Annotated in this window: 34 protein-coding genes and 2 pseudogenes; 22 read left to right on the top strand and 14 right to left on the bottom strand. The window is 69.3% G+C overall.

What is annotated here, in order from left to right:
- Positions 1 to 117: 117 nt before the first annotated feature.
- The 5 genes from AB0I04_RS50600 to AB0I04_RS50620 all read right to left on the bottom strand — a co-directional run bounded on the left by AB0I04_RS50600 (position 118) and on the right by AB0I04_RS50620 (position 6676).
- Positions 118 to 564, bottom strand: a complete 447-nt coding sequence (locus AB0I04_RS50600) for a hypothetical protein (RefSeq protein WP_360902548.1) — start codon at positions 562 to 564, stop codon at positions 118 to 120.
- A gap of 188 nt (positions 565 to 752) precedes the next feature.
- Positions 753 to 1466: a hypothetical protein gene (locus AB0I04_RS50605; RefSeq protein ID WP_360902551.1), complete on the bottom strand. Its 714-nt coding sequence runs from the start codon at positions 1464 to 1466 to the stop codon at positions 753 to 755.
- A complete protein-coding gene (locus tag AB0I04_RS50610) occupies positions 1451 to 3301 on the bottom strand; it encodes a serine/threonine-protein kinase (RefSeq protein ID WP_360902554.1) in 1851 nt (616 codons plus the stop codon). The genes AB0I04_RS50605 and AB0I04_RS50610 overlap by 16 nt, the downstream gene beginning before the upstream one ends.
- A gap of 35 nt (positions 3302 to 3336) precedes the next feature.
- Positions 3337 to 5208, bottom strand: coding sequence for a serine/threonine-protein kinase (locus AB0I04_RS50615; RefSeq protein WP_360902557.1), 1872 nt, complete (start codon positions 5206 to 5208; stop codon positions 3337 to 3339).
- A gap of 1144 nt (positions 5209 to 6352) precedes the next feature.
- Complete coding sequence (locus AB0I04_RS50620) at positions 6353 to 6676, bottom strand: hypothetical protein (RefSeq protein ID WP_360902560.1); 324 nt, start codon at positions 6674 to 6676, stop codon at positions 6353 to 6355.
- A gap of 1194 nt (positions 6677 to 7870) precedes the next feature.
- On the opposite strand from AB0I04_RS50620, the gene AB0I04_RS50625 reads away from it, so the two are divergent.
- The 6 genes and pseudogenes from AB0I04_RS50625 to AB0I04_RS50650 all read left to right on the top strand — a co-directional run.
- The gene (locus AB0I04_RS50625; RefSeq protein ID WP_360902563.1) at positions 7871 to 8173 is read left to right on the top strand and encodes a helix-turn-helix transcriptional regulator; all 303 of its coding nucleotides are present in this window, start codon (positions 7871 to 7873) and stop codon (positions 8171 to 8173) included.
- Positions 8174 to 8216: 43 nt separating this feature from the next.
- Positions 8217 to 8576 carry a hypothetical protein gene (locus AB0I04_RS50630; protein WP_360902566.1) on the top strand — a complete coding sequence of 120 codons (360 nt, stop codon included), beginning with the start codon at positions 8217 to 8219 and terminating at the stop codon, positions 8574 to 8576.
- 652 nt (positions 8577 to 9228) lie between these two features.
- The gene (locus tag AB0I04_RS50635) at positions 9229 to 9690 is read left to right on the top strand and encodes a hypothetical protein (protein WP_360902569.1); all 462 of its coding nucleotides are present in this window, start codon (positions 9229 to 9231) and stop codon (positions 9688 to 9690) included.
- Between the two features lie 283 nt (positions 9691 to 9973).
- Positions 9974 to 11071, top strand: a complete 1098-nt coding sequence (locus AB0I04_RS50640) for an integrase core domain-containing protein (RefSeq protein WP_360902572.1) — start codon at positions 9974 to 9976, stop codon at positions 11069 to 11071.
- Between the two features lie 88 nt (positions 11072 to 11159).
- Positions 11160 to 11945: a hypothetical protein gene (locus tag AB0I04_RS50645; protein ID WP_360902575.1), complete on the top strand. Its 786-nt coding sequence runs from the start codon at positions 11160 to 11162 to the stop codon at positions 11943 to 11945.
- Positions 11946 to 11957: 12 nt separating this feature from the next.
- A pseudogene (locus AB0I04_RS50650) lies at positions 11958 to 12302 on the top strand (NlpC/P60 family protein); the annotation flags it as partial.
- A 20-nt stretch (positions 12303 to 12322) separates the two neighbouring features.
- Here AB0I04_RS50650 and AB0I04_RS50655 read toward each other — a convergent pair.
- From AB0I04_RS50655 to AB0I04_RS50665, 3 genes are all read right to left on the bottom strand, one after another.
- Positions 12323 to 13252 carry a hypothetical protein gene (locus tag AB0I04_RS50655; RefSeq protein ID WP_360902577.1) on the bottom strand — a complete coding sequence of 310 codons (930 nt, stop codon included), beginning with the start codon at positions 13250 to 13252 and terminating at the stop codon, positions 12323 to 12325.
- A 143-nt stretch (positions 13253 to 13395) separates the two neighbouring features.
- The gene (locus AB0I04_RS50660) at positions 13396 to 14097 is read right to left on the bottom strand and encodes an ADP-ribosylglycohydrolase family protein (protein ID WP_360902580.1); all 702 of its coding nucleotides are present in this window, start codon (positions 14095 to 14097) and stop codon (positions 13396 to 13398) included.
- Between the two features lie 341 nt (positions 14098 to 14438).
- Complete coding sequence (locus AB0I04_RS50665; RefSeq protein WP_360902583.1) at positions 14439 to 14834, bottom strand: hypothetical protein; 396 nt, start codon at positions 14832 to 14834, stop codon at positions 14439 to 14441.
- Positions 14835 to 15457: 623 nt separating this feature from the next.
- Here AB0I04_RS50665 and AB0I04_RS50670 point away from each other — a divergent pair.
- Positions 15458 to 15670 (top strand): hypothetical protein, encoded by a 213-nt coding sequence (locus tag AB0I04_RS50670; RefSeq protein ID WP_360902586.1) that lies wholly within the window; start codon positions 15458 to 15460, stop codon positions 15668 to 15670.
- Positions 15671 to 15780: 110 nt separating this feature from the next.
- On the opposite strand, the gene AB0I04_RS50675 is transcribed toward AB0I04_RS50670, so the two are convergent.
- From AB0I04_RS50675 to AB0I04_RS50690, 4 genes and pseudogenes are all read right to left on the bottom strand, one after another.
- Positions 15781 to 16257, bottom strand: coding sequence for a hypothetical protein (locus AB0I04_RS50675; protein ID WP_360902589.1), 477 nt, complete (start codon positions 16255 to 16257; stop codon positions 15781 to 15783).
- Between the two features lie 69 nt (positions 16258 to 16326).
- Positions 16327 to 17115: a DUF6262 family protein gene (locus tag AB0I04_RS50680; protein WP_360902642.1), complete on the bottom strand. Its 789-nt coding sequence runs from the start codon at positions 17113 to 17115 to the stop codon at positions 16327 to 16329.
- Between the two features lie 634 nt (positions 17116 to 17749).
- A complete protein-coding gene (locus AB0I04_RS50685) occupies positions 17750 to 18154 on the bottom strand; it encodes a hypothetical protein (RefSeq protein ID WP_360902592.1) in 405 nt (134 codons plus the stop codon).
- Between the two features lie 213 nt (positions 18155 to 18367).
- Positions 18368 to 19026 (bottom strand): annotated as a pseudogene (locus AB0I04_RS50690) (IS5 family transposase); the annotation flags it as partial.
- A 303-nt stretch (positions 19027 to 19329) separates the two neighbouring features.
- Between AB0I04_RS50690 and AB0I04_RS50695 the strand changes: the two are divergent.
- Positions 19330 to 19890 (top strand): RICIN domain-containing protein, encoded by a 561-nt coding sequence (locus tag AB0I04_RS50695; RefSeq protein WP_360902595.1) that lies wholly within the window; start codon positions 19330 to 19332, stop codon positions 19888 to 19890.
- Positions 19891 to 20124: 234 nt separating this feature from the next.
- Here AB0I04_RS50695 and AB0I04_RS50700 read toward each other — a convergent pair whose 3' ends face one another.
- Positions 20125 to 20937: a hypothetical protein gene (locus AB0I04_RS50700; RefSeq protein WP_360902598.1), complete on the bottom strand. Its 813-nt coding sequence runs from the start codon at positions 20935 to 20937 to the stop codon at positions 20125 to 20127.
- A gap of 426 nt (positions 20938 to 21363) precedes the next feature.
- On the opposite strand from AB0I04_RS50700, the gene AB0I04_RS50705 reads away from it, so the two are divergent.
- The 10 genes from AB0I04_RS50705 (at position 21364) to AB0I04_RS50750 (ending at position 42610) form a co-directional block, all read left to right on the top strand.
- The gene (locus tag AB0I04_RS50705; protein ID WP_360902601.1) at positions 21364 to 21990 is read left to right on the top strand and encodes a hypothetical protein; all 627 of its coding nucleotides are present in this window, start codon (positions 21364 to 21366) and stop codon (positions 21988 to 21990) included.
- A 162-nt stretch (positions 21991 to 22152) separates the two neighbouring features.
- Positions 22153 to 24486, top strand: a complete 2334-nt coding sequence (locus AB0I04_RS50710; RefSeq protein WP_360902603.1) for an efflux RND transporter permease subunit — start codon at positions 22153 to 22155, stop codon at positions 24484 to 24486.
- On the top strand, positions 24467 to 25534 hold the full coding sequence (locus AB0I04_RS50715) for an acyl-CoA dehydrogenase (RefSeq protein WP_360902645.1): 1068 nt from the start codon (positions 24467 to 24469) through the stop codon (positions 25532 to 25534). Before AB0I04_RS50710 ends, AB0I04_RS50715 begins: the two co-directional genes overlap by 20 nt.
- Positions 25531 to 26517, top strand: coding sequence for an SDR family oxidoreductase (locus AB0I04_RS50720; RefSeq protein WP_360902606.1), 987 nt, complete (start codon positions 25531 to 25533; stop codon positions 26515 to 26517). Before AB0I04_RS50715 ends, AB0I04_RS50720 begins: the two co-directional genes overlap by 4 nt.
- Positions 26514 to 28097, top strand: a complete 1584-nt coding sequence (locus tag AB0I04_RS50725) for a PfaD family polyunsaturated fatty acid/polyketide biosynthesis protein (RefSeq protein ID WP_360902609.1) — start codon at positions 26514 to 26516, stop codon at positions 28095 to 28097. Before AB0I04_RS50720 ends, AB0I04_RS50725 begins: the two co-directional genes overlap by 4 nt.
- A gap of 18 nt (positions 28098 to 28115) precedes the next feature.
- Positions 28116 to 33023 carry an SDR family oxidoreductase gene (locus AB0I04_RS50730; protein ID WP_360902612.1) on the top strand — a complete coding sequence of 1636 codons (4908 nt, stop codon included), beginning with the start codon at positions 28116 to 28118 and terminating at the stop codon, positions 33021 to 33023.
- Positions 33020 to 39124, top strand: coding sequence for a beta-ketoacyl synthase N-terminal-like domain-containing protein (locus AB0I04_RS50735; RefSeq protein WP_360902615.1), 6105 nt, complete (start codon positions 33020 to 33022; stop codon positions 39122 to 39124). Before AB0I04_RS50730 ends, AB0I04_RS50735 begins: the two co-directional genes overlap by 4 nt.
- Positions 39114 to 40334 (top strand): wax ester/triacylglycerol synthase domain-containing protein, encoded by a 1221-nt coding sequence (locus AB0I04_RS50740; protein ID WP_360902618.1) that lies wholly within the window; start codon positions 39114 to 39116, stop codon positions 40332 to 40334. The genes AB0I04_RS50735 and AB0I04_RS50740 overlap by 11 nt, the downstream gene beginning before the upstream one ends.
- Positions 40327 to 40593: an acyl carrier protein gene (locus tag AB0I04_RS50745; RefSeq protein WP_360902621.1), complete on the top strand. Its 267-nt coding sequence runs from the start codon at positions 40327 to 40329 to the stop codon at positions 40591 to 40593. Before AB0I04_RS50740 ends, AB0I04_RS50745 begins: the two co-directional genes overlap by 8 nt.
- 1 nt (position 40594) lies before the next feature.
- Positions 40595 to 42610: an acyltransferase domain-containing protein gene (locus tag AB0I04_RS50750; RefSeq protein WP_360902624.1), complete on the top strand. Its 2016-nt coding sequence runs from the start codon at positions 40595 to 40597 to the stop codon at positions 42608 to 42610.
- Positions 42611 to 42778: 168 nt separating this feature from the next.
- Here the strand turns inward: AB0I04_RS50750 and AB0I04_RS50755 are convergent, their stop codons facing one another.
- Positions 42779 to 43243, bottom strand: a complete 465-nt coding sequence (locus AB0I04_RS50755; protein ID WP_360902627.1) for an integrase core domain-containing protein — start codon at positions 43241 to 43243, stop codon at positions 42779 to 42781.
- Positions 43244 to 43372: 129 nt separating this feature from the next.
- On the opposite strand from AB0I04_RS50755, the gene AB0I04_RS50760 reads away from it, so the two are divergent.
- The 4 genes from AB0I04_RS50760 to AB0I04_RS50775 all read left to right on the top strand — a co-directional run bounded on the left by AB0I04_RS50760 (position 43373) and on the right by AB0I04_RS50775 (position 47362).
- Positions 43373 to 44131 carry a helix-turn-helix domain-containing protein gene (locus AB0I04_RS50760; protein WP_360902630.1) on the top strand — a complete coding sequence of 253 codons (759 nt, stop codon included), beginning with the start codon at positions 43373 to 43375 and terminating at the stop codon, positions 44129 to 44131.
- Positions 44023 to 44526, top strand: coding sequence for an integrase core domain-containing protein (locus tag AB0I04_RS50765; RefSeq protein WP_360902633.1), 504 nt, complete (start codon positions 44023 to 44025; stop codon positions 44524 to 44526). Before AB0I04_RS50760 ends, AB0I04_RS50765 begins: the two co-directional genes overlap by 109 nt.
- A 69-nt stretch (positions 44527 to 44595) precedes the next feature.
- A complete protein-coding gene (locus tag AB0I04_RS50770; protein WP_360902636.1) occupies positions 44596 to 44838 on the top strand; it encodes a hypothetical protein in 243 nt (80 codons plus the stop codon).
- A 1015-nt stretch (positions 44839 to 45853) separates the two neighbouring features.
- Entirely contained in the window at positions 45854 to 47362 is a 1509-nt protein-coding gene (locus AB0I04_RS50775) for a hypothetical protein (protein ID WP_360902639.1), read from the top strand.
- Positions 47363 to 47497 lie beyond the last annotated feature (135 nt).

Consider the following 47497-nt stretch of genomic DNA (forward strand, 5'->3'; position numbering starts at 1 on the left):
TTCACCGGACGCGCCGCGGAACTGCGGGCAGTGACCAGAAGTCTGGACAGTGGTGCGGCATCCGCGAGAGTGACCGTTGTCACGGGTTCGCCAGGAGTAGGGAAGACGACCCTGGCACTACACGCCGGTCCGGCGGGGAGCTGGGCCCAGCCCGGCGGCGGCCAGGATCCGGCGGATCGTGCCGTCGCCGATCCGATATCCAAGGCCGATGAGTTCTCCCTGAATACGCCCGTGGCCCCACCGGGGATTCTCCAGCGCCAGCCGAACCACCAGATCGCGGATGTCCTCGGCGATTCGCGGGCGGCCGGTCCTGGCCGGGTAGGTCCAGCGCCTCCTGACCAGACGCCGGTGCCAGGACAGGACCGTGCCCGGCGTCACGATGCGATGACCGCGCAGCAAGGCGGGCATCGCCCTGATCAGCGCTGCAAGCATCGCCCGGTCGGGCCAGTCCGGTCTCGGCCGGGACACCTGACGCCGCAGCACGGAGACCTCATGCCGAAGCACGAGGATCTCCAGATCCTTGGACGCATCGCTCCGAGCCGGCAGCACCAGCCAACCGACCACGCGAATGAAGATCAGATACAGGCGTCAGGGGAACACGAGCGCCGAGGGTAAACGACCAGATCAACTACCCTCTACGACTTCTGGCACCGCACACGTCCCATCAACCACCTCCGAGATCGCGCTCGAAAGCAGCCTGGCCTGCACCCGGCTAAAGATCAATTACACGAACAACGATCTTGGATGTGGCACTAGGTGCGCAATGCCGCTACGGCGTCCTGGCCGCAGGCGGCGGCGGCCTTCTCGGCGTACTGCGGGGTGGCGGCCACGCGCTGGCTGAACGGACTGTTCGGGGTCGCCACATGGCTGCCGGTGTACTCGCAGAGGATCTCAGAGTTCTGGAACCGGATCATCAGCTTGGCGATGCCGTTCGTACCGTCCTTGTTGACCTCGTCGACGACGTACGCCTCGTCGCCGATCCCGCTGACGGCGTGCTTCCCGACGATGCGGGCGAAGTCGGTGTCGGCCTTCAGGAAGCCCTGCATGGACGAGGCCAGGTAGCCGTGCGCGGTCTTCTCGACGGTGGCCGCCTTGGTTCCGGGCGGCGCCAGGTACACATCGACTGACACCATGAAGTCGCCCTGGTCCCCGGCCGCCGAGAAGCCCCAGCCGGTGCAGCCGCCCTGCCGGTGAATGATCGGCCCGGACTGGAAGGAGGTGCCCTCGATGCACCGGGTCCCGGTGGTGTAGGCAGAGAGGGTGGCGGGCCGCAGCATCCCGCTGGCCGACCCGACGTGGGTGATCAGGGCGGGCGCGGCGCTCCCGCCCCCGGTCGCCAGCCAGACGCCGACGCCGATCAGCACGCTGTGCGCCACGGCCGCCGCGCCCCCGGCCGCCCAGCCGAGGTGGCGGGGCTCCTCGGCCGGTTTGGCGTACCAGGGCTTGGCCGCTATTTGAGTGTCCACAACTGGATCCCTCCGTCGGTGCCGCTGTAGCGCGGGGCGGCTAGCGTGCGCCCGTCCGGGCTGATGGCCACCGGGTAGTTGCTGTCGGGGAACGTACGGGTGATCTGGTGGGTGGCCAGGTTCCACATCCGCACCGTGGCCGAGCCGGGCGCCACGTTGGCGCTGACCAGCGCCGTGCCGTCGGGGGTGAAGGCCATCGAGTAGACCATCCCGGCGCCGGTGAACTGGGCCTCGTGGCCGAGCGTCGCCGTGATCCGGCCGGTGGCCGTCTCGACGAGCTGGATGTTGCCGTCGATGCCGCCGACGGCGACCATACGGCTGTCGGGGCTGACGGCCAGCGCGTTCGCCCGGCTCCCGATGAGCGTGTGCAGCGTACGGCCGGAGGCGGCGTCCAGCAGTAGTGTGTCGTTGTTGTTCGACGCCACGAGCGTGCGGCCGTCCGGCGTGTAGGCGAGCACGCCCACGTGGTCGTTTCGGATGACCACGCGGTAGGTGGCGGTGATCCGGCCGGTGGCCGGGTCGGCGATCTGGATCTTGCCGGGGTCGCCGGCGGCGATGGCCAGGGTGCGGCCGTTGGGGGAGAACGCTATGGCGACGACGTTCTGCGGGAACCCTGTGATGGCACCGGTGGGGCTGCCGGTGTCGGCGTTGTAGAGCCGGACGGCCTTCTCCTCCGCGCGGGCCAGCAGCTTCAGGTTGGGGCTGAGCAGCGTCGCCTGCTCGTACTTGGGGATCGTCAGGTGCAGTACGTTCGTGCTCTTGCGGCTGGGCAGGGCAAAGTGCCAGACGGCACCGTCGTCGGCGGCCGAGACGAAGGCGGTCCCGGTGGCGTCGAACCGCATGGCGCGCGGGGAGCGCGGCCCGGCCAGCAGTGGCTGCCCGCTCGAATCCGACGGGCTGGGGCTGGCGGCGGACGCGGCCTGCTGTTTGTCGCCGGGGAGCAGGAGCAGTCCCGGCACGCTCAGCACGACGGCCATCCCGGCCGCTCCGGCGGCGCCCATCAGCAGCGCCCGGCGCGGGACGCCCTGTCTCGCCGGGGCGGCGCGCAGCATGGCCAGCGCCTGCTCGGCCGTGGGCCGGGCGGCCGGATCCTTGACCAGGCACGCCTGCGCGACCGGCCGCAGCCCTGGCGGGACCCGGTCGAGGACCGGCGCCTCGGTCAGCACCCGGTGCACGATGGCCGGGACGGTCGCCGCGTCGAAGGGTGACCGGCCGGTGGCCGCGTGGACCAGCACGCAGCCGAGCGCGAACACGTCGCAGGGCGGACCTGACGGGTCGCCGTGCACCTGCTCGGGCGCCATGAACGCGAACGTGCCGACGGGGGTGCTCTCGGCCGTGAGCGGGTCGGTGCCCTCGGCGCGGGCGACGCCGAAGTCGATGATGCGGGGACCGTCGTCGGCCATGATGATGTTGCCGGGCTTGAGGTCGCGGTGGACCAGGCCGCGAGCGTGGATAGCCGCCAGGCCCTCGGCCAGCCCGGCGCCGAGCGTCCGCACGACCGACGCGTGCAGCGGCCCGAGTTCGGCCACGACCTGGCTCAGCGGCGGCCCGTCCACGAACGCCGTCGCCAGCCAGGGCAGCTCGGCGTCGGTGTCGGCGTCCACCACCTGGGCGGTGTGGAAGCCGCCGACGGCCCTGGCCGCCTCCACCTCCCGCGCGAAGCGGGCCCGGAACTCCACGTCGGCCGCGTACTCGGGCAGGATCACCTTCACGGCGACCCGGCGCCCGGCCGGGGAGACGCCCGCGTAAACCTGGCCCATGCCCCCGCCGCCGAGCCGGCCGATCAGGCGGTACGGGCCGAGCTGGACGGGGTCGTCGGCGAGCAGCGCGTCCAATGACCGTCCTCCTTAACGTGATACCAAAAGTACAATCATGTTTGTTCGTAAGACCGCACGGGGCGGGCCGCCACCACGTCCCAGAGCGTCACCGTGCCGTTGACCAGCGTGGCCAGGGTGGTGCCGGCCGGGGCGAACGCCAGCGGCGGCCGGGCGCCGGGCAGCGTGGCGACCAGGGCCCGGGTGGCGGCGTTCCAGATCCGGACGCCGCCGTGCTCCCCGCCGCTGGCCAGCCGCTTGCCGCCGGGCGCGTACGCGACGTGGACGCCCTGCGTGGTCTGGTCGTCAAGGCTGGCCGTGAGGCTGGTGGGAGACAGGTCCCAGAGCCGGGTGCCGTTGCCCCCGATGGCCAACGTCAGCCCGTCGGGAGAGTAGGCGACCGAGTCGATGAAGTTGGCCTCGTTGTGGGTGGCCTGGACCTCGCCGCCGCGCGCGTCCGCGATCCGTACGGTGTTGCCGTCGGCACTGCCGATGGCCACGTGCAGGCTGTCCGGGTCGAAGGTCAGCGCGCCGACGGCGTCTGACTTGCCGGGGAGCGAGGCCGAGGCCGAGCCGGTGCTGAGATCCCAGAACTGGACGTCGTGGTTCTCCCCGCTGGTGGCCAGGCGAGTGCCGTCCGGACTGAGCGCCGCGACCGAGAAGCTCTCGTTCGGGCCGTTGAGGGTGGCCGTCAGTCTCCCGGTGGCCGTGTCCCACAGCTTGACGGCGCTGTGCTCGGCCCGCACGAGGGTCCGGGCGTCGGCGCCGAGAGTGAGCGCGGACCCGTCGGCCGACGTGCCCAGGCGTACGGTCCGCACGGGACCGCCCTGCACCGGGCAGCGCCACACGGTCGTCAGCCCGTCCCCGCCGACGACCACCAGCGTGCGCCCGTCCGGCGTGAACCCGAGCGCCACCACCCCGTTCGGCGCCGCCATACCTCGGCCCGAGCCCGCCCGCAGCAGGGCCGCCGCGCCGCCGACGCCCGCGACGGCCGCCAGCCCCACCCCGCCTGCCAGCAGCGCACGGCGGGGCACGCCGCGCTTTCCTTCCGGCACATAGGGCACGGCGTACGACGGCAGCGTGTTCTGCTCGTCCGGCCGGTGCGGTGCGACGACCGTGGGGTATCGCTGGTCCGTCGTCAGCGTGGCGATCAGGTCGGGCAGCGTCGGTCGCCGCGCCGGGTCCTTGGCCAGGCAGTGCTGGAGCACGTCCCGCAGCCCGGCCGGGACCCCGTCCAGGCGTGGCGGCTCGTACACGATGCGGCGCACGATGGACGGGATGGTGGTGTCGTCGAAGGGCCCGTGGCCGGTGGCCGCGAAGGCCAGCACGGAGCCGAGGGCGAAGACGTCACTGGCCGGTCCGGCCCGGTCGGCCCGGACCTGCTCGGGTGACATGAACGAGTAGGTCCCGAGGACGACGCCGGACGAGGTGAGCGCGGTGCTCTCGACGTCGCGGACGATGCCGAAGTCGATGATGCGGGCCCCGTCGGCCGCCATGATGATGTTGCCGGGCTTGAGGTCGCGGTGGACCAGCCCAGAGGCGTGGATGGCCGCCAGGCCCTCGGCGAGCTCGGCGGCGAGCCGCCGGACCGCCGCGGGATCCAGTGGCCCCCGGTCGAGCACCAGGTCCCGCAGCGACGGCCCTTCCACATAGGCGGTGACCAGCCAGGGCGGGTTTGCCTCGGGGTCGGCGGCCACCAGCTGGGCTGTGTGGAACCCACCCACCCGCCGGGCCGCCTCCACCTCCCGCGCGAACCGTGCCCGGAACTGCCGGTCGCCCGCGTGCTCGGGCCGGATGAGCTTGACGGCCACGCGCCGCCCGCCCGGCGACCGCCCGAGGAACACCTCACCCATGCCGCCGGCCCCCAGCCGTCCCTCCAGCCGGAACCCCCCCACCTCCCGGGGATCACCGTCCCGCAGCCCCTCCATCCACGCCCACCTCGTCCTCGCCGTACTCAACCGCCCCGATCATGCCAGAAGAACATCTTCATCTGTTTGTGACACCGCCATGACTCTGCTCCCATGGCCCGGACATCAGCCCACCGACCGAGACCGGCCTTATCCGCGCAACAGGCCTTCAGCTGGTACTGGTCGCGTCGTGACACAAGCCCCTGCGCGAGTTCTCGACGGCCGATACACGCCGCTCGGGACGATTGCGCGGGCCTACCGTGAACTGGAGCAAGCGGGGCTGATCGAGGGCTGTGGCCGCCGCGGAACCTTCGTCCGCGTGATGGCAGACGCCGACCGGGCGGAAAAGGCCCATCGGGCCCTCTCCACCGCCGCCGACCACCTCGCCGCCTGCCCGGCGACTCGGCTTATATTCGGTCACGTGGCCTAAGCTGTGCCGACCAGTACGCACCTTGGTACCCGCCACCCACGGACCGCAGGGCGTCGGGTGTTGAGTGATGGATCAGCCGTCTTCTTCCTCGGCGTTCTGGTCAACGGGCTGGCTGTACGCGGCGAGCCGGCTAAAGGTGTCAGGATCGGGGAGGCCGAGGGCGGACCTGGGGTTTCCCCCCGACACCTCGGTGATGCCACCGGTTCTCGATGACGGTCGCCCTGCCATCGTGGGGCACCGCGGGCGCGGTCTCCGGGGCTCCATCGGGGGGCGATGGTTGCTCGCTGGTTGCTCGGATGCCACGAAACAGCCCGTCAGCAAGCGGCACCAGCCAGCACGTGAACCGGTCGAGGCGCGGACGAACCGGCATAGACCGGCAGTGAGAGCACTGATCTGGCACGAGAGCAGCGGACTCTTAATCCGCGGGTTCGGGGTTCAAGTCCCTGACGGCGCACCCGTCCTGACCTGGGCGTTCTCGGTTTCACTGGGAACGCCCAGTGTCTATTTTGGGACAGTTTGGCGACCATGGCTGCTCCGTGGTTGCTCGCATGCCTGATCTTGGCACATCCGCCCGGCACCGCCGGAACGCTGCGCGCCACCACCTGCGACCCAGCCAGCTAACTGGCAGGGAGATGAATACGTCGTCCGAAGCCGGCAGACGACCAACCGACGCGTCCCCGCCCCTACATAACCAACACCCCTACCCCTGTGCGGCTGCGGCCAAGATCCGGCGGATCACGCAGTCCCCAGCCCGATGACCGAGACCGAGCAGTTCACCCCGAATCCGCCGATGCCCCCATCGCGGATTCTCGCCAACTGGACCACCAACTCCCGCAACTCGTCCGGAACCGGCGGACGTCCGACCGTGTTCGGGTAAGTCCAGCGCTTGGTGACCAGCCGGCGGTGCCAGGTCAACAAGCTGCCTGGTGTGACGATGCGATGGAGGCGAAGCCGCTTGGGCAGCAGCCGCGCCAGCGCGGCCGGCAGCGCCCGGTCGGCCCAGTCCGCTCTCGGCCGGGCGACCTGACGGCGGAGCACGGCGACCTCGTGTCGCAGCACCAGGATCTCCACCTCCGTGGATGCATCGCTTCGCGTGAGGAGGTCCAACCAGCCGAACAACCGGACCATCAGCAGATACAAGAGGCGACAGCGGCGACGCAGGCCGGCGCAGTGGGCCAGTACTCCTTGGCGGTGATCCAGGCGGTACTGATCCTCGGCGTCGAGGGAGCACGCCAACTGACTGAGGCGCGGAACCTGCGGGCCCGGTGACAGAAAGAAGAAATACCACCGGTCGCCATGCGCCTGTCAGCCACTACGCTGCGGCGGTGACGCCGTCTTCGTTCCATGGAACGCCGTGGCGGGGATCAGCCGAACCCGGCGGCGCTACCAATGGTCGCTCGTGGTGGACCTTACTCCGGGCACGACGCGACACCTGGCGTCGAGGGCTCGTTAGCGTGGGACACGAAGGCCTCCTGTTGGCGGAGCGGTTACTAGGCAGTTCCACTCCACAACCGGAGGCCTTCGCCAATCACGCACATTCAGACTGTGTCGTCACACGGCCTCAACCAACCTGCCTGGGCAGTACACCTAGCACGGGAAGGGCCCGCCAGCGCATCGACGCGTGTGCTGTATCAAGAACACGATGCCGTACTTCACCAACTACGCATCATCTCCCGTAGCGAAACCGCCGGCGATTGAGCCCATCGGACCTTGTGAGACGCGGACGTACCTGGCAGGCCCCCAAGCGCCGTCGCCGTGGTTCGAGGCCGGCATGTACCGACCGGGCGTGGAGTACCGAAGACCGGGAACAACTGGCGGCCACCAGTGACATCTGCCGCGCCGTTTCGCCGTTTGCGCCGTGGCAGCGCAAGCGTTAGGACTTCAGCGGTACCGCGCACTGAACCAACCTGGCCATCGGCGAGCTGCGCCGGCTCGTTCTCCTCACCGGTTCCAAGACGTTCGGATGCGCGGGCCGGTCCACGAGTGCGGTCCAGCCATGAACACGCTCTGTAGGTAGCAAGAGCCGTAGCGGAAAGTGCGGTTGCCAACAAGCTCGACGTTCCGGGCCCGGCAGGCGGGAAAGCGGTCCAGACGGCAGGATCATGGTGATGCAGGGTCTGAATATCGACGCGGCCCAGCCTTGAATGACCGTGACCGTTGAAATCCCCTCGTGGCTCGGTGCCCTGATCGTTCCCTAACGCCCACCTGACCGGTCGGCTCTAGCCTCCTCCAAACCCGGCTTGAGGTGAGTAGATGCCAGCACAGGTGGAGACGGTCGGACTGCGGATCGCGCAGCTACGTCAAGCGCACAGGATGACGCAGGAGGCTTTGGGCGACCGGAATTGCACCGCAGCCGATGTGGCCCGGTTCGAGTCTGGTCAGGCCGAGCCGTCCGAGGGTCTCCTGCGCGGGTTCGCTGTCCGGCTCGGGTGTCCTCTTTCTTATCTGAGGAGAGTTCGCGTAGGGAGCGGGCCCGGCCTGGTCCGATCAGGGACGGCAGGGTGTCTCGAAGCACTGAGGCAGGGCGTATCGGGGCGGGGGCGATCGAGTAGATGAGGATCGGGACCTGTCCCGGTGTCAGGATCGGGTGGAGTCTGGCTTGGCCGAAGGCGCAGGGCATGGCTACCAGTCCGCCTGTTGCGTCGAAGTCGAGGGTGTCGGGGCCTGGGATGATCAGTTTCCCGTCTTTCCAGGCCAGTCCGTCGTGGAGGCCGGCGAGTGCGGCCGCCGGGCCTTGGGCCAGGAGGGTGGCGGCGCGCCCGCCGAGGTCGGCGTGGAGTTGCCGGGAGATTTGCGCCCAGTCGTCGGCCAGGCATGCGTCATAGAGCTTGCGCAGCGCGTCCACGGTGCCGTTGAGGTCGGGAAATGCCGCTTCCAGGGCCTGGAGTTCGGTGTCGAAGCCGGGCTCGGTGTATCCATAGCCCGCCAGGGGCGGTGCCAGGAACGCCGGTGGGGCTGAGGGGTCGGCATTGATGCGCGCGACGAGATCGTCGGCGGACGCAGGGACGTTGCGACGCGCTGTGTGCCACCAGGCGCGACGGAGGGAGGAGCCACGGCTGCACGCCGAATCGTGGACGCCGTGCACGAGATGGCCCAGTGGTGAGAGCGCGAACCTGGTCTGGGCCAGGTCCACGGCGGGATAGCTGATCGTCGTCACATCACGCCCCCGAAGACGCATCAGAAACGATCTCCAGCGTAGAAGGCGCAAGGGGAACGCGATCAAGGTCTGGCCGGATCAGGCCATTGGACCAAGCCGACGACGGGGGGACCGCAGGTGATCGTTTAACTCGAGGGCTTAAACGATCGCGCCTGCCTTGGCCGCTGCGCATAATGGCGACGCGTATCGGATCGAGAAGAATTGAGGGCGAGGAGGTTCACTATCAGGTCCGTTGTAGTCGCAGACGGCGAACCATCGACACGGCGAACCCACCGCCCCGATGATCTTCTCCCAAGAAGGAGCCACACAAGAACGGAGACGGGTGCGGCTCCTTCGGAGGGACCTCCTCATCTGCGCGGACATGCGGTCTCGCCGTTGGCGCCGGATCGTTTGTTCTTTCACCGTCGACAACACGACGGTATTCGGAAAAATCGAGTTCGATGAAAGGAGCATCATGAAGAAACATGTCTCGCGCGTTCTGGTCGCACTGGGTGTGGCCGGAGCTTCGGTCTCCGCCATGGCCGGCACCGCCCATGCGAACTCTACCGGCGGCTGTCGCTACGACTACGCGGCGGTGGGCTACGGCTATAACCTCATGCCTTGCGTGGGCTACGCCGCCGCCGCGAACACCGTGAGCGCCGCCGTTAAGGTCAAGATCGACCCCAACTCCACCGACGTCTACGTCTGTGGGGAGCTCATTCCCACCAACGGGAATATCAGCGCAAGTGTCGGCCCCGTCCACTGCGACTACGCCGGCACAAGCCCGAACCACACCACATACGCCACCAAGGCCTACGCGAATGACTCGTATCCGTTCCGTTTCATTGGTGGTGATTGGGTCTACGACTCCTGGATCGTGGACAATGGCCATCGTTACGGCGACGTCCAGAGCCCGCCGATCTTCTTGCCCTACTAGTACTACATAGCTAGATCTGAATGATCTGGAGGCGCAGGTGCCGCCTGAAGTGGCATCTGCGCGTTTCGGCTTGGTGGCCGCGGCGGAGGTTGGACCAATAGAGCCCCAGCTCAATGGTGTGATCGTCTTTGCCGATCAGGTTGAACAGGTTGTCCCTGCCGAAAACTACATCCGTGCAGGTGAGAGGTGTGATCGTCGGTGCCAGCACACACGGCCTGACGGCTCAGCTGATCGCATCAGAAGTGGGCGTGGGGACGCCGTCGCCCCGGCATGATGGTTGGCCGTGTTGCTGCGACTGGCGTACTTGACGGTGACGAACACGTTCGCGGTCTTGCGTCTTCTTCCGATGGACGACCGGGACAAGGACGCCGAGATCCTCACCTTGCGGCATCAGATCGCGGTGCTGGAGCGCCAGCTGGGTGGCACGAGGGTGCGGTTCACCGCGCCGGACCGAGCGTTCCTGGCGGCGCTGCTGCACCGTCTGACACCCGAGGCGCTGCGCCAGGTGCGGCTGCTGGTACGCCCTGACACCGTGCTCTGCTGGCACCGCGACCTCGTCCGGCGCCGGCACGCTGCCCGGTCAAAGCCGAAGCGACCTGGCCGGCCACCGACGGTGCGTTCCATCCGGGCGCTGGTGTTGCGCCTGGTCCGGGAGAATCCCCAGTGGGGCTATCGGCGGGTGCACGGCGAGCTGCTCGTGCTCGGGGTGAAGGTCGCGGCCTCCACCGTCTGGGACATCCTCCAAGACGCCGGGATCGAGCCCGCACCCGAACGCGCCGCCGGCACATGGGCCGCCTTCCTTCGGTCCCAGGCCGACGCGCTGCTGGCGTGTGACTTCCTGGAGACCGTCACCCTGACCGGGGCGCGCATGTACGTCTTGGCGATGATCGAGCACCGCACCCGCCGGATCCGCATCCTGGGTGCGACCGCCCATCCGACCGCCTCGTGGGTGACGCAAGCCGTCAGGAACCTGGTCATGGACCTGGAAGACGCCGGGTGCCGGGCACGGTGGATGATCCGGGACCTCGACAGCAAGTACCCCGGGCTGTTCGACGCCGTCCTGGCCGACACGGGCATCAAGATCGTGCTCACGGGAGTCCGGATGCCACGCATGAACGCGATCATGGAACGGTGGGTGCTGACCTGCCGCCGTGAGCTCCTGGACCGGGCCCTGATCTGGAACCAGCGCCACTTGCTCCAGGCGCTGCGCGAGTTCGAGACCTTCTATAACCACCATCGTCCTCACCAGGGCATCGACAACGCCCGCCCGTGCACTCCGCTGCCCCCTCCGATCACAGACCCCGACCAGATCATCCGGCTGGACGTACGAAGACGCCAACGCCTCGGCGGAATCCTCAACGAGTACGAAAATGCGGCATGACCTGCACGGACGGGGTTTTCGGCAGGGACAGGGTGTATGACGTCGAACTCGCCGCGGCCGGGCAGGCCGGCGACTCAGGCGGCATCCCATGAGCACCACATCGAGCGCCAGAGGCGGGGACGCCGGATCGGCGCAGACGCGCCTCGTCTTCTCCGCGGCGGCGCTGCTGCTCCTGCCCGTCCTGTTCGGTGCCGCCTTACTCGGACACCACGACGGCGCCCAAGCGGCCTGCGGGCAGCAGGCCGTGCCCCAGCCCAGCGTTGCACCCGACGCCACCAGCGACATCCCACCGACTTACCTCGCTCTCTACAAAGCCGCCGGGCGACGCTACGGAGTGCCGTGGAACGTGCTCGCCGCCATCGGCAGCACCGAATCCGACCACGGCCGCGACCACAGCCCCGGAGTTCGCTCCGGCGCGAACCAGGCCGGGGCGGCCGGGCCCATGCAGATCGGCATCGGCGGCCAGGCAGGCAACAACTGGGGCGGCGCCCCTATCCACCCCGCGAGCGAGCACACCGGTGGCGTCGGCATCGACGGCAACGGGGATCGACGAGTCGACGTTTACGACCCCGCCGACGCGATCCCCGGCGCGGCACGGTTCCTGCTCGCCCACGGCGCACCCGCCCACCTGACCCACGCGGTATTCACCTACAACCCCGACCGCCAATACGTCCGCCACGTCATGACCCAAGCCGCCCATTACGGCCCCGGAACCGCCCCGGCAGCCACGGACACCGGGACGGACCCGCAGGCATGCCCGGGGGACGTCGACGCGTACGCTGACGCGCCCGGCGGCATGGCCGGGGCGGTCATCGCCTACGCCCGGGCGCAGATCGGCAAACCCTACGTCTACGGCGGCACCGGCCCCGACTGATTCGACTGCTCCGGGCTGGCGATGATGGCCTACCGCGCCGCGCACCTCACCATCCCCCGCCTATCCGACGCCCAATACTGGTTCGGCAAACACATCCCGGCCGGAACCGAACAGCCCGGCGACCTGGTGTTCTTCGACTACAAACCCGGCCACACCGGCCCCGGCCACGTCGGCATCGTCTCCAACCCCGCCACCGGCATGATGATCGTCGCACCCCACACCGGCGCGAACGTGCGGCTGCAGTCGTACAAGGCTTACCCCGGTGGCGCGGCCGGGTTCACCCGGCCCGGAGCCCGTGCGGCGATGTCGGTTCCACGTTTGCGTGGGAAATTCCATGGGAGCATGAGCAATGGATGAGCAATTCCACGTTTGGATGGTCATCGTCGGGACGTTTGCGAATCGACCCGAAGGTCTTCCTCGGCGGTGATATCCACGCGGTGATATCCATCGCCGTAGTCGTGGAGGTACAGGTGAGGCCCATGGCCGTCAAGAACATGCCAATCCTCCACCGATTCCCCTGCCGGACCGACGATCTCCGCGGTGTCCAGCCACCGGACCGCACCGTCAATCAGGTCGCACCACGAGAGCTGCTCGCCAGGCCCGGCGAGCAACAGGTGGTCGCCATCGAAGGCGAGCGCGTGCACGTCGCCCACCGGACTGTCGTACTCGGTGATGAGCCCGGCCTGTATCCGGATCAGTGAGGGGCTTCGATACGCCCAGGTGGTTCCCGCATGGGAGTTGACGGCATCGTCATAGCAGGCGATCCCCGAGTCCCACAGCCACGTGCCATGGGTATCCCGGCGCACGAGACTGGACGCTCCAGACCAGCCTTCCTCGCCATGCGTGGTCCAGATTGTGCCGGAATCGTCCGAAAAGACCCGCTCGATGTCATCGCCCAGTGCGAATGCGCGCCGATGTGTCCCATCCGGGCCGAACACATGGGCGTTGCGGGAATCCTCGTAGCCTCCGATCCACGGGGTACGGGGGCATGCGATCAGCAGCTCGCCGCGGGGCAGCAGGGCGATCACCGGGTAGGACACGGGAAGGTACGTCAGTTCCAGCCGACGCCACTCACGTGCTTGGTGGGTGTAGAGCACTGCCGGGCAGGACCGCGGCGGCCGGTAAAACGGCATCGACATGTCGTTCGGCCCACGGACGAAGCCTCGGGCCAGACCAGGCTCGCTGGTCGCGAGCATACCGATCACGCCCTCTGAACTGGCCGTGTACGCCAGCCCGGCCTCTCCGTCCGCCAAAGGCGCCGACGGAGCTACAGGCACGGTAGTGAAAACACGCACCTGCACGACCATAAAGCACCTCAACGATGGTGTAGCCCGGCAGCTCGCACCGCGCGCCAACCAGCTCCTCCAACCCCACGTTGATCAGTTCCGCAGGGTTGTCCTTCGGCCCGTGCATTCCGCTGATGTACTCGATCCGCCGCGGTGAAGGACGGCTACCAGCCCGGGTAGCGGCGGTACCAGGCCGCGTCGGTGGGCGGTCGCGGGCCGAACTCGCGCAGGGCATCGTGGGCGAGCGTTTCGATCACATCGCGCAGTTCGAGATCATCCAGCCAGTGTCGCGGGATGGCCGAGACGTCGTAGTGAGCGCCGACGATGTTCCCGCACACCGCGCCGGTCGAGTCACTGTCGCCGGAATGGTTGACCGCCACGACCAAGGCGTCGGCCAGGTCGTCCGTGCTCAGCGCGGCGCAGACACCGATGGCCAGGGCCTCCTCGCCGACCCAGCCGCCGCCGAGGCGGTCGGCGATGAGCTCGGGTGCCGGGCGGCCCTCGGCGGCCAGGTCAATCGCGACTTCCAGGGCCCGGGTCTGTTCCTCGTGGCCGTCCCAGCGCGTCAGCACGGATCGTGCGGTCGCCACTGCGGCGGGCAGGTCGGCGCCGGCAAGGAGCCGATGCACTATCACGGCCAGCGCACCAGCTGAGAGGTAGCCGCTGGGATGGCCGTGCGTCAACGCCGCCGTGGCGGCCGCACGCTCGAAGACCTCGGCGGGATCCGCGCCGTACAGTGCGACCGGGGCGGCCCGCATGACGCCGCCGCACCCCTTTGAGTCGTTGACCCGCTGGGCCAGGGTGCCGGGCCGTGCCGCTGTGCGCGAAACCGCGCAGCGCCCGCACGCAGGTGTTGCCGGGGGCACGGGCGGAAAAGAGCCCGCGGTTGCCGACCAGCCAGCCGGAACTAGAAGGTGCCGCGCTCATCGAGTACGACCCGTCGCCAGCGATGCTGGAGAGCACCGCGCGGTGGATGAGAATCCGGGACGACCTCACCGCGGGGGGTTCACCCCGGCCGAGATCCTGCGGGCCTTCCTCCGCGCCGTCTCCCCCGCATACGACATGCCGGGCCGACGACGGAGATGCTCGCTTGGATGTTCGCCGAGGCATCAGGCACCGAGAGCGCCCGCGAGGTCTGTGAACACCTGATCGCCCTCGGCGAGGCTCCCGTTCCGCCGGGAGCCCTACGGGGCTGTTCGTTCGATGGTTATGCGGTGCACTCGGCCAAGCCGTCGTGGAAGGTCTGGTTGTTGTCGACGTAAGCCCCATATACCCAGCCGTCGACGTCTTCGTGATGGCGCAATCCGTCCCGGAAGTAGATGGCGGCGTCGATGTGGTACCAGACGTTGCCGAGGTTGTTGATGGTCTCGCCGCGTGTCCAGCAGGTGGCGTGTACCGCCGAGCCTTCGTTGTAGTAAAGGTCGCCGTAGCGTTTGTTGGACTCGGAGTTGGTCCAGTCATAGATGCCGACGTTGTGTCCGGCCGACAGCGGAGCCCAGCCGTCGGTGGCCGCGTCGGCGGCTGGGACGGCGGCGAGCGGGGCGATGAGCACTGCACTGGCCGCGGCGGCGCCGGCAAGTGCCCGCCGGATTAGCTTGGTCAAGTGGATCTACCTTTCGTGGGGAGACGTCTGCCTTCCGGGCAGGCTGCACTGATCGAGTACGACCCTGCTGCCACGGAAGGCGACAAGAACTACCTTCGGCGCCTGTGACTGGGTTGGGTTGCCTGGGCGGGGGGTACGGGGGCAACCCCCCGCCCGGCGCTCGCGATCACAGCAGGCGGTGCTCAGTGTCGCGGCGGAGCCCTTAGCTCCGCGTTGGCTACCGTCCGCGCGTTCCCTGCCGACGCAACGGTGAAAAAGCTGCGGCCGGCGGCCTGGCGCTTGCCAGGGAGAGCAGGGGCGGCGGCGCAGCTTGACGTAATGGCGGAACGGGTGGCTGCTTCGTGGCGAAGCGGACGGCGGTCGATCGGTGTCGGCTTCGGCCAGGACTACCGGGACCCCATCGGCCTTCCACCGCCAGAGCGGTGCGCACGCTGGCGGCCGCCGGTCTGGCCGAGACCATCCGTGGCCAGACCGGGCGGACCTACACCCAGCGGCGCTGGGCCCGCCTGGTGGTGATCGGCCCCCTGTGAGGGACGGGACTGCTGGTCCGCAAGCACCGCTACCCGTGCCAGAGCGACGTCGACGTCGCCGACCTCCGCGCCGCCTACGGCCCGGACGCCGAGGTGGCCCTGGCCCAGGCCGCCCGGCACGGCTTTCACTGGTGGTTCGGGCGACGCCGTCCCGACGTGACTCGCGACTGCCAGGTCGCGGTCAGTGAGACCGGCGCCCGCCGGGCCCTGACCATCGCCGAGCGCGCCGAGGAGGAGCGGGCGATCCGGGCCACGGTCGGACGCATGGTGGACGAGACGCCGCGGCTGGCGAGGCGGCGCCGCTGACACCTTGCGGCTCGCCGTAGCTTCGGGAGTCCTGGGCCGTCTACGTGTCCAGCGGTGAGCAGACGTCTGCGACATGGGCCGATCGAGGGTAAGGACCGCCGTCGGGTGCCCTACTGCACTCGGTGCCGGTGAAGCCATGAAGTTTCGAGGATCAAGTAGCGCCAACCCTCCGCGGTCGCGGCCACGGGGTCGAGTAGGTCGTTGAATTCGTCCACCGCGACCAGGAAGATCTGTGCGTCTTTGTAGATCGTGCTGATAGAGACGCGCCCGCCGTCATCGACCAGTTCGAAGGGCATGTATTCCGGGAGAGCGACCAGGGCGATGTGTGTGGTCTTCTCGGGATTGAAGTGAGCGTGACCGTCGCGCGCGACCTTCCAGTCGTGGCCAGGCCAGGTGCGGAGTTCGGACGGTGTGGTCGGAACCAGGATCTTGGCATCAATGAGCATGTCCCGGTCGCTGATGTCGTGACCAGCTCGACGGCCGCCGAAGAGGACCGGGCTGCCTCCCTGTGCTTCGCGCCAAGCGGCGACGACGTACTCGCCGAGGAAGGAGCGTATCGGGCTGAAGGCACTGTCCTCGATCTGCATGTGAACCCCTATTTTTGAGATCTGCGTCGCAACGATCTATTTGCCGAGTCTGTCGAATGCCACTGACAGTCATCGGGCATCGGGGGGTGAGCTCGGATGTCGTGACTCGGGCCCGCTGCGAGCAAGTTCGCGTCGGAGCATGAGGTTTTCTCCGTGAGCTTGTTCGAGTGCGGCTCGAAGTTTCTGCACTTCCTGGCGGTGCTGCTTCTTGAGCTGGGTGATCTGGCTGGTCAGGGTGAAGATGATCGTGTTGTCGGTCTCGGTCGGCGTCGGTAGCTGGGCTGGTCGGCTTTGGGAACGCAGTCTCTCGATGCGGCCGCGTAGGTCGGTGTGGGCGTAGAGGAAGGTGTGGGAAACCCCGGCTTCGCGTTGGACGGCTTGGAAGGTGATCGGGTCGCCGCGCTTGACGAGCGCGCGGATAGCTTGTTCGGCGGCCTCGGTCTTGGCCTGGGACTTGGCTTGGGCAGCGGCGGCCAGGGTGGCGATGCGTCGTTCACGGGCGGTCATGATCGTGGCTTTCGATGGCGGGTCAGGTCGAGGGTGAGCGGGACCGGGCCGGCGGTGGTGCGGCAGCCGGCGCCTTGCACTGCCCGGCACGGTGTGGCTCGCAGGGAGGCCAGCAGACGGGTGAGGGTGTCGCGTTCGGCGTGGCGTTGGGCGAGCCAGACGTTGTCGTCGGGCATCGGACGGCCGTGGCGCTGCTGGAAGGCGGTGGTGGTGCGTTCGATCAGGGCCTCGGAAGTCCACCTCTGCTTCGACGCCTGGGCGGTGCGACTGCGGCACGAATGCCTCGACGGGACCACGGCCGGCCATCGCGCGGATCTCGCCCCGGCGCACCGCGACATACGCGCGGACCATGCCGTAGGAGATGCCGTGTGCCTGATGCTCCTCAAGCAACCGGTCGAAGACTCGCTTCGCGGTGTGCCGCTGCTTGCGCGGCGCGTCCAGATCGGTCCGCAGCATCTGGTCGATCACCGGCTTGTACGGGTGCAAGCGGGTCGGCCGCGGCGGCAGCTTCTTACGCGGCTTGGGCCAGGCCGACTCCAGCGCGTTCTGTACCGTCGGGTGGCCGACGCCGTACTTGCGCATCACGGCACGCTTCGACAGTCCGGCACGGCAGTCCCTGCGGATCGCCGCGTACAGCTCGACCTTGGACTTCGGCGCCATCGACGCCTCCTCGCAACACGGAGCATGGCCATGCCCCCACCGCAAGCCCCCTGGTGTTGCCGAAACTCACCGACATGATTTTGTTCGGGAGAACTACTGACCGCGGTTGTTCGTGAGTTCTGACCACACCTGGCGGCCGGAACCGTGATCAATGTTCGCGAGAACTGACCGCGGTGCGCGGTGCGGACTGGATGCGGCGCGTGGCTGGCGGCGGCACGGGTCTGCGTGTTATCGCTGGCCTGGTCCACAGAGGTTCTCGCCGTCGCGACCAGCGGGCGGGGCCAGGCCCGGAGCCAGGACTCGCCATCGGCGTCAACCTCGCCAGTCAGAAGTACCAGAAGCTGTACATGTGGTGGCCGTGGGCTGCCACGTGGCGCGCGACGATGGCCAGTCCCTGCACGGTGTACTCGCCGTGCGACGCCGCTGCCGCTGACAGCGCCTCAGTATCCGCGACGGCCAGCGCATGGGTGAGCGTGTCGGTGATCGTCACCAGGCCGGCCTCCACGACGCCGGCGCCCTCATCGAAGATTTCAGTGATCTGGACGCAGTGCCTGGGGTCCGCCGCAATCTCCTGGCTGTCCCGGCCGGTGAGGAGCGCTTCCAGCTCGGCCAGTACCTCGGGCCGAAGTTTATCGTCCTCGTGGACAGGTGACCTCCCCAGCCAGTCCCCGAGCTCCGCGATCACGGTCTCATCGTCTGGGGCCGCGAAGACTATGTTCATCTCTCCCACGAGTCCAGATCATCCTCGGAAGTACAGGGAGCCGCTAGGCCTTTCCAGAGGATCAGGCTCGTGACCTCGGGGCGTGGGTTTGCAGCTAACTTCCGTAGATAGCAGCGCGACATCAAGATCCGGCTCCCCGGACCTCCCCCACGATCTTTCGGGGAGGGACTACGCGGTCTGCTGCGAGTCAGCCTGGCGATAAACCGCGATGCGGTCGGAACTCACGACGTAGCGGTGTACTCCCAGGCCAGAACCATGCGGTTCGCCGCGGCGGGCGATCAGTGGCTTGATGTTCTTGGCCCAGACCAGACGCCGGTACTTGTCGTGGTCATAGCCGCGGTCGGCGAGCAGGTGGTCGGGCCTGCGGCGGGGCCGCCCGATGCGTCCGCGCACGGGCGGGACCGCCTCCAGCAGTGGCATCAGCTGGGTGACGTCGTTGCGGTTGCCGCCGGTGAGTGAGACGGCGAGCGGTGTGCCGTGGCCGTCGGTGATGACGCGGTGTTTCGAGCCCGTTCGTGCGCGGTCGACCGGGCTCGGTCCGGTTTTGGACCGCCCTTGAACGCCCGCACGTACGAGCCGTCGATCACCGCCCGGGACCAGTCCAGCTTTCCGGCAGCGTGCAGCTCTGCCAGCAGCACCTGGTGCAGCCGGTCCCACACCCCGGCCTCACGCCATTCGGCCAGGCGGCGCCAGCAGGTCATTCCCGACCCGAACCCCAGCTCTTGGGGCAAGAACTCCCACGCGATACCCGTGTGCAGGACGAACAAGATCCCGCACAGCACCTTCCGATCGTCCAGCCGCTTGCGGCCTGGATGATGCGTACGCCGCTCCACCTTCGGCAACAACGGCTCGATCCGCTCCCACAGACCGTCCCGCACGATCCACGGCGGCTGCTCACCCTTCCTCACACCGAAGATCAAACAGACAGAGCCACCGTCACCGGGCAACAGTGATCATTTTGTTAGGACCTCTTAGTCGTCCTGGCCGCTCGGTTACGGACCGGGCTGTACAGCGCTCTGGCAGGTGGAGGGCACTGGGCGACTCCGGGGTGACGGTGAGGCCAGACCCGTGGGACGGGTCGCGTGAGATTCATGGCGTCGTCGGCGAGGACGCCACGAACTCACCCGCAGTAGCGTGACGGCGTGTTCACAGTCCGTGAGGAAGCGTGTCGGGAGGAGACTGATATGCGCGTGCTGGACAGGCCTGGCCGTCGGGTCGTGGCGGGGCGGGCGGCAGCAGGAGCGGCACGGCGGTTCGCGGTGGCGGCCGCCACCGCGGCCGCGGTGCTCAGCACCGGTCTCGTCGGGGCCGTGCCGGCCCAGGCCCACGGACCGGTGACACCCGGCACCGCCGCCGTCGTCCCGCCCGGCACCTACAGCATCGAGAACGTCGGATTCCGCGGGCAGGTGCTGACCGCGGACGCCCAGAGCAACACGGTCGTCGGTTCGCCGGCGGGCGAGACCGCCACCCAGCGATGGACGGTGGCGCCCGCCGGGGGCGCCTACACCATCAAGAACGTCCAGACGGGCCGGTACGTGGGCAGCGACGGCGACCGGACCGTCCTGCAGGATGCTCCTGCCAGGTGGAACCTGGCCCCGCAACCCGGGTTCCATTACGCGATCCGAAAGTTTGGGGAGGGCCGGGTCATGGAGCTGACTGGCGGCTCCGACGGCGCCCCGGTGCAGCTCAGGCACTACGCCGGCGCCAACGCCCAGTGGGTCATGATGTTGCACCGCGTGGATTGACGCGGGCTGAGGCTGGGGAGCTCGCGCACCGACGTGCTCGCGGCATACCCCGGGATCCCGGGCCGGTCGTCTCGGCCGGTGTGCAGAATCGTGTCGTCCGGTCCGCCCGTCACCCGCGGTGACGGGCGGGGTGGGTCGGGTGGACATAATGTCTGAACCCGACCACCGCCCGGGCTGCGCTCCGGCCCGCCGGAACCCGCCGCTGGTCAGCCCCGCTCGTCATGAACTGACTGATCACCGCCTTTCCGAGCAGGGTGCAGCAGTCCTTCGGTCGTCGGGCATGGTCCCGGTGGTGAGTCGGCGAACGCTTGGGATCGTCAATGAGATGAGTGCCGGCACGGCGATGAGTGCGGCGCAGACCGCAAGGACCGTTCGGGAGCCGAGCGTGTCGGCGGCGACGCCCGCGGCAGCGTAGACGATGGGGGTGGGCAGGACGGTGACGAGTTCCTGGTAGGCGCTGACGCGCCCGAACTGGTCGATTGGGATGTGTCGTTGCGGTGCGGTCACCCGTGCGACCTGTGAGGGCCCGAAGGCGATCCCGGCCAGTAGTGCCCCCGCCACGATGAGGGGCAGGGGCAGGTTGGCGCTCATCGCGGCGAATCCGGCCGCTGTAGACGCGGTGGCGAGGCTCATCAAGATTCCCGGTCGGCGGCTTGGCCATCGGGCGGCGAGGGTGCTGCCGATCGAGGTCGCGGCGGCGAGCGTACCGGTGATGGTTCCCCAGCTGAGGGCGCCGTGCAGATGCTCGCGCGCGTACAGCGGGCCGATCAGCATGGCGGCGAACGCGCCACCGGTCACGCAATCGGCGAGCGTCGTGGTCCACAGCCAGGCTGACGGATCTGCCCGGGGTTTGCTTCCCGGATGTTCGTACGGTCGGAAGGCGTGTGAACAGGATGGCGGCGGTGCCAAGGCAAAGGAACCGCGGTCATGAAGCTGACGACCATGACCCAGGTCACCCTCGATGGAGTGATGCAGGGAAACGGCGCCGCGTCGGATGACCGCAGGAACGGATTCGAGCGCGGCGGTCGCACGCCTGCGCCGCGGCACGTGCCCTGCTCGCCTGCCGGCTCCTCCAGTCCGGCCTCGTAGGCGGGCCGCCGCCGGGCGGCCGGGTGGTCCATGCTCCCGGCGGCCAGCGCGGACTGACTTTATGGTGCGGTATCTCCATCCCCGTAACTAGGGGTAGCGCAGGTGGCACGGTTTCTTTGGGACTGGTGACCTCGCAGGTGAAAGGGCTGATCGGCCGGAACGATCTGTGTCCCGTCCGTATCAGTGACAGTTTTGCTTCTTTCGCTGCGTCTGGGTCGTATGGTCCCGTCAAGTTGCGCTCAGTTCCCTTACGATCACCCGCCGTGATGGAGTGGTCGTTCTTCCGATCGCGATCGGTGGGAGAGGTGGTATCGGCTCGTCAACGCTGCTTGAGGGAAATCCCGCGCCGTTGGGGTGCGGATGTTCGCGGAGGAGGGGTCTGTGATGGGCACTTCAGGACGGGGAGTCGGGCAGGGCGGCGGCCGGTGGGCGCAGCTGCCGGTGTGGAAGGGCGTGCTGGTGCTGGGAGTGGTGGCGCCGGCCGTCGCGGTGGCGGCGGGAGGTGCGGTGGCGGCGGGTGGTGGGTCACGGGTGCGGGCGGCCGGCACTCAGATCGCATGCACGAGCATGGCCGGTTCCACCACCTTCAGCCCCGGGATCACGGGCACCTCGCAGTCGATCGAGGCGACTTCCGCCACGGGGCCGCAGAACCCGAGGCTGACCGGTTGTTCCGCTGCCAGCCAGCCCGCCATCGTCAGCGGGACAGTGGCGTGGTCGAAGGTGACGGGGACCGCCGACTGCACGACCAGCAACGGGAGCGGCACCTTCACCGTCACCTGGAAGGACGCCTCCGGCGGGATCGTCGGCACGAGCACGATCACCGGTTCGGCCGGTTTCACCATCGACCCCAGAGGCGCCATCACCGTCTCCGGCTCTGGGACCGTCACCGCGGGACTGTTCAGCGGCGGGACGGCCCTGCCGGTGTTCCTCGGGGTGGCGGCCGACCTGACCAAGTGCGCGACCACCGGCGTGACCAGCGCCTCCAGTGGCGGGAGCTTCGCGATCGCCTGATCAGCACCGTCCTGGCCTGGGACGACCGTCCTGTCCCTGGCCAGGGAGGGGCTGGCCCCCGCAAGGCCCCGGGCGGGTCGGCTGGAGGCCACCCACGCCGGGTGCATCTTTCGTGCATTCCTTCCGTTCGGACAAACCTGTAGGTGATCGGAGGCTGGACGGGTGAGGCTGAGCACGCTTGCCGGTTCCCGGCCGGTCCCGCACGGTCCCGGGTTGTTCTACCGCTGGGCGGTGGTGGCGGCGCGCAACCATCGGAGGGTCCTTGCGTGCTGGCTGGCCGCCGTGGCGTTCGCGCTGGCGCTGTCGCCGGTTCTGCTGGGTTCGCTGGGAACGCCGCCGCTCACGGTGGAGGGTTCCGCCTCCGCGCGCGCCGAGGCGGCTCTGGCTCGGGGTGTGCCCCTGTTGGGGCGGGAGCAGATGATCGGGGTGTTCCACTCCGCCGGCTTGACCGCGGCCGATCCGCTGTATCAGCACGCGGTGGAGGGCGGCTACCGGGCGCTGCAACGCCAGCCCGGGATCACCTCGGTCATCCCGCTTCCGCGGCCGGGGGGCGCCCCCGCCGGGGCGGTTCCGGCCGGCCCGTACCGGCCTGGCGCGCTGCCCTACCGGTCGCCGGACAACCTCTACGCCTTCGTCGGGGTCACCGGATCCGAGCGGGATCGGCTGCGTCGTTTCCCCGCGCAGCGCGCGGCGCTGGAACAGGCCACGCAGCGGCTCTCCCGCGGGCGGGTCAGCGCCTATCTGGTCGGCACGACGGCTTTGGGATACGACGTCAGAAACATCGAGGTCGCCGACGTGCGGCAGATCGAGGGCGTCGCGGTGCCCCTGGCCCTGATCGTGCTGGTCGTGGGGCTGGGTGGGCTCGGCGCCGCGGTCGTGCCGCTGATCATGGCCGCGGTGGCGATCGTCGTCACGCTCGGGGTGTTCGCGGTCGTCGGCAGGGTGGCCGGTTTCGACGCGTTTTTGCTGACGGTCGTCGGCGTGGTCGGGCTCGGTGTCGGCGTCGACTACTCGCTGCTGGTGGTCAGCCGCTACCGGGAGGAGCTGGGCCGCGGCCTCACGCGTGAGCACGCGGCCGGGGTGGCGGTGGCCACCGCCGGCCGGACCGTGTCCTACAGCGCGGCGGTGGCGGCGGTGGCGGCGCTCAGCCTGCTGCTGGTACGGGTCGCGATCTTCCGTGAGTTCGCCTTCGGCGCGTTCGTGGTGATCGTGGTGGCGATGGGCGCGGCGCTCAGCCTGCTGCCCGCCTTCCTGGTGTGGTGGACGCCGTGGCTGGATCGGGGAATGGTGCCGTGGCGGCGCAGGTCCTATGAGGCGGTGTTGTCCGATGAGGGGGTCTGGGCACGCTGGGCCCGGCAGCTGATGCGCCACCCGTGGCCCTACCTGATCGGTGCCGGCGTCCTGCTGGTCGGCTGCGCGGCGCCCGCTTCGGCGTTGCGGCCCTACCCCGACATCCAGCGGCAGACCCTGGCCCGCACCTCCAGCGGCCGCGGGCTGGCGGTGCTGGAAGGCGACTTTTTCGGCGGCGCCCCAGGCACGATCACGGTGCTGGTCGCGCGGCGGCCCCGCACCCTGCCGCCGAAGGTCACCGCGCTCACCGGCGCCCTGTCCGCCGACCCGCAGGTGGCCGCGGTCATCTCCATCACCGGCCGCGACGTCACCGTGCTGGGCGCGGTACCGCGGGAGGGCCCGGACTCACCACGCACCGCCGACCTGGTCCGCCGGATCCGCACCCAGATCGTGCCCGCCGCCGCGCCCGTCGGCCACCGGGTCCTCGTCGGAGGACCCAGCGCTCTGCTGGTCGACGCCCACCACGAATTCACCACCAGGCTATGGTGGCTGATCGGCCTGATCCTGACGGCGTCCCTGGTGTTGCTGACCCTCATGCTGGGCAGCCTGCTGCTGCCGTTCAAGGCGGTCGCGATGAACCTCGTCGCCGTAGGCGCCGGCTACGGGCTGCTCGCCGTCTGCCAGCACATTCTGCCAGGAGGGGTCCTCGGCTCCGCCGGTGCCGTGCAGTTCTATTTGCCGTTGCTGGTGTTCGCGTTCTTGTTCGGGCTGTCCATGGATTATGAAATCTTCCTGGTCCGCCGCATCCAGGAGATCTACCGCGCCACCGGCGACAACACTCATGCGGTGGCCGCGGGGCTACAGCGCACCGCACGGCCGATTTTCCTGGCCGCCGCCATCATGGTCGCCGTCTTCGCCGCACTGTTCACCTCCCGCATCCTGGAGATCCGGCAGTTCGGCTTCGTGCTGATGGTCGCCTTCGCCGTGGAGGCCACCCTGATCCGGCTCCTGTTGGTCCCTGCGGCGATGCGGATCCTCGGCCGCTGGAACTGGTGGCTGCCCAGCCTTAGGAGGAAGCATGTCCACAGATCTCGGCCTGGCGCTGCCCCTGGGGCAGGCGAGCCTGGAGGTCACCCAGTTCCGGACCCGGGTGCGGGCTCTGGTGACCGACCGGGTGGTGCCGCTGGTGCCAGAGGCCGAGCGTGAGCGGAAGTTCCCGGCGGAGGCGGTGGGCGTGCTCGGGCTGGCCGGGTTGTTCCGTGAGCGGTGGTCGGGCGGACCGCACGGGGATCTGGGCAAAAGCGTGATGCTCGCCGAGGAGTTCGGCCGGGCCGGGCTGGGCGGAGTCGGGGTGGGGGTGGGTCTGCATCTGGAGGCGGCGGTGCCGCTGTTGCGGGGTTTCGCGCGCACCGAGTACGCCAGGAAGGTCCTCGACCACGCTTTGGATGGCCGGTTCGTGTGCTGTGTGGCCACCTCTGAGCAGGAGGTCGGCTCCAATCTGGCCGAGGTCGGCACCGAGCTGAGCCGTGAAGGCGGCCGATGGCGGCTGCGCGGAACGAAATGGTTCGTCTCACCGGGAGCAGCCGCGGACGTCGTGCTGGTGCTGTGCCGCGCGAGTGAGGGCCTTGCGCTGGCGCTGGTACGCCGGGAGGGGGTGCGGGTGGTCAAGAAGGTGGACACGATGGGCATGCGGGGGCTGGAGACCTGCCGGCTGGCTTTCGACACCGAGATCCCCGACGAGGCGATCCTGGTCCGCCCGGGGACGGCGCTGCCCGCGATAGGTTCCGCGCTGGTCTATGAGCGGCTCTCGACCGCGGCGATGATGCTCGGCGTGCTCAACCTGGCCTTGCTGGTCACCGCGACCCATTTACGGCGCAGAAAACAGTTCGGCGTACCGCTGTATGAGCATCAGGTGCTCCGGCTGCGGTTGGCCGACCTCATCGCCCAGACCACGCTCGCCCGGCGGGGGCTGTACGCCGCCGTGGCGGAGTTCACCGCGGCGGGCGTGGCGAACATGTGCGAGGTCGCTGGAATCAAGGCGACCGTGGCGCGCATGGCCGAGCGCGTCGCCAGCGAATGCGCGCACGTGTTCGGCGGCCACGGCTACGTCGAGGACGAAACGTGCTTCCCCCAGCTCCTGCGCGACATCCGGATCGGCCGGGTAGGTGCCGGGACCGACGAGATGATGTGGGAACTCGCGGCCAAGGGCATGCGCACCGACGACGCCCTGTACGACCGGTGGGTGTGGTCGTGACCGGCACGATGCTGGTCACCGGCGCCACCGGTGTGATCGGACATGAGCTGGTCCAGCAGGCGGCCGAGCGGGGCTGGGAGGTAGTGGGCTGCGCGACCACTGCCGCCGGTGGCGCCATCCCGTGGGTCATGGGAGTGCAGCCGGTGCCCCGGGAGCTGCGGCGCGGCTGGGATGTGATCGTGCATCTGGCCGGCAGGCCCCGGGTCGACATGTCCCCGGAGCAGGCCCAGGCCGCGAACGTGGCCCCGGTCCTGGCTCTGGCCGGGATCATCACCCCGCAGACCCATCTGATCCATGTGTCCACCGCCTTCGCGACGGGCCTGTGCGGAACCGTGGACTCGGCTGATCTGCGGGACTACCGCAACAGCTATGAGTGGTCCAAGGCCTGGTGTGAACGGGTGGCGATCGAACGGTACGCGCCGCTGAGCATCGTCCGGCCGTGCCTGGTCATCGGGCGCCGGAGCGATGGCGCCGTCGCCCGATTCTGCGGCCTGTACGAGTTCGTCTACGGCCTGGGCATGGGAATGGTCCCGGCGATCGCCGGCCTTCCCGAGGGACTGGTCGACCTTGTGTCGGTCTGCGACGTCGCCGACTGCATCCTGCGGCTGGCCGCCCAGGCGCCGGCACGCAGCACCCGGGTGGAGTCTCTGGGCCGGGGAGCAGGTGCGCTGACCGTCCAGATGGTCACCGAGCAGACCTTCGCCGCCATCAACCAGTTCCGGGCCGGCAAGGGGCTTCCCGCCATGGAGCTCCCGCCCTTCGCCGGGCCCCTCGTCGGCCCCGGCGGCCGGGCGGCGGCTTCGGTGAGGCCGGCCCGCAGGGTGATGGAGGCGATGATGGAGTACCTGTGGATGCGCGACCCCCTCCCGGTCACCTGGCGCGTCGACCCCATGGAGGAATGCCTCGCCCAGGCAGTGCGCTGGTGGGCGGTGCGCCGCCCCGAGATGACGCTGCAGATGACAGCCCCCTGGGAGCGCAGATGAGCGCTCTGGCCCGCCCGGGGCAGGCTCCCGTCTTCGGTGAGCGGGAACTCCTCGCGCACATCCAGCAGATACGGCAGCCGGTACATCTTGTGTCACGGATCCGCGACGGGGCCATCGGCGTGGCGTCCAGCACCGAAGATCTGCTCAGCGCCGGTTGCCGGCCGCTCGGCACGCTTCCACCGCTGTACCCGGAGTGGCTGGGCGACCGCTCGTTCGGCACGGCGCACAACGTGCGTTTCCCGTATGTGGCGGGCGAGATGGCCAACGGCATCGCCACCACCCGGCTGGTGATCGAGATGGCTCGGGCCCAGATGCTCGGCTTCTTCGGCGCCGCCGGACTCGAGCCCGGACAGGTCGAGCGGGCGGTCGATGAGCTGTCCGCCGGGCTGCGGGGAACCCCCAACTGGGGGGTCAATCTGATCCACTCACCGGCCGAGCCCGAACTGGAGGAACGGGTCGCCGAACTGCTCGTCCGGCGGGGGGTGCCCCGGATCTCGGCTTCGGCGTACATGACGCTGACCCCGGCGGTCGTCCGGTGTTCCGCGACCGGGCTGCGCGAGGACGGGCAGGGCGGCGTCACCCGGCGCACCCATCTGTTCGCCAAGGTCTCCCATCCGGACGTCGCCGCGCTGTTCATGTCGCCGGCTCCGGAAGAGCTGCTGACCGTGCTGGTGGGCCGGGGACAGCTCACCGAGGCCGAGGCACGGCTGGCCGCCCGGGTGCCGGTGGCGGCCGACGTCACGGTCGAGGCCGACAGCGGCGGCCACACCGACAACCGGCCGTTGGTCGTGATCCTCCCGGTGATGCTCGCGTTGCGCGACCAACTGTGCCGCCGGTTCGGCTATGCCGCTCCGATCCGGGTCGGCGCGGCCGGTGGCCTCGGCACTCCCGGCGGGGTGGCCGCGGCGTTCGCGCTGGGCGCCGCCTACGTCATGACCGGTTCGGTGAACCAGATGGCGGTCGAAGCGGGTGTGTCAGAGCAGGCCAAGGCCATGCTGGCGGAGGCCGGGCCCGCCGACGTCATGATGGCACCGTCGGCGGACATGTTCGAACTCGGTGTCAGGCTGCAGGTGCTGCGCCGGAGCACGATGTTCGGCCCCCGCGCCGCCCGGTTGTACCAGATCTACCGCGAGCACCCCTCGCTGGAATCGATCCCCGAGCCGGTGCGGGAAAAGCTCGAGCGGACGGTGCTGCACGCCTCACTCGAAGAGGTCTGGCAGGAGACCCGCCGGTTCTGGGAGCAGCGCGATCCGGCCGAGCTCGACCGGGCAGAGCGTGATGCCAAACATCGGATGGCCTTGGCCTTCCGGTGGTACCTGGGGCGTTCAAGCCGCTGGGCGATCGACGGCGACACCGGCCGCCGTACCGACTACCAGCTCTGGTGCGGTCCGGCGGCCGGTGCTTTCAACCAGTGGGCCGCCGGGACCTTCCTCGCCGAGCCGGCCGGCCGGACCGTCGTCCAGATCGCGCGCAACCTGATGGAGGGCGCGGCCGTACTCACCCGCGCCCACCAGCTCCGCACCTATGGCCTGACGGTGCCACAGGCCGGATTCGCCTACCAGCCTCGCCGATTGACCTGAACCTTCGAGGAGAAGTCCATGCCCGACCGTCAGGTTCCGATAGCGATCGTGGGGATGGGCGCACTCATGCCCGGCACGACCGACGTCGACGGTTTCTGGTACACCATCATCGCGGGCCGCGACCTGATCACCGACGTCCCCGAGACTCATTGGCTGGTGGAGGACTACTACGACCCCGACCCCGCAGCCGAGGACAAGACCTACTGCAAACGCGGCGCGTTCCTGCCGCAGGTGGATTTCGACCCCATGGCCTTCGCGATTCCGCCCACCATCCTGGAGGCGACCGACAACGCTCAGCTACTGGCCATGGTCGTCGCCGAGCAGGTCCTCAACGACGTGGCCGAGGGACGAGGTGAGCGGCCACTCGACCGGGAAAGCGTCAGCGTCATCCTCGGCACCGGGCAGACCGAGCTGTTCGGGGAGATGGAGAGCCGCAACCGGCGACCACTCTGGATGAAGGCACTGTGCGAGCACGGGATCGCCGAGCCCGAAGCCAAGGCGATCTGCGATCGCATCGCCGCCCACCACCTGCCCTGGCGGGAGGCCTCCTTCCCCGGCCTGCTGGGCAATGTGGTGGCGGGCCGGGTGGCCAACAGGTTCGATCTGCACGGTACCAACTGCACGACGGACGCGGCCTGCGCCGCTTCCCTCGCTGCCGTCTCGATGGCCGTGGACGAGCTGAGCCTGGGCCGCGCGGACATGGTCGTCACCGGCGGCGTGGACACCCTCAACCACATCGGTTCCTTCCTGTCGTTCAGCAAGTCCCTCGCGCTGTCTCGCACCGGCGACTGCCGTCCGTTCTCCGACGCCGCAGACGGGACGATCCTCGGCGAGGGCATCATCATGTTCGCGCTCCGGCGGCTGGAGGACGCCGAAGGCGACGGCGACCGGATCTACGCCGTCATCCGCGGCGTCGGCTCCTCCTCAGACGGCCGGGGCGCGGCCATCTTCGCTCCCGTTCCGGCCGGGCAGGCCCGGGCGCTGCGCCGCGCATACGGTGCGGCGGGTTATGACCTCGGTACGGTCGGGCTGGTCGAGGCGCACGGGACAGGCACGACGGCCGGCGACGCCGCCGAGGTGGCGGCGCTGCGGGAGGTGGCGGCCGATTCCGGGCGCACCGATCGGCAGTGGTGCGCCCTGGGCTCGGTCAAGTCTCAGGTCGGCCACACCAAGTGGACGGCCGGCGCGGCCGGGCTCTTCAAGGCCGCGATGGCGCTGCACCATCAGGTCCTGCCTCCGACGATCAAAGTGGACCGTCCCGATCCCGGGCTCGGGCTGGAGACCAGCCCGTTCTATCTGAACACGACGGCACGGCCCTGGGTGCACAGCGCCTCCCACCCACGCCGTGCTTCTGTGTCGAGTTTCGGATTCGGTGGCACCAACTTCCATGTAACGCTCGAGGAGTACACCCCTGGCGGCGGCCGGGCGGCCCGGCGGTCGCGTACGGCTCCGACGGAACTGGTGCTGGTGTCCGGACCGACGCCGCGACACCTGGTGGAGCGGATCCGGGGACTGAACGCAGGCCGGGCACTGGCCGACCTCGCACAGCATTCCCAGCAGCGGTTCCGGCCCGCCGACCAAGCGCGGCTCGCGGTGGTCGCCGCGGACGCCGTGGACCTGGCGGCCCGGCTCCAAGAGGCGGCCGCGGCGATCGAACGGCGGCCTGGGGAGGCCTTCTCCACGCCGGAGGGCGTCCACTACGGTGCCGGGCGACCCGGCAGCGGACGCCTGGCCTACCTGTTTCCCGGCCAGGGTTCCCAGTACGTCGGCATGAGCGGTGAGGTGACCATGCACTTCCCTCGAGCGCAGGCCGTCTGGGACCGGGTCGACCGGCTCTGTCCCGCTGACGATCTGCTTTCCCGGGTGGTGTTCCCGGTCTCCGCGTTCGACGAGGCCGGGCGTGAGGATCAACGGCTCCGGCTGCAGGCCACCCACCAGGCTCAACCCGCGCTGGCGGCGCACAGCCTCGTACTCCTGGACCTGCTGCACGCGCTGAACCTGCGCCCTGACTGCGTGGCCGGGCACAGCCTCGGTGAGCTCGTCGCGCTGCACCAGGCCGGAGTCTTCGACGCCGACACCCTGATCGGGCTGGCGCGACGGCGCGGTGAGCTGATGCGGGACGCGGCCGCTGCCCCGGGGGCGATGCTGGCCGTGGCCACCGGGGCAGCGGAGGTCCAAGCCGTTCTGGAGGCCTGCGACACCGACCAGGTGTGGATCGCCAACCACAACGCGCCGAAACAGCTCGCACTGTCCGGCGCGGTACAGGCCCTTGAGACCGTGCGACAGAAACTCCTCGCGGGCGGGATCACCAGCACCTACCTGGACACCGCCGCCGCGTTCCACAGCCCGCTGGTCGCAGCCGCCGCCGAGCCGTTCTCGGCCGCGCTGGCCGACGCGCAGATCCTGCCCCCGCAGATCGATGTGTACGGGAACGCTGACGCCGCGCCCTATCCCGCCGAGGCGGCGCAGATCCGCCGCAGGCTCGGCAGCCAGCTGCTCACCCCGGTCAGGTTCGCCGACCAGATCGAGGCGATGTACGAAGCCGGCGTCAGGACGTTCATCGAGGTAGGCGCAGGCTCCGTGCTCACCGGGCTGATCGGCGCAATCCTCGCCGGGCGCCCGCACTGGGCGGTCGCCCTCGACCGGCGCGGCGGGCACGGCGTGACCTGCCTGCACGAAGCGCTCGCCGGCCTCGCCGTACGCGGTGTCCCACTCGATTTCGCGGCGCTCTGGGAGTCCTACCGGCCCCCCCGGCGGAGCACGGTCCCCGAACCGGCCAGGACAAGTGTCAAGCTCAGTGGCGCCAACCGCAGCGAGCCCCCGGCCACCCGCCCGCAGGAGCGGCCGCCGTCCTCGGCCGGTCCGGATGCTGTTCACCGGCAGGCGCCGGAGCCTCCCCCATCCCCGGCCGAACCTGCCTGGTTGCAGATCGTGCAGGAGTCCCAGCGGCAGACCGCTGACACGTACGCCGCCTTTCAGCGGGTGATGGCCGACTTCCAGCAGTCGATGGCCGACAGCCATCAGGCTTTCATGAAGACCGCGGAAGCCTCGTTCACCATGATGAGCACCTACCTGGGTGGTGGCGGCGCCCCGCCGAGCCTGCCTTCGCCCAGCCTGCCTTCGCCCAGCGTGCCTTCGCCCAGCCTGCCCTCGCCCAGCGTGCCGGCGCCGGCACAACCGCCCCCCGAGATCCCCCCTGCTCCGGCGGCGCCGGTGCAGGAGACGGCCGCAGACCTGGACATCGAGTCGCTGCTGCTGAGCGTGGTGGCAGACAAGACCGGCTACCCGGTGGACATGCTGGAGCCGAGTATGGACCTCGAATCTGATCTGGGCATCGACTCGATCAAGCGAGTGGAGATCCTCTCAGCGATGCGGGCGGCGGCCCCTCACCTGGCCGGCGCGGACATCTCCCAGCAGGCCGGTCTCGGCAAGCTCCGGACCATCGGTGCGATCGTGGAGCGGCTTGGCGCCCCGCTCTCTGGTCAGACCGCGGTGACCACGCGACTGGTGGTCAAGTCAGTGCCCGAACCGGCGCCCGGAATCGCGATGGCCGGGCTCGGCGACACCCCGCTGATGATCACAGATGATCTGGGCGGGGTCGCCCCGCTGGTCGCGGACCTGCTGGCCGCGCAGGGCATCGCCGCAGAAATCGTTGCGGAGGTGCCCAAGGGCGCCCGCGGCGTCCTCTACCTCGGCGGGCTGCGCGAGGTCACCTCGGTGGAGGAGGCGATGAGCATCCAGCGGGCGGCGTTTCAGGCCGCCCGGGCGGTGGCGCCGGCGATGACGGCCACCGGCGGGATCTTCGTGACGGTCCAGTGCACCGGTGGCGACTTCGGCCTCACCGGCACAGACGCGGCCGGTGCCTGGCTGGGCGGGCTGGCGGCCCTCGCCAGAACCGCCGCCCGGGAATGGCCCAAAGCCTCGGTCAAGGCCATCGACAGCGCCCACCGGGACCCGGACGCCGCCGCCACCGCGATCGTCCAGGAGCTGACCACCGGTGGATCGACCCTGAACGTGGGGCTGGGCGCGACCCGGGTGACCCTGCGGGAGCAGGAGATTCCGGCCGTGTCCGGGCCCGGCCCGGCCCTGGGTGAGCTGGTCATCGTGGCGGCCGGTGGTGCGCGGGGAGTGACGGCCGCGGCGTTGCTCGAACTCGCCGGGAAGTACCGGCCCAGGCTCGTGCTGCTGGGGCGCACCGCCCTGGAGGAGGAGCCGGAAGGGCTGTCAGGCGCGCATTCAGAGGAGGCCCTGGTCGGCATCCTGGCCGAACAGGGCCGGCGGAACGGATCGGTGCCCGACCTTCTCGACCTGGGGAGGCGGGCCCGTCGGGTGCTGGCGGCCCGTGAGGTCCACGCGACCCTGGAGGCGCTGAGCCAGGCCGGCGCGACCGCACGCTATGTCGCGCTCGACGTACGGGACGGCCCGGCGGTCACCCGCGCCCTGGCCGAGGTCCGCAGCACATGGGGACCGATCACCGGGCTCGTGCACGGCGCCGGGGTGCTCGCCGACCGGCAGATCGCCGACAAGACCGATGAGCAGTTCGACCAGGTCTTCGGTACCAAGGTCCAAGGGTTGCGCCACCTGCTCGCGGCCACGGCCGACGATCCGCTCCGGCTGCTGTGCGTCTTCTCCTCCGTGGCCGCCTGCCACGGCAACCCCGGCCAGTGCGACTACGCCATGGCCAACGAGGTCCTCGCACACGTGGCGGCCCTCGAACGGGCCAAGCGCCCGGACTGCCTGGTACGGGCCATCGCTTGGGGGCCGTGGAACGGCGGCATGGTCACCCCGGCTCTCGCGGCCCAACTCCAGGCTCGGGAGGTGCCGTTGATCCCGCTGAGGGACGGTACGCGGGCCTTCCTGCGAGAACTCCAGGACACCTCGGGCAGCACGTCGGTCATCATCGTGGCCGGGCGGGGGCGGCCATGAGTTTCGAGCCGATCGCCGTTGTCGGGCGGGGCTGCGTCCTGCCCGGCGCGCTCGACCCCGATTCCTTCTGGGAAAACGTCCTGGCCGGGCGGACCAGCCTCACCCACGTTCCCGAGGGCCGGTGGGGGGTAGCGCACGGGCGCGTCATGGGAGACTGCGCCGACCGGACCTGGACCGACGTGGGCGGCTATGTCCACGGCTTCGAGTCGGTGTTCGACCCCACAGGCTTCCGGCTCGACCCCGGCTCGATCGGTGAGCTGGACCGGGTGTTCCAGTGGACGCTGTTCGGCGTTCGTGAGGCCCTGCGCGAATCGGGCCAGCAGGAACGCTCGGCCCGAACGGGCCTGGTGCTCGGCAACCTGTCCTACCCGTCGGCCGCGGCGGCACGCTACGCCGAGGACGTGTGGCTCGACGGCCGGCACGCGGCCCCTCGTCCCGATGCCCGCAACCGCTTCTGCTCGGGCCTCCCGGCGCAGCTGGCCGCCCGCGCACTCGGCTTCGACGCCGGCGGGTTCGCGCTCGACGCGGCCTGTGCCTCGTCACTGTACGCGATCAAGATCGCGTGTGACCGGCTGCAGGACGCCCGAGCCGAACTCATGATCGCCGGGGGGGTCAACGCCTCCGACAATCTCAACATTCACCTGGGTTTCTGCGCGTTGGAGGCGATGAGCCGCACCGGCCGGAGCCGGCCTTTCCACCGTGACGCCGATGGCCTGGTACCAGCCGAAGGCGCGGCGTTCGTCGCGTTGATGAGGCTGAGCGACGCGCTGGCGGCGGGCGCCCCGATCCACGGCGTGATCCGCGGAGCCGGCCTCACCAACGACGGCAGGGCCGCCAGCCTGCTCTCGCCGGCCGAGCAGGGGCAGACCCGGGCGATGCGGCTCGCCTTCCAGGCCGCAGGACTCCCGCCGCAGAGCGTCTCCCTGGCCGAATGCCACGCCACCGGGACGGCGGCCGGCGACGCCGTGGAGGTCCGGAGCATGGCAGAGGTGTTCGGTGGTTGCGCGGACCTGCCCATCGGCTCGGTCAAGTCGAATGTCGGTCATCTCATCACCGCGGCCGGCGGAGCCTCGCTGCTGAAGGTGCTCGGCGCGATGCGGGCGGGGGTGCTCCCGCCGACCCTGAACGCGCAGCAACCCCTTGAAGATCTGGCAGGGACACCGTTGCGGCTGCTGCATGAGGCCGAGGAATGGCGGGGACCCAGGCGGGCCGTGATCAACGCCTTCGGCTTCGGCGGCACCAACGCCCACCTCATCGTGGACGCTTGGGATCCGGACGCCACCCGGACTTCGATCCCGATCCGCCCCACGCTGCCGGAGCCCTCGCAGATCGCGGTCGTCGCGGTGGGGGTACAGGCGGGGCAGGCCGATTTCCCGTCGGCGCTCTTCCAGGGCGGGCCGCCTCGCAAGCCGATGGAAGTGGTCGAGGTATCCCTGGAGGGCCTGCGGGTCCCGCCGAGTGATCTTCAGGAGGCGCTCGCGCAGCAGGTGCTGATGCTCGAAACGGTCCGTGACGCCGTCCGCGGTGTCAGTCTGCCGGCTCAGCGGACGATGGTCGTGGTCGGGGCGGGCTGTGATCTCGAAGGGGCACGGTACCTGGCCCGGTGGCGGGCGCCCGATCCGGCCTCCCAGTCGGCCTTCGCGCCGCCGCTGACCGCGGCGGCGGCCCTGGGGATGATGCTGAACATCGTCGCGAACCGGATCAACGCCCAGCTCGACCTCGGCGGCCCTGGCTACGCCGTCTGCGCCGAAGAGGCGTCCGGGCTGGTCGCCGTCGAACTCGCGGCCCGGGCGATCAGGACCGGCGAGGCGGACGCGGCGGTGGTGGGCGCGGTCGACCTTTCCGCCGAACCCGTGCACCGGGCGGCGCTGCGCGAACTCGGCCTCGACCGGGTCGCCTCGGACGCCGCGGTGGTCCTGGTGCTCAAACGCCGCGGCGACGCCCGCCGTGACGGCGACCCGGTGATCGCCCTGCTCGAGGACCGACCGAGGGCCGTGCCCGACCTGGTCGTCGGTGATCGTCACCTTGGCGCCCACTACGACCCCGCGGAACAGTTCGGCAGCGCGCATGCCGTACAAGGGCTGCTGTCCCTCGCCGTCGCGGCGCTCGCGCTGCACCACCGTGCCCTACCCGGTCAGGGTCCTACCCCAGACCTGCGCACTGCGGAAGCAGTCACCGCCCCGCTGCAAGCCGATCCCGTGCGGGTGCGCTTGCGGGCGGCGGACGTGGCGGCGGGAGTACCGGCCGACACCGCCGCGCTGGTGGGCGAGCGGCCCGCCGATCGTGGCGCCGTGCTGCGGTGGGCGGCGCACCGGCCGCCGGTCGTGCTCCCGCAGCCGCAACCGGCCCGCCTCGATCCGGTTCTGGTGGCCGCAGTCCGGCACCAGGGCCGCATCCACGAGCTCCATCAGGAATTCCTCACCAAACAGGCCGATTTCCAGGCCCTTCAGGCCGAGGTGCACACACGGTTTCTCCAGTCACGGCTGCGCGCCGAGGCAGCGTTCCTGCGGGTTCCCGCACGGGCGGCCACGACCTTCGACCGCAGCCAGCTGGAGAGGCTCGCCACCGGCCGGATCTCGGCGGTGTTCGGCCAGCGGTTCGCGCCACAGGATGGCCATCTCCACCAGACCCGGCTTCCGGCGCCTCCCTTGCTGCTGGTGGACCGGGTGACCGGCCTCGACGCGGTGCCTGCCTCGATGGGCACCGGGACGATCTGGACGGAGACCGACGTACGTCCGGACAGCTGGTACCTCGACGGCACCGGGCTGATGCCGCCTGGTCTTCTGGTGGAGAGCGGGCAGGCCGACCTGCTGCTCATCAGCTGGCTCGGCGTCGACCTGCTGAACCGGGGCGAACGCCGCTACCGGCTCCTCGGTTGTGACCTGCGGTTCCACGGCAGTCCGCCGGGGCCGGGCGAGACCGTCCGCCATCAGATCGGGGTGGACGGGCACGCCGAACACGACGGTGTCCGGATCTTCTTCTTCCACAGCGAATGCCGGGTCGGTGGCTCGCCGCGGCTGACGGTCGGCAACGGGCAGGCGGGCTTCTTCACCGATCAGGAACTCGCCGAGTCGACGGGCGTCCTGTGGGATCCCGCCGCATCCGCGCCCCCCGCAGGTCTCCAGCTCGATCCGCCGGCGATCGACGGCGTGGGTCGCAGCTTCGATCACCAAGCGGTACGAGCGTTCGCGTCGGGGCATCCCGCCGACTGCTTCGGTCCCGGATGGGCGGCCACCCGCGCCCACATACGCAGCCCGCGGATCGACCAAGGGCGCATGCTGCTCCTCGGCGAGGTGACCGAGCTCGATCCGCGGGGCGGTCCGTGGGGCCGTGGGTATCTGCGGGCGGAACTGCCGATCACCCCCCACGACTGGTTCTTCGACGGGCATTTCCTGAACGACCCGTGTATGCCGGGGACCCTGATGATGCAGGGGGGCCTGCAGGCCATGGCGTTCTATCTCACCGCGATGGGATTCACCATCGAACGCGACGGCTGGCGGTTCGAACCCGTCCCCGACGAGACCTTCCGGATGCGGTGCCGAAGCCAGGTCACCCCGGCGAGCCGGCTGCTGGTCTATGAGGTCTTCGTCTCGCAAATGTCGGCTGGGCCATGTCCGACGCTGTTCGCCGACGTGCTGTGCAGCGCGGACGGGATCGCCGCCCTGCACGGCGAGCGGCTGGGACTGCGTCTGGTACCGGACTGGCCGCTGAGTCACTGGCGCGAGCTGTCGGCCCCCGCCGTGCAGAAGACCGGTGACCCGGTGCCCCCGGCCACGCTGGGTGGCCTGCGGGGCCACCGGGAGTCCAAGCCGGTGGCCGAAGCCGGGGGAATCCCCTACGACTACGCGGCGATTCTCGCCTCCGCGTGGGGCCGGCCGACTGAGGCCTACGGACCACGGTTCGCCGCCTTCGACGGTGCCCGCCGGGTGGCGCGGCTGCCCGGCCCGCCGTACCAGTTCATGACCCGGGTGACCGGCCTGGAAACGCCGGCGGCCGGCGGGGAGGTCGGCAGCCGTATCGACGTCGACTACGACGTGCCCGACGAGGTCTGGTACTTCGAGCAGAACGGTCACCAGGTGATGCCGTTGTGCGTGCTCAGCGAGGTGGTGCTCCAGCCCTGCGGGGCGCTCGCCGTGGCCATCGGCACCACACTGGGCTCGCAGACCGATGTGTTCTTCCGCAATCTCGGCGGCGACATCACGGTCGAGGCGGAAGTGGGGCCGCAGACGCGAACTCTCCGTACCCGGGTAGAGCTGCGCAGCCACGCACAGCACGACGGCGTGATCATCCAGGGGTTCGATCTGGAGTGCCTCGCGGACGGACAATCCGTCCTGAGCGGTTCGGCGACGTTCGGCTTCTTCCCCTCGGAGTCCTTCGACAACCAGGGCGGCCTGCCTCCGGCACCTGCCGAACAGGCGGCGTTCGCCCAACCCTGCGACTACCTGGTGGATCTGACTCAACGGCCCGCCAGATACTGCGGCGGGCGGTTGCGGCTGGCCGGCCCGATGCTGCTCATGCTCGACCGCGTCACCGGCTACTGGCCACAGGGCGGTGCGGCGAGGCTGGGTCGGTTGCGGGCGGAGAAGGACGTCGACGCCGGTGAATGGTTCTTCAAGGCCCACTTCTTCCAGGACCCGGTCCAACCCGGCTCCCTGGGCCTCGAGTCCGTGTGCCAGCTTCTGCAGTTCTACATGATCGAACGAAACCTGGGCGTGGGCATCGCCAACCCTCGGTTCGAACCGGTCATGACCGGGCTTGCACTGTCCTGGAAGTACCGGGGGCAGATCACGCCGACCGACGGGCGGGTGACCGTCGAGGTCGAGATCACGCGGATCAGCCAAGACGATCACGGTTGCCTGGTGACCGCCCAGGCGTGGCTGTGGGTGGACGGCCGCCGTATCTACCAAGTCCAGCGGATCGGAATGCGCATCGTTTCCGGCTCGAAGGACGACACCTCACCGGCCGTGGCAGAGCAGGTCCTCGATCCACGGCACGACCCGTGGCTGTCCGATCACCGGCCGACCTGGACCGTCCCCGCGCTGCCCATGGCCTCGGTGGCGGACCTGCTGGCCAGGGCCGCCACGGACTACGCGGGAACCGAGGTGCGCGTACTCGAGGATCTGCAGATCTCCGGCTGGCTGCTGGTACCCGGCACGGTCCGGATACGCACGAAAGCCCAGCACACCAGGAGCGGAATCCAGCTCACCCTCATGGCGTGGCGAAAGACGCAGGCGCGGTGGGAACCCATGGCCACCGCCGTCGTCCCCAGCGGCGAGCAGGCGCCTTCGTCACCCGTTGCGTTCGCGCCCCTGGCTGACGCGCTGCCGCAACCCGACCCCTATCAGACCGGGACGCTGTTTCACGGGCCGAGCTTCCAGTACCTGCTTTCCCTGCGGACGGGACCGGCGGGAGCCTCAGCCGTCCTTGACGCCGGGCGAGGCCGGGTGCCAAGAGGCCTGCTGGCTCCCGGGCTTCTCGACGCCGCCCTCCACGCCATCCCGCATGACAGATTGTGGCTTTGGGCACCCGAGATCGGCCACGACCAGGTCGGTTTCCCGCATCGCCTCCTCCGCCTTGAGATCTTCGAACGGTTGCCCGATGAGGGTCTTGTGGAGGTGGAGGCACGGTTCGCGGGCCTGTCGGGCACCGGACCGAGACTCCCGCGCATAGACCTCCAGCTCCAGTCTCAGGGCAGGGTGCTGGCGGCGGTCAGCCTGGTCGAGGCGCTGCTGCCGTTGGGGGCTTTCGGCGATGTCACCGGTGCGGAAAGACGCGCGTTCCTGCGCGATCTGACCTACGTGAACGGACTGGGGGTCTCGACCGCCGAGGGCGACGAAACGGTCCTGTCGGTTGCCGGGCTGGAGAAGTACGACTGGCTGCAGGGCACCGTGGCCCACGCATACGGGCTTTCGCCGCAGGCGCTCGCCCGGGACCATCTCGCGGACATCGCGATCAAAGACCATGTCGGCCGGCTGAGGCGAGTGCATCCGTCCCGGGTACAGGCGCAGGCCGAACGGCACCGCCTCCAGGTGATCGAGCAGGACGGCACGGTCCGCGTACGCAGCGTTTCGGCGAGCACAGGAGACTCAGGTGGCAGCTGATCATCCGCTCCGAGCCTTCGATCGCGGCTTCCTCGCCTACCAGGCACGCAACCCGCAGGTCTCACTCGGCACCGGAGCGGTGCTGGTGTTCCCCGGGCGGCCGCCCTCTCTCCAAGACGTGCGGGAACAGCTGTGGGGCAGGCTCTGTGAGCTGCCCCCGATGAACTGCCGCCTCGACGGCGGCTCCTGGCGGCAGGCCCGCTGGACACCGGCCGGCTCCGCCGACCCCACCCTGCTGATCCGCGAGCACCTCACACCCGAACTCGGCAGTGCGATCAACGAGCTGCTGAAGGAACGCTTCGAGGGCCCCCTGCCGCTGTGGCGCTGCTGGCTCGTCCACGGATACTCCGATCAGGAATTTGCCCTGCTCTACCTCGGGCACCATGCGCTGCATGACGCGCCGGCGATACGGCGGATGGCCGACGCGGCGCTGGGCCCAGCTCCCAAAACCGATCCGCTGCTCGTTCCCACACCCCAGAGGCCGAGCCTGTGGGCGACCGCCCGCGGCCTGGCCAACAACGTGCGGTCGCTGGTGCCCGTGGCCACCCAGACCGCCCGCGACGATTTCATGCACGAACGCCGCCTGTCCTGGGGATTCATCTCAGGCCTGGAACTCAACGCCATCGCCCGTAAACATGATGTGACCATCAACGACGTCTTTCTCGCGGGGCTCACCGGAGTACTGCGTGCCTGGCCGGACTCTCCCTGGCACGCCGGCCGTACCCTGTGGGCGCTCGTGCCCGTGAACACCAGAAACATCGGGGAGGGCAGCCACAGTGGCAACCGCCTGTCGGCTTTCCGGGTTCGGCTGCCGTGCGATGAGGAAAGGCCGCTCAGGAGGCTGGAGGTCATCGCGGACCGGACCGCGCATGGGCTGCGGCGCGGGCACCAGGATGCTGAGCGCGGGCTCCCCTCGATGACCCCAAAATGGTTCGGCCAGTTCGCTGTCGGCCGTGCCATGAGCTCCCGGTACGCGCAGCTGCTCACAAGTTGCTTCCCGGTAGTTGGAGGGGCGCTCAGCCTGGCGGGAAGACCGGCGACGAAGGTCATCCCGGCGCTCATCCTGCCCCGCGGCCATCACTTCTCGGCGGGAATGGCCATCTCCCCAGACCACACCTGCGTGGCCTTCTGCGCCGACTCGAGTCTTGCCACGGCCGACGAACTGCCGGCCAGGTGGCTCCGATCCATCCAGGAGCTGAAGAATGAATGACCTCACCACCGGCCGGGCCGTCCTGCTCAAGGAAATCCAGGAGCTGTTCGGCGCGACGCTCGGATATCCCGCCCAGAGCATCAGCGAGGAGCACGACCTGGCAGTCGACCTCGGAATGGACTCACTGAGAAAAGCGGAGCTGGTGACCCTGCTGGCGCGACGGTACGGATTCCCGGAACCGCAGGACATGCTCGATCTCAACGCCTACACCACGGTGAGCTCGGTCATCGACGCGGTCCTGGCCGCCAGGGACCTGTGAGATGGTCACCGTGCCGCCGAAACTCGGCATAGCGGGTATGGGCTGCCGGACCGGCCCGTACCAAACCGTGGCCCACCTCGAGCGGGCGGTCTACGCAGGACGGGTGGTCGGGGCCCGTCCGACCAGCCCGTCGCTGCTCGTCGCGGTCGATGAGGCCATGCGCGACGCGGGATGTGAACCCGGGCAGCGCATCGCCGTCATCCTGGCCCCCGGCCGGGAAGACGCTGCCGAGCAGATCGTGGAACGGTGGCAGCTCACCGGCCCCTGCTCGGTGACCGCGTGGGAAAGCGCGATCGACTCCGCACGACGGCTGATGCTCCAGCCCGGCCTGGAGGCGGTATTGATCGCCGCGGCTTCCCCAGAGGGAGCGGGAGCTTTGATAATCACCCGGTCACCGGTCTACGCTCGCATCGATGCACTGATCACCGAGTCCGGCGGACCGGCGTCTGCCGAGGTCGAGTACCTCGAACCCTTCACCGACAATCCGGTCATCGCTGTCATCAAGGCGGCTCTGTGCCTGCACCACGCCTACCTTCCCGATGGGAGCGGCCCCTGGCCCCGGCCGTCCCGGCACAGCCCACGCCGTGCGGCCGTGCGCCTCGGGCCCTCAAGTCACCTCCTACTGGCCGGCGCCACCTCCCGAGGCGACCTTCAGGTCGTTGACTGGGCACGCGCGGAAGGCTGTCTGGTGCTGCCGGTCACCGGCACCGACCTTCGCGACCTGGTCGACCGGGTCGGCACGACGGGTGAAGCGCTCCGGGCCGGGGCCAGCGTCGCCGACCTCACGCACGCCAACCTGGCCCGGTCACCCGGCTCCGCTCTCCGCGCGGTGTTCTGTGCCCCGGACGTCGCGGGACTGGAGCGGGAACTGGCCTTCGCAAGCAAGACCATGGGCGCGGCCAAGAATGAATGGAAGACCCCCAAAGGCAGCTATTTCACACCCGCACCGATGGGTCCCGCGGGCAAGGTCGCCCTGGTCTATCCCGGGGCCTTCAACGCCTATCCGGGTCTGGGCATCGACATGTTCCGCTACTTCCCGGGCCTGCTGCCTCGATTGGAAGAGCAAACAGACCGCCTGGCCGACCTGATGCGCCACCGCCTGATCTACCCCCGGGCCGCACGGCCGGCGACCGATACCGGGTCCGCGTTGCTGAGCGACCCGGCCGAGGCCTTCGCGGCGGTGTCCTACTTCGGATATGCGCAGAGCCAGATCGTCGGACTGCTCGGCGTGCCGGTGCACGGAGCGTTCGGATACAGCCTGGGCGAGGTCAGCATGATGTACGCCTCGGGCTGCTGGGCGCCGGCCGACGCCCATCTCCAGGACCGGGCGGTCCGCGCCGAATCGCTCTTCGAGGACCAGCTTTCCGGTGCGAAGCTAGCGGTGCGCACCGCCTGGCGCATCCCGCAAAGCGTCCCTTCCGCCGAGATCTGGGCCACCCACCTGATCTTCGCCGCTGCCGCAGACCTGCCGCTGGGACGATTCGACCGCGTCTATCTCACCCAGGTGAACACTCCGAATGAGGTCATCATCGCAGGCGACCCGAAACAGTGCCGGGCACTGATCGAAACCAGCGGCTGCGACGCCCTCCGACTGCCCACAGACCTGGTCATGCACTGCCCCCTGGTCGACGAGACCAAAATGGCCGCCAGCCTGAGGCGAGCCACGATCGCGCCGCCCTTCGGCACAGAGCTGTTCATCTCCGCGTCCTACCGCCGGATCGACGAGTTCACCGACGACCAGGTCGCAGACGCCCTCGGCAGAAGCGCGGCACGGACCGTGGACTTCCCGCGCCTGGTCCGCACCGTTTACGACCACGGCTACCGCTTCTTCATCGAGGTCGGCCCCGCCTCCTCCTGCACCCGCTGGATCCACGAGACCCTGCACGACACCCCCCACCTCGCCGAATCAATGGACCACCGCGGTTCCCGCACCGACACCGACGTCGCTCGCGTCGCCGCACGGCTGTTCTCCCACGGCGTCCCCGTCGACATGACCGCGCTCAGCCCCGGCCGGTGAACGCTGTCGCGTCTCGATGAGCCCGCGCTCGGGGCCTCTTCCCGACCTGGACACTTAGGAGAGGGTGGAGTTCAGGCGGCACACGGTGGTGATCTGCGGCATCAACTCCGAGAAGGGCAGATGGTGTGAAGGTGTACAGCCCCCACCCTGTGCCGCTCGAATATTGAGTTACGTGGTCTGAGCTGGGGTTAAGCGGCGTGGTGATATTCGTTGATCACTCCCGCGACAACGGGTTTTCGGCGGACGCGGATCGCGGGTCGGCCACGTCCCAGACGGGCTGCGTTTCGATGTCCGGGGCCGCTGTTGCCGGGATTGGTGCGGCCGGTGGCGGTTGTAGTGGATCAGGTACTCGCGGAGTACCAGTGCCAGGTGGCGTTCGCCGAGAATCAGGGTCCGGTCCAGGAGTTCGCGGCGGAGGGTGCCGATGACGCGTTCGCAGATGGCGTTCATCCGTGGCGTCTTCGGCAGAGTGGTGATGATCCGTAGCCCTTCGGACTTGAACACCTCCCCTCCCCGCAGGCGCGGGGCCGACTCCTCAGATCCGGCGGTGAAGACCACCTTCGTTGCACCATCCCCGCGGGCGCGGGGCCGACGTGCGTGCATAGGTGACCGCCTCGGGCTCTTGGGGACCATCCCCGCGGGCGCGGGGCCGTGTGGGGTGTGGAAACCGGGTTCAGGGACCTTGACCTGCGGCTCCGTGGCCGGGGCAAGGTGGGGTAGAGGGCATCCTCGTTGCTTGTGTCTTGGTCTGTGCTGTACCTCTTGGTCTGTCGATTCCTCCAACTCGTGGTGTTGTTCGGGTGCGGTGACCGTGCGAAGGAGATCGAGATTGTCGCGCTTCGGCACCAGGTCGCGGTTCTGCGCCGTCAGGTCGATCGGCCTGACCTGAGCGACGGAGACCGGGTCCTGTTGGCCGCGCTGTCGCGGTTACTGCCTCGGCCATCGTGGAAGAGCTTCTTCGTGACGCCGGCGACATTGCTGCGCTGGCATCGCCGTCTGATCACCCGCAAGTGGACCTACTCGCGTAGGCGTCCCGGCCATCCTTCTACCCGGGTCGACATCCGCGATGCAGTGGTGCGGTTGGCTTGTGAGAACCCGACGTGGGGCTATCAGCGGATCAGCGGTGAACTCGCCGGAGTCGGCGTCCGGGTACCGCCCAGCACCGTGCGGGACATCCTCAAACGCGCTGGCCTGCGCCCCGCTCCACGGCGCAGCGGCCCCACCTGGGGACAGTTTCTGAAAGCGCAGGCCGAAGGGATCATCGCCTGCGATCTGTTCCACGTCGAGACTGCGTTCCTCAAGCGGATCTACGTGCTGTTCTTCATCGAGCACGGGACCAGGCTCGTCCACATCGCAGGGGCCACGGCGAACCCGACGGGTTCGTGGGTCGCCCAGCAGGCCCGGAACCTGGTATGGATCTGGGCGGCAGAGCCGAACAGGTGCGGTTCCTCATCCGAGACCGCGACGCGAAGTTCACCGGTGTCTTCGATGAGGTGTTCACCTCACTCGGTGCCCGGGTGATCCGGACACCGGTCCGTGCACCGCGGGCGAACGCGATCGCCGAACGCTGGGTCGGCACCGTCCGGCGCGAATGCACCGACCGGCTCCTGATCTACAACGAGCAGCACCTGCGCGGGGTACTCACCGCTTACGAACGCCACTACAACACCCATCGCCCGCACCGGGCACGAGACCGGCGACCGCCCCAACCGCTATCGGCGGCTCCGGCCGACCTGAATCACATTCGGCTTACGCGGCGCCAAGCCGTTTACGGCCTGATCAGCGAGTACCGGAGCGCTGCATGGCCCTACGCGAGAAACCGCAGGTCAAACCCTAGATCCGGGTTTTCACATCCCACAGGCTTTATGACTCGAATATCGGGTTGTGGCGCCGGCAGCGCGACAGTGGACAGTTGACCGTTTCCGGTCCGGCCACCACTCCCCGGAAGGGCAAGTCGCCCGAACAGGCCGAGTTGGAGCGGCTACGTGCTCTTGCTTGCCGGAGTCACCGCCTTGGCCACCGCCGCCACAGGGCGGATCCGCTACGCCCGCACCCGCTTCGCCGCCGTCATCGGCAGTATCGGATTCATCACCCTCGACACGGCAGCACTCGTCGGCCTCACCTTGACCGCCCCAGCGCTTGCTTGGCCCTTGGCCCTCGCCGCCGGCGCCAGCGCCACACGGCTCGCCCTTACCGCCCGCACGCTGCCTCGCATTATCTCCGCCTGACCACCGCCTGCCTTGGCTCGCGGAATCGAAGGCCAGCGGGACATAGGGCGAAGAGGCCGAACCCACGGACTGAAGGTCGAGTTCGACGGGGGCAGTTCCGGTCTGGTGGTGCGCGGGACGCGTCCGGGTTGTCCGGATCTCTTGGAAGTGTTGCCGGACACCCTTTCGGGGGGGTGTGGTTGATCACATGGGCAGATTCGTGTTCCGGTTGATGCGGGTGCATCTCACCCTGGCTGCATTGACGTTCGTCGGGGTGCTGGGCGCCGTGGCCTACGACACCTTCACCGCAGGGGTGGCGCACGCGGCTCCGGTCAGCGGGCGGCCTAGCGGGAAACCCTCCCACCGCCACCCGCCGCCTGGTCGCGAAGGGTGGCTGAAGAAGTTCAGGAAACGGGCCCACGGTGCCGCGCACGCCGCGTCGGCAGGCGGGCCTCCGATCCGGCCTATGAGCGAGAATCGGGGTGGGAATCCCTCGCAGGGCCACCGGGTGTCTGGCGGCGGCGGGTGGTCAAAGGCGTGGAATCGAGCCAGGGCCGAGTACACGATCGGGTCGTGGACATTGCCTAAGGCCGGTAACCCGGGCGCCCCTCCGTCTCTTGACCCACGTCATCCTGACTTCTGGGTCCATCACACCAGGAAGTCGGTGGTGTGGCTGGTCAAGAAGCAGGGCGGCTACCAGCCCACCCCGTCCGCCGCCGTCAGTCGGGCTGTCCGGCTGCGGACGCCGGGTGTCGCGGCGACCGGCGACCGGCTCGGCGAGAGCAGCCACCCGGCCGGCCCGTCCAGGGCGCCGAGTCGGGGAGTTGCTTCCACAGGTTGTCTCTGGGAACAAACCCCGGAGTGGTTGCGGCGTTGTTCAGGTCTCCCGGGTAGGCCGGTCCAGAAACGGTCGGAGCCGAGGCGGCCGGGGGCGTCCTGGGAGCCGGTGCAGGCGCCGTCCAGGCCGGTACCGGGGCGGGCTTGGGAACCTCCCGTCGTCGTGGATCCGCCGAAGCAGCAGAAACCGTTGCCTCGCGTGCCGCAGGACTGCATGGCCGGCGGCCCCCACGGCTGCGGTGGCGCCAACCCGTACCTGGGGATCGTGCCGCCGGTCGACCCGAACGGCGTACCAGAATCCCAGCTGTGGAATCGAGTCAAGGCCGAGTACAGGATCGGGTTGTGGAAATTGCCTGAGCTCGGTGACCCCAGCCCCATCCCTCCGCCTCTTGACCCACGTGATCCCAAATTCTGGGTCCAGAACACCAAGAAGTTGGTGATACGGCTTCTCCAGGAGCAGGCCGACCATTCGGCCCCAACGCCCGCGGACACCAAGGAGGCGGTGGAGGCGGCCCGGGCGAAAGTCAGGAAGGCCAATCGCGACGCGATCTACGCCAGGGCCCGGAACAAGCGCATCGGGTCCCGTAGGACGCAGAAGCTGCGCGACAAAGCCGACAGAGCATTGGCGAAGGCCGAGAAGAAGTTGGAGGCGGCCAAGGCGGCTGACCGGGCGGCCAGGGCAAGGGCCAGGGAAGAAAGACGGCTGGCCGCCATTGAGCCCGAACCCAAGACCGGCACCCAGAACAACGCGTTCGTGACCCCCCAGACCACCCCGTCCGCGGCCGGAGGTCCGGCCCTCGCGCCGCAGACGCCGGGCGTCCCGGCGACCGGCAACCGGCTCGGCGAGGGCAGCCACCCGGCCGACCCGCTGGCCGGCCCGTCCAAACCCGCCCCGGATCCGGTACCGGCCGGGACGGCGCCTGTACCGGCCGGCCCATGGCCTGGCCTGGCTCCCGGGACGCCCCCGGCCGCCTCGGCTCCGACCGTTCCTGGACTGACCTACCCGGGAGACCCGAACAACCCGGCGACCACTCCGGGGTTTGTTCCCGGAGACAACCTGTGGAAGCAGGTCCCCGACTCAGCACCCGAACCCCCCGTCGTCGTGGATCCGCCGAAGCAGGAGAAACCGTCGCCTGACATACCGCAGGACTGCATGGCCGGTTTCGGCCCCAGCGGCTGCGGTGGCGGCAGCCCGTACCCGGGGATCGTCCCGCCGGTCGGACCGAACGGCATACCAGAACCCGAGGTGCCAGAGTTGTTCCCGGGATTGTTGATACCAGGGCTCGCCGCAGCAAGCCCACCGGCCGACAACCCCGCACCCGCGCCGGGACCTGTTCAGCAACACCCCACACCCGAGCCATACCGCTCAGCCCCCAGTTGCTCGGCCGGGGCCGCTTCCGCCGGCGGCTGCGACGGCAGCGCAGGCAACCAGAACGGTAACCGGCTCGGCGAGGGCAGCCACCCCGGCAACCCCTCACCTGGTAACGGATCCTCTGGCGGTACGCCGTCCACAGGCGGCGGCCCTGGGAGTTCGTCGGGCGACGGGAGTTCCTCCGGCGGCGGAAGCGGCAGTGACGGCACCGGCGGCGGGAACGCCGATTCCAGCAATACACCCGGACCCGACACCGGACAGCAACAGGCAGAGCCAGACCAGGAGAACAAGATGGCTCAAGACCACAGCAACGAAGATCCGGCCAAACGGGTGTGAAACCCCACCACCGCCATCGGCCAAGGTGAGCATCGGCTGAGGGCTGCAACCTCGGCCATACCCGCGGGGCCGCGCCCCCCCGCGCGGGGCCCCGGGGTGTGGTGCGCCGGTATCGCGTCTGCGGACAAGGCCGGG

Source organism: Actinoallomurus sp. NPDC050550 (genome assembly GCF_040655075.1).
Classification (GTDB): domain Bacteria; phylum Actinomycetota; class Actinomycetes; order Streptosporangiales; family Streptosporangiaceae; genus Actinoallomurus.

Excerpts from the sequence above, each read along its gene's own strand:
- AB0I04_RS50615 (WP_360902557.1), bottom strand. The coding sequence starts at position 5,208 with ATGGAGGGGCTGCGGGACGGTGATCCCCGGGAGGTGGGGGGGTTCCGG.
- AB0I04_RS50625 (WP_360902563.1), top strand. The coding sequence starts at position 7,871 with ATGCCAGCACAGGTGGAGACGGTCGGACTGCGGATCGCGCAGCTACGT.
- AB0I04_RS50635 (WP_360902569.1), top strand. The coding sequence starts at position 9,229 with ATGAAGAAACATGTCTCGCGCGTTCTGGTCGCACTGGGTGTGGCCGGA.
- AB0I04_RS50645 (WP_360902575.1), top strand. The coding sequence starts at position 11,160 with ATGAGCACCACATCGAGCGCCAGAGGCGGGGACGCCGGATCGGCGCAG.
- AB0I04_RS50655 (WP_360902577.1), bottom strand. The coding sequence starts at position 13,252 with ATGGTCGTGCAGGTGCGTGTTTTCACTACCGTGCCTGTAGCTCCGTCG.
- AB0I04_RS50675 (WP_360902589.1), bottom strand. The coding sequence starts at position 16,257 with ATGCAGATCGAGGACAGTGCCTTCAGCCCGATACGCTCCTTCCTCGGC.
- AB0I04_RS50680 (WP_360902642.1), bottom strand. The coding sequence starts at position 17,115 with ATGGTCCGCGCGTATGTCGCGGTGCGCCGGGGCGAGATCCGCGCGATG.
- AB0I04_RS50695 (WP_360902595.1), top strand. The coding sequence starts at position 19,330 with ATGCGCGTGCTGGACAGGCCTGGCCGTCGGGTCGTGGCGGGGCGGGCG.
- AB0I04_RS50705 (WP_360902601.1), top strand. The coding sequence starts at position 21,364 with ATGGGCACTTCAGGACGGGGAGTCGGGCAGGGCGGCGGCCGGTGGGCG.
- AB0I04_RS50725 (WP_360902609.1), top strand. The coding sequence starts at position 26,514 with ATGAGCGCTCTGGCCCGCCCGGGGCAGGCTCCCGTCTTCGGTGAGCGG.
- AB0I04_RS50730 (WP_360902612.1), top strand. The coding sequence starts at position 28,116 with ATGCCCGACCGTCAGGTTCCGATAGCGATCGTGGGGATGGGCGCACTC.
- AB0I04_RS50735 (WP_360902615.1), top strand. The coding sequence starts at position 33,020 with ATGAGTTTCGAGCCGATCGCCGTTGTCGGGCGGGGCTGCGTCCTGCCC.
- AB0I04_RS50745 (WP_360902621.1), top strand. The coding sequence starts at position 40,327 with ATGAATGACCTCACCACCGGCCGGGCCGTCCTGCTCAAGGAAATCCAG.
- AB0I04_RS50750 (WP_360902624.1), top strand. The coding sequence starts at position 40,595 with ATGGTCACCGTGCCGCCGAAACTCGGCATAGCGGGTATGGGCTGCCGG.
- AB0I04_RS50755 (WP_360902627.1), bottom strand. The coding sequence starts at position 43,243 with ATGGTCCCCAAGAGCCCGAGGCGGTCACCTATGCACGCACGTCGGCCC.
- AB0I04_RS50765 (WP_360902633.1), top strand. The coding sequence starts at position 44,023 with ATGGATCTGGGCGGCAGAGCCGAACAGGTGCGGTTCCTCATCCGAGAC.